The sequence below is a fragment of the Enterobacter mori LMG 25706 genome (assembly GCF_000211415.1).
Lineage (GTDB): Bacteria > Pseudomonadota > Gammaproteobacteria > Enterobacterales > Enterobacteriaceae > Enterobacter > Enterobacter mori.
On record NZ_GL890775.1, the window covers coordinates 633,124 to 685,490 of the forward strand.

The 52,367-nt window shown below is 56.7% G+C and carries 49 protein-coding genes; 31 read left to right on the forward strand and 18 right to left on the reverse strand.

Going from position 1 to position 52,367, the window contains the following annotated elements; genetic code table 11:
- The 7 genes from ENTMO_RS26500 to ENTMO_RS0108100 all read left to right on the forward strand — a co-directional run.
- The coding region (locus ENTMO_RS26500) for a TOBE domain-containing protein (RefSeq protein ID WP_041951376.1) at nt 1-657 on the forward strand (657 nt) is incomplete at its 5' end.
- A gap of 9 nt (nt 658-666) precedes the next feature.
- Nucleotides 667-1,620: a putrescine ABC transporter permease PotH gene (gene potH / locus ENTMO_RS0108075; RefSeq protein ID WP_010429071.1), complete on the forward strand. Its 954-nt coding sequence runs from the start codon at nt 667-669 to the stop codon at nt 1,618-1,620.
- Nucleotides 1,617-2,462 (forward strand): putrescine ABC transporter permease PotI, encoded by an 846-nt coding sequence (gene potI / locus ENTMO_RS0108080; protein ID WP_010429074.1) that lies wholly within the window; start codon nt 1,617-1,619, stop codon nt 2,460-2,462. Before potH ends, potI begins: the two co-directional genes overlap by 4 nt.
- Nucleotides 2,463-2,527: 65 nt before the next feature.
- Complete coding sequence (locus ENTMO_RS0108085; protein WP_010429077.1) at nt 2,528-3,001, forward strand: YbjO family protein; 474 nt, start codon at nt 2,528-2,530, stop codon at nt 2,999-3,001.
- Between the two features lie 165 nt (nt 3,002-3,166).
- Nucleotides 3,167-4,306 (forward strand): 23S rRNA (uracil(747)-C(5))-methyltransferase RlmC, encoded by a 1,140-nt coding sequence (rlmC, locus tag ENTMO_RS0108090; RefSeq protein WP_010429079.1) that lies wholly within the window; start codon nt 3,167-3,169, stop codon nt 4,304-4,306.
- 104 nt (nt 4,307-4,410) lie between these two features.
- On the forward strand, nt 4,411-5,118 hold the full coding sequence (locus ENTMO_RS0108095) for a response regulator transcription factor (protein ID WP_010429082.1): 708 nt from the start codon (nt 4,411-4,413) through the stop codon (nt 5,116-5,118).
- A complete protein-coding gene (locus ENTMO_RS0108100; RefSeq protein WP_010429083.1) occupies nt 5,102-6,571 on the forward strand; it encodes a sensor histidine kinase in 1,470 nt (489 codons plus the stop codon). Before ENTMO_RS0108095 ends, ENTMO_RS0108100 begins: the two co-directional genes overlap by 17 nt.
- An 86-nt stretch (nt 6,572-6,657) precedes the next feature.
- Here the strand turns inward: ENTMO_RS0108100 and artJ are convergent, their stop codons facing one another.
- From artJ to ENTMO_RS0108130, 6 genes are all read right to left on the reverse strand, one after another.
- On the reverse strand, nt 6,658-7,389 hold the full coding sequence (gene artJ / locus ENTMO_RS0108105) for an arginine ABC transporter substrate-binding protein ArtJ (protein WP_010429085.1): 732 nt from the start codon (nt 7,387-7,389) through the stop codon (nt 6,658-6,660).
- Between the two features lie 179 nt (nt 7,390-7,568).
- Nucleotides 7,569-8,237, reverse strand: coding sequence for an arginine ABC transporter permease ArtM (gene artM / locus ENTMO_RS0108110; protein ID WP_010429086.1), 669 nt, complete (start codon nt 8,235-8,237; stop codon nt 7,569-7,571).
- Nucleotides 8,237-8,953, reverse strand: coding sequence for an arginine ABC transporter permease ArtQ (artQ, locus tag ENTMO_RS0108115; RefSeq protein WP_010429088.1), 717 nt, complete (start codon nt 8,951-8,953; stop codon nt 8,237-8,239). Before artQ ends, artM begins: the two co-directional genes overlap by 1 nt.
- 6 nt (nt 8,954-8,959) lie before the next feature.
- Entirely contained in the window at nt 8,960-9,691 is a 732-nt protein-coding gene (gene artI, locus ENTMO_RS0108120) for an arginine ABC transporter substrate-binding protein ArtI (protein WP_010429090.1), read from the reverse strand.
- 19 nt (nt 9,692-9,710) lie between these two features.
- Nucleotides 9,711-10,439 (reverse strand): arginine ABC transporter ATP-binding protein ArtP, encoded by a 729-nt coding sequence (gene artP / locus ENTMO_RS0108125; protein ID WP_010429094.1) that lies wholly within the window; start codon nt 10,437-10,439, stop codon nt 9,711-9,713.
- A 226-nt stretch (nt 10,440-10,665) separates the two neighbouring features.
- The gene (locus ENTMO_RS0108130) at nt 10,666-11,184 is read right to left on the reverse strand and encodes a lipoprotein (RefSeq protein ID WP_010429096.1); all 519 of its coding nucleotides are present in this window, start codon (nt 11,182-11,184) and stop codon (nt 10,666-10,668) included.
- Nucleotides 11,185-11,281: 97 nt separating this feature from the next.
- Between ENTMO_RS0108130 and ENTMO_RS0108135 the strand changes: the two genes are divergently transcribed.
- From ENTMO_RS0108135 to ENTMO_RS0108145, 3 genes are all read left to right on the forward strand, one after another.
- Nucleotides 11,282-11,602 (forward strand): heavy metal-binding domain-containing protein, encoded by a 321-nt coding sequence (locus ENTMO_RS0108135; protein WP_010429098.1) that lies wholly within the window; start codon nt 11,282-11,284, stop codon nt 11,600-11,602.
- Complete coding sequence (locus ENTMO_RS0108140) at nt 11,602-12,432, forward strand: N-acetylmuramoyl-L-alanine amidase (protein WP_010429099.1); 831 nt, start codon at nt 11,602-11,604, stop codon at nt 12,430-12,432. Before ENTMO_RS0108135 ends, ENTMO_RS0108140 begins: the two co-directional genes overlap by 1 nt.
- A 262-nt stretch (nt 12,433-12,694) precedes the next feature.
- Entirely contained in the window at nt 12,695-13,318 is a 624-nt protein-coding gene (locus ENTMO_RS0108145; RefSeq protein WP_010429102.1) for a helix-turn-helix domain-containing protein, read from the forward strand.
- Here ENTMO_RS0108145 and ENTMO_RS0108150 read toward each other — a convergent pair.
- Nucleotides 13,315-13,923, reverse strand: coding sequence for a hypothetical protein (locus ENTMO_RS0108150; protein ID WP_010429106.1), 609 nt, complete (start codon nt 13,921-13,923; stop codon nt 13,315-13,317). The two genes, ENTMO_RS0108145 and ENTMO_RS0108150, sit on opposite strands and share 4 nt — an antisense overlap.
- On the reverse strand, nt 13,923-15,476 hold the full coding sequence (locus ENTMO_RS0108155) for an ExeA family protein (RefSeq protein WP_010429109.1): 1,554 nt from the start codon (nt 15,474-15,476) through the stop codon (nt 13,923-13,925). The genes ENTMO_RS0108150 and ENTMO_RS0108155 overlap by 1 nt, the downstream gene beginning before the upstream one ends.
- Nucleotides 15,477-15,775: 299 nt before the next feature.
- Between ENTMO_RS0108155 and gspC the strand changes: the two genes are divergently transcribed.
- The 15 genes from gspC (at nt 15,776) to ENTMO_RS0108230 (ending at nt 32,085) form a co-directional block, all read left to right on the forward strand.
- On the forward strand, nt 15,776-16,507 hold the full coding sequence (gene gspC, locus ENTMO_RS0108160) for a type II secretion system protein GspC (RefSeq protein ID WP_029485017.1): 732 nt from the start codon (nt 15,776-15,778) through the stop codon (nt 16,505-16,507).
- A 12-nt stretch (nt 16,508-16,519) separates the two neighbouring features.
- The gene (gspD, locus tag ENTMO_RS0108165) at nt 16,520-18,451 is read left to right on the forward strand and encodes a type II secretion system secretin GspD (RefSeq protein ID WP_010429115.1); all 1,932 of its coding nucleotides are present in this window, start codon (nt 16,520-16,522) and stop codon (nt 18,449-18,451) included.
- A gap of 13 nt (nt 18,452-18,464) precedes the next feature.
- Nucleotides 18,465-19,943, forward strand: coding sequence for a type II secretion system ATPase GspE (gene gspE / locus ENTMO_RS0108170; RefSeq protein WP_010429117.1), 1,479 nt, complete (start codon nt 18,465-18,467; stop codon nt 19,941-19,943).
- Nucleotides 19,943-21,151 carry a type II secretion system inner membrane protein GspF gene (gene gspF / locus ENTMO_RS0108175; protein WP_010429120.1) on the forward strand — a complete coding sequence of 403 codons (1,209 nt, stop codon included), beginning with the start codon at nt 19,943-19,945 and terminating at the stop codon, nt 21,149-21,151. Before gspE ends, gspF begins: the two co-directional genes overlap by 1 nt.
- A gap of 2 nt (nt 21,152-21,153) precedes the next feature.
- The gene (gspG, locus tag ENTMO_RS0108180) at nt 21,154-21,603 is read left to right on the forward strand and encodes a type II secretion system major pseudopilin GspG (protein WP_010429121.1); all 450 of its coding nucleotides are present in this window, start codon (nt 21,154-21,156) and stop codon (nt 21,601-21,603) included.
- Complete coding sequence (gene gspH / locus ENTMO_RS0108185; RefSeq protein ID WP_010429122.1) at nt 21,603-22,088, forward strand: type II secretion system minor pseudopilin GspH; 486 nt, start codon at nt 21,603-21,605, stop codon at nt 22,086-22,088. Before gspG ends, gspH begins: the two co-directional genes overlap by 1 nt.
- Nucleotides 22,081-22,455, forward strand: coding sequence for a type II secretion system minor pseudopilin GspI (gene gspI, locus ENTMO_RS0108190; protein WP_029485018.1), 375 nt, complete (start codon nt 22,081-22,083; stop codon nt 22,453-22,455). The genes gspH and gspI overlap by 8 nt, the downstream gene beginning before the upstream one ends.
- Nucleotides 22,452-23,117 carry a type II secretion system minor pseudopilin GspJ gene (gspJ, locus tag ENTMO_RS0108195; RefSeq protein ID WP_010429124.1) on the forward strand — a complete coding sequence of 222 codons (666 nt, stop codon included), beginning with the start codon at nt 22,452-22,454 and terminating at the stop codon, nt 23,115-23,117. The genes gspI and gspJ overlap by 4 nt, the downstream gene beginning before the upstream one ends.
- Nucleotides 23,114-24,130: a type II secretion system minor pseudopilin GspK gene (gspK, locus tag ENTMO_RS0108200; protein ID WP_010429125.1), complete on the forward strand. Its 1,017-nt coding sequence runs from the start codon at nt 23,114-23,116 to the stop codon at nt 24,128-24,130. The genes gspJ and gspK overlap by 4 nt, the downstream gene beginning before the upstream one ends.
- Nucleotides 24,131-24,145: 15 nt before the next feature.
- The gene (gspL, locus tag ENTMO_RS0108205) at nt 24,146-25,276 is read left to right on the forward strand and encodes a type II secretion system protein GspL (protein ID WP_010429126.1); all 1,131 of its coding nucleotides are present in this window, start codon (nt 24,146-24,148) and stop codon (nt 25,274-25,276) included.
- Nucleotides 25,273-25,758, forward strand: coding sequence for a type II secretion system protein M (locus ENTMO_RS0108210; protein ID WP_010429127.1), 486 nt, complete (start codon nt 25,273-25,275; stop codon nt 25,756-25,758). The genes gspL and ENTMO_RS0108210 overlap by 4 nt, the downstream gene beginning before the upstream one ends.
- Nucleotides 25,755-26,552, forward strand: a complete 798-nt coding sequence (locus ENTMO_RS0108215) for a prepilin peptidase (protein WP_010429129.1) — start codon at nt 25,755-25,757, stop codon at nt 26,550-26,552. Before ENTMO_RS0108210 ends, ENTMO_RS0108215 begins: the two co-directional genes overlap by 4 nt.
- A 262-nt stretch (nt 26,553-26,814) precedes the next feature.
- Nucleotides 26,815-29,526, forward strand: coding sequence for a glycosyl hydrolase family 18 protein (locus ENTMO_RS0108220; RefSeq protein ID WP_010429131.1), 2,712 nt, complete (start codon nt 26,815-26,817; stop codon nt 29,524-29,526).
- 137 nt (nt 29,527-29,663) lie between these two features.
- Nucleotides 29,664-30,116 (forward strand): type III secretion system invasion protein IagB, encoded by a 453-nt coding sequence (gene iagB / locus ENTMO_RS0108225; RefSeq protein WP_029485019.1) that lies wholly within the window; start codon nt 29,664-29,666, stop codon nt 30,114-30,116.
- Between the two features lie 136 nt (nt 30,117-30,252).
- On the forward strand, nt 30,253-32,085 hold the full coding sequence (locus ENTMO_RS0108230; RefSeq protein WP_010429136.1) for a glycoside hydrolase family 19 protein: 1,833 nt from the start codon (nt 30,253-30,255) through the stop codon (nt 32,083-32,085).
- 96 nt (nt 32,086-32,181) lie between these two features.
- Here the strand turns inward: ENTMO_RS0108230 and ENTMO_RS0108235 are convergent, their stop codons facing one another.
- The 4 genes from ENTMO_RS0108235 to poxB form a co-directional block, all read right to left on the reverse strand.
- Nucleotides 32,182-33,195: an NAD-dependent epimerase/dehydratase family protein gene (locus tag ENTMO_RS0108235; protein ID WP_010429138.1), complete on the reverse strand. Its 1,014-nt coding sequence runs from the start codon at nt 33,193-33,195 to the stop codon at nt 32,182-32,184.
- 92 nt (nt 33,196-33,287) lie between these two features.
- Complete coding sequence (locus ENTMO_RS0108240) at nt 33,288-34,724, reverse strand: SDR family oxidoreductase (protein WP_010429140.1); 1,437 nt, start codon at nt 34,722-34,724, stop codon at nt 33,288-33,290.
- Between the two features lie 10 nt (nt 34,725-34,734).
- On the reverse strand, nt 34,735-35,736 hold the full coding sequence (gene ltaE, locus ENTMO_RS0108245; protein WP_010429142.1) for a low-specificity L-threonine aldolase: 1,002 nt from the start codon (nt 35,734-35,736) through the stop codon (nt 34,735-34,737).
- A gap of 154 nt (nt 35,737-35,890) precedes the next feature.
- Nucleotides 35,891-37,609, reverse strand: coding sequence for a ubiquinone-dependent pyruvate dehydrogenase (poxB, locus tag ENTMO_RS0108250; protein WP_010429144.1), 1,719 nt, complete (start codon nt 37,607-37,609; stop codon nt 35,891-35,893).
- Between the two features lie 152 nt (nt 37,610-37,761).
- Between poxB and ENTMO_RS0108255 the strand changes: the two genes are divergently transcribed.
- Complete coding sequence (locus tag ENTMO_RS0108255) at nt 37,762-38,196, forward strand: DoxX family protein (protein ID WP_010429145.1); 435 nt, start codon at nt 37,762-37,764, stop codon at nt 38,194-38,196.
- A 109-nt stretch (nt 38,197-38,305) separates the two neighbouring features.
- Here ENTMO_RS0108255 and hcr read toward each other — a convergent pair whose 3' ends face one another.
- From hcr to aqpZ, 4 genes are all read right to left on the reverse strand, one after another.
- Nucleotides 38,306-39,274: an NADH oxidoreductase gene (gene hcr, locus ENTMO_RS0108260; protein WP_010429146.1), complete on the reverse strand. Its 969-nt coding sequence runs from the start codon at nt 39,272-39,274 to the stop codon at nt 38,306-38,308.
- 10 nt (nt 39,275-39,284) lie between these two features.
- On the reverse strand, nt 39,285-40,937 hold the full coding sequence (gene hcp, locus ENTMO_RS0108265) for a hydroxylamine reductase (protein WP_010429147.1): 1,653 nt from the start codon (nt 40,935-40,937) through the stop codon (nt 39,285-39,287).
- Between the two features lie 144 nt (nt 40,938-41,081).
- Entirely contained in the window at nt 41,082-41,981 is a 900-nt protein-coding gene (locus tag ENTMO_RS0108270) for a LysO family transporter (RefSeq protein ID WP_010429149.1), read from the reverse strand.
- A 182-nt stretch (nt 41,982-42,163) separates the two neighbouring features.
- Nucleotides 42,164-42,859, reverse strand: coding sequence for an aquaporin Z (aqpZ, locus tag ENTMO_RS0108275; protein ID WP_010429151.1), 696 nt, complete (start codon nt 42,857-42,859; stop codon nt 42,164-42,166).
- 374 nt (nt 42,860-43,233) lie between these two features.
- Here aqpZ and ENTMO_RS0108280 point away from each other — a divergent pair, with 374 nt between their 5' ends.
- Entirely contained in the window at nt 43,234-44,892 is a 1,659-nt protein-coding gene (locus ENTMO_RS0108280; protein WP_010429152.1) for an ATP-dependent endonuclease, read from the forward strand.
- On the opposite strand, the gene ENTMO_RS0108285 is transcribed toward ENTMO_RS0108280, so the two are convergent.
- On the reverse strand, nt 44,889-45,845 hold the full coding sequence (locus ENTMO_RS0108285; protein ID WP_010429155.1) for a VirK/YbjX family protein: 957 nt from the start codon (nt 45,843-45,845) through the stop codon (nt 44,889-44,891). The genes ENTMO_RS0108280 and ENTMO_RS0108285 overlap by 4 nt on opposite strands.
- Before the next feature lie 159 nt (nt 45,846-46,004).
- Here ENTMO_RS0108285 and macA point away from each other — a divergent pair, with 159 nt between their 5' ends.
- Both macA and macB read left to right on the forward strand, forming a co-directional pair.
- Nucleotides 46,005-47,120 carry a macrolide transporter subunit MacA gene (gene macA, locus ENTMO_RS0108290; protein WP_010429157.1) on the forward strand — a complete coding sequence of 372 codons (1,116 nt, stop codon included), beginning with the start codon at nt 46,005-46,007 and terminating at the stop codon, nt 47,118-47,120.
- On the forward strand, nt 47,117-49,057 hold the full coding sequence (gene macB, locus ENTMO_RS0108295) for a macrolide ABC transporter ATP-binding protein/permease MacB (protein ID WP_010429159.1): 1,941 nt from the start codon (nt 47,117-47,119) through the stop codon (nt 49,055-49,057). Before macA ends, macB begins: the two co-directional genes overlap by 4 nt.
- A gap of 70 nt (nt 49,058-49,127) precedes the next feature.
- Here the strand turns inward: macB and cspD are convergent, their stop codons facing one another.
- Complete coding sequence (cspD, locus tag ENTMO_RS0108300) at nt 49,128-49,349, reverse strand: cold shock-like protein CspD (RefSeq protein WP_010429162.1); 222 nt, start codon at nt 49,347-49,349, stop codon at nt 49,128-49,130.
- Nucleotides 49,350-49,616: 267 nt separating this feature from the next.
- On the opposite strand from cspD, the gene clpS reads away from it, so the two are divergent.
- Both clpS and clpA read left to right on the forward strand, forming a co-directional pair.
- A complete protein-coding gene (gene clpS, locus ENTMO_RS0108305; protein WP_006174393.1) occupies nt 49,617-49,937 on the forward strand; it encodes an ATP-dependent Clp protease adapter ClpS in 321 nt (106 codons plus the stop codon).
- 27 nt (nt 49,938-49,964) lie between these two features.
- Nucleotides 49,965-52,244: an ATP-dependent Clp protease ATP-binding subunit ClpA gene (clpA, locus tag ENTMO_RS0108310; RefSeq protein WP_010429169.1), complete on the forward strand. Its 2,280-nt coding sequence runs from the start codon at nt 49,965-49,967 to the stop codon at nt 52,242-52,244.
- Nucleotides 52,245-52,367 lie beyond the last annotated feature (123 nt).

The window sequence follows — 52,367 nt, forward strand, 5'->3', positions numbered from 1 at the left end:
CTGGCCCGCAGTCTGGCAAAACGTCCGAAATTATTGCTGCTCGACGAACCGATGGGCGCGCTGGATAAAAAGCTGCGCGACCGCATGCAGCTCGAAGTGGTGGACATTCTCGAGCGCGTGGGCGTGACCTGCGTGATGGTTACCCACGACCAGGAAGAGGCGATGACCATGGCCGGACGTATCGCGATCATGAACCGCGGTAAGTTCGTGCAGATCGGCGAGCCGGAAGAGATTTACGAGCATCCGACTACGCGCTACAGCGCGGAGTTTATCGGCTCGGTGAACGTCTTCGAAGGGCTGTTGAAAGATCGTCAGGAAGACGGGCTGGTCATCGAATCGCCGGGGCTGCAGCATCCGCTTAAGGTCGACTCTGATAACTCGGTGTTAGATAACGTGCCGGTCTACGTTGCCCTGCGTCCGGAGAAGATCATGCTCTGCGAGGATCCGCCTGCCGATGGCTATAACTTTGCCGTCGGGGAAGTGGTGCACATTGCCTATCTGGGCGACCTGTCTATTTACCATGTGCGTCTGAAAAGCGGACAAATGCTCAGCGCCCAGTTGCAGAACGAACATCGCTATCGCAAGGGACAGCCGACCTGGGGCGACGAAGTGCGCCTGTGCTGGGACGCGGACAGCTGCGTCGTACTGACGGTATAAGGAGCGATCATGAGTACACTTGAACCTCCAGCCCGCGTCAAAAAACCGGGCGGCTTTGCCCACTGGCTGGCGCGCATGCAGATGAACCACGGCCGCAAGCTGGTGATCGCCATGCCGTATATCTGGCTGATCCTGCTGTTCCTGCTGCCGTTCCTGATTGTTTTCAAGATCAGCCTGGCAGAAATGGCGCGGGCGATCCCGCCGTATACCAACCTGCTGGACTGGGCCGACGGGCAGCTGACGCTGACCTTAAACCTGGGCAATTTCCTGCAGCTCACCGACGACCCGCTCTATTTCGAAGCCTATTTGCAGTCGCTGCAGGTGGCGGCGATCTCGACGATCTGCTGCCTTCTCATGGGCTATCCGCTGGCCTGGGCGGTCGCGCACAGCAAGCCATCGACGCGTAACATCCTGCTGCTGCTGGTAATTTTGCCGTCGTGGACCTCGTTCCTGATCCGCGTTTACGCGTGGATGGGGATCCTGAAAAACAACGGCATACTGAATAACTTTCTGATGTGGCTCGGGGTGATCGACCAGCCGTTGACCATCCTGCATACCAACCTTGCGGTCTATATCGGGATTGTTTACGCCTATCTGCCGTTTATGGTGCTGCCGATATACACGGCCCTGACGCGCATTGATTACTCGCTGGTGGAAGCGTCGCTCGATCTCGGCGCGCGCCCGTTGAAAACGTTCTTCAGCGTCATTGTCCCGCTGACCAAAGGCGGCATTATCGCCGGGTCAATGCTGGTCTTTATCCCGGCGGTAGGGGAGCTTGTGATCCCTGAACTGCTCGGCGGCCCGGACAGCATCATGATTGGTCGCGTGCTGTGGCAGGAGTTCTTCAATAACCGCGACTGGCCGGTGGCCTCGGCGGTGGCAATCGTGATGCTGTTGCTGCTGATCGTGCCGATCATGTGGTTCCACAAGCATCAGCAGAAACAGATGGGAGACCACGGATGAACAACTTACCGGTAGTGCGCTCCCCGTGGCGAATTGCGATCCTGGTGATTGGCTTTACCTTCCTGTATGCGCCGATGCTGATGCTGGTGATCTACTCCTTCAACAGCTCTAAGCTGGTAACGGTCTGGGCGGGCTGGTCGACGCGCTGGTACAGCGAGCTGTTCCACGACGATGCGATGATGAGCGCGGTGGGGCTGAGCCTGAGCATTGCCGCCCTGGCGGCCACGATGGCCTGTGTTCTGGGCACCATCGCCGCGCTGGTGATGGTGCGCTTCGGGCGTTTTCGCGGTTCGAACGGCTTTGCCTTTATGATCACCGCGCCGCTGGTGATGCCGGATGTGATCACCGGCCTGTCGCTGCTGCTGCTGTTCGTTGCCCTGGCGCACGCCATCGGCTGGCCGGCGGATCGCGGCATGCTCACCATCTGGCTGGCCCACGTCACCTTCTGTACCGCCTACGTGGCGGTGGTGATCTCGTCACGTCTGCGCGAGCTGGATCGCTCTATTGAGGAGGCTGCGATGGATCTCGGCGCTACGCCGCTGAAGGTCTTCTTCATCATCACGCTGCCGATGATTATGCCTGCGGTGATCTCCGGCTGGCTGCTGGCGTTTACGCTCTCGCTCGACGATCTGGTTATCGCCAGTTTCGTTTCCGGGCCGGGCGCGACGACGCTGCCAATGCTGGTCTTCTCCAGCGTGCGTATGGGGGTGAATCCGGAGATCAACGCCCTGGCGTCAATTATCCTCGGCGTAGTCGGAATTGTCGGATTTATCGCCTGGTATTTGATGGCGCGCGCGGAAAAGCAGCGGGTGCGTGATATCCAGCGTGCAAGACGCGGCTGAAGCATTTAAAATTTCCAGTGAAGTGCCGCGCATGACGCGGCACTGTTTTTCAGGGAAGTAAAACATTGGGATTCTTTCAAAAAACACGTCATACGCATGCTCGTCCGAACGTTCCTGCGCTGGTGCAGGTGGCGGCGCTCGCCATTATTATGATCCGCTGTCTGGACGTGCTGATGATTCTGAACACCTTAGGCGTCCACGGCATCGGTGAATTCATTCACCGCAGCGTACAGACGTGGAATCTGACGCTGGTTTTTTTGAGCAGCCTGGTGCTGGTGTTTATTGAAATCTACTGTGCATTCTCGCTGGTCAAAGGGCGCAACTGGGCGCGCTGGGTCTATCTGCTGACGCAAATCATTGCTGCGGGTTATTTGTGGGCGGCTTCGCTGGGCTACGGATATCCTGAACTGTTTAGCATTCCCGGTGGTTCCCGGCGGGAAATTTTCCAGTCGCTGGTGATGCAAAAGCTTCCGGATATGCTGGTGCTCTGCCTGCTTTATATCCCGGCTTCCAGTCGGAGATTCTTCCGCCTGCAATAATGTGTATACACGTCATCCTTCAAGCCGTCTCTGCGTTGGCCGCGTCTGCTCACCCCAGTCACTTACTTGAGTAAGCTCCTGGGGATTCTCAGACTTGCCGCCTTGATACAACTTGAATGATTTTGTGTATATAATCGCAGCCCTCGTGATTCTTAAGGTTTTCATATGCAGTGCGCACTCTTTGACGCCGGACGCTGCCGCTCCTGTCAGTGGATAGAACAGCCGGTCTCTCAACAACTCACCGCCAAAATGGCCGACCTGCAACAGCTGCTGGCAGCACACGCGGTGGGCGAGTGGTGCGCACCCGTCAGCGGCCCGGAGCAGGGCTTTCGCAACAAAGCCAAAATGGTGGTCAGCGGCAGCGTTGAAAAACCGCTGCTGGGAATGCTGCACCGCGACGGTACGCCTGAAGACTTAACCGACTGTCCGCTTTATCCCGCCTCGTTTGAGCCCGTCTTTGCCGCACTGAAACCGTTTATCGCGCGTGCGGGCTTAACGCCTTACAACGTCGCCCGCAAGCGCGGCGAGCTGAAATACCTTCTGCTGACCGAAAGCCAGAAAGACGGCGGCATGATGCTGCGCTTCGTGCTGCGCTCCGAATCCAAGCTGGAGCAGCTGCGCGCGGCGATACCGTGGCTGCAGGAACAGCTTGTGCAGCTTAAGGTCATTACCGCAAATATTCAGCCGGTGCATATGGCGATCTTGGAGGGGGAGAAAGAGATTTTCTCCACCGACCAGCACGCGCTGGCCGAGAATTTCAACGGTGTGCCGCTGTGGATCCGCCCGCAAAGCTTCTTCCAGACTAACCCGGCCGTGGCGAGCAGTCTGTACGCCACCGCCCGCGACTGGGTGCGTGCGTTAAACATCCAGCATATGTGGGATCTGTTCTGCGGCGTGGGCGGCTTTGGCCTGCACTGCGCGACGCCAGAAATGCAGCTCACCGGAATTGAGATCTCCGCCGAAGCGATTGCCTGCGCGAAACAGTCCGCCGCCGAGCTGGGGTTAACGAATCTGCGCTTCCAGGCGCTGGACTCCACGCAGTTCGCCACCGGGCAGGGCAACGTGCCGGAACTGGTGCTGGTGAACCCGCCGCGTCGTGGCATCGGAAAGGCGCTGTGCGACTACCTGAGCCAGATGGCACCGGAATACATCGTCTATTCCAGCTGTAACGCGCAGACCATGGCGAAAGACATCGCTAACCTGCCGGGCTACCGCATTGAACGCGTGCAGCTTTTCGATATGTTCCCGCATACCGCGCATTATGAAGTGTTGACGTTGTTAATCCGTAGGCCGGGTAAGGCGTAGCCGCCACCCGGCATGACCCCCGGACAATGTTCAACAAAATGTGAACTCTTCATCCCTGCGAAATCAGGTAAGCTTACGTCATAAGAAATGAATAAGGCTTACCCATGAAGCAGATCCTGCTGGTGGAAGACGACCACGACATCGCGGCGCTTCTGCGACTCAATTTAGAAGATGAAGGCTACGCCATCACCCACGAGCCCGACGGGGGCAACGCCCTGCAGCGTCTTGAAAAACAGCCGTGGGATGCGGTGATCCTCGACCTGATGCTGCCCAACGTTGACGGTCTGGAGATTTGCCGCCGCATCCGTCAGATGACGCGCTACCTGCCGGTCATTATCATCAGCGCCCGCAGCAGCGAAACCGACCGCATTACGGGGCTGGAAACCGGCGCCGATGACTATCTGGCTAAGCCGTTCTCGGTGCAGGAGCTGATTGCGCGCATTAAAGCACTGTTCCGCCGCCAGCAGGCGATGGGGCAGGCGCAAACTGACGGTCAAATTCAGGCTCACGGGCTGACTATCGATCCGCTGGCGCGCAGCGTGCTGCTTCACGGCCAGGTGGTGGATCTCACGCCGCGTGAATTCGAGCTGCTGTACTTCTTTGCCCGTCATCCAGGCGAGGTGTTTTCCCGGTTAGCGCTGCTGGAGCAGGTCTGGGGCTATCAGCACGAAGGCTATGAGCACACTGTTAACACCCATATCAACCGCCTGCGCATCAAGATTGAGAAGGACGCCGCCGAGCCGGAGATTATTTGCACCGTCTGGGGCAAGGGCTATAAATTTGCGGAGCCAAATCATGATGCGCCGCTTTAGCCTGAGCCAGCGCCTGACGCTACTGTTCATCCTGCTGATGATGCTCTGCGCCACCGTCGCCTGCGCGGTACAGCTCTACAGCAGCACGCAGTACGGTAACGCGATGGTGCAGCGGCTGTCGGGCGGGCTGGCGCAGCAGATCGTCCAGCGCGAACCGATTCTGGACGCACAGGGGAAGGTGGACCGAACGTCACTCAAGCCGCTGTTTGACCGGCTGATGACCTTTAATCCAAGCGTTGAGCTGTACGTCGTCTCCCCGGATGGCGATATCCTGGCCGATGCCGCACCGCCGGGCCATATTCAGCGGCAAAAAATCGACCTGGCGCCGGTTCAGACCTTCCTGAGCGGTACCGCTATTCCGGTATTGGGCGACGATCCGCGAAGCCAGAATAAAAAAGTCTTTAGTGCCACGCCGCTGCGGCAGGACGGCGAGCTAAAAGGCTATCTGTACATTATTTTGCAGGGCGAGGAGTCGAACGCGCTGGCGGAGATGGCCTGGCATAAGGCGCTGTGGAGCACGGTGCTGTGGTCACTGCTGTGGGTCGCGCTGTTTGGCCTGCTGGCGGGCCTGCTGGTCTGGTACTGGGTCACGCGCCCGGTAAAAGAGCTGACGGTCGAAGTCGCGGGGCTGGATCGGGACAGCATGAGCGCAATCAGGCAGCTGGCCGTAGAGACGCCGGATGCGACGGCAAAGGATGAAGTGGCGCTCCTGCGCAACAGCTTTATCGAACTGGCACGCAAAATCACCCAACAGTGGGACCAACTGGCCGACAGCGATCGCCAGCGCCGGGAGTTTATCGCCAACATTTCGCACGACCTTCGCACGCCGCTGACCTCGCTGCTGGGCTATCTGGAAACCCTGTCGCTAAAATCCACGACCCTGACGCCGCAGGAACACCAGCAGTATCTCGCTACCGCGCTGCGTCAGGGTCAAAAAGTCCGTCATCTGTCGCAGCAGCTGTTTGAGCTGGCGCGCCTGGAGCATGGCGGCATAAAGCCGCAGCGCGAGCGGTTTGCGATGGCGGAGCTGATTTCCGACGTGGCGCAGAAGTTTGAGCTCACCGCCCGCACGCGCGAGGTGAATCTGCATATTGACGTGCCGGGACTGCTGCCGCAGGTGTTTGCCGATGTGTCGATGATCGAGCGGGTGGTGACTAATCTGCTGGATAACGCGATGCGCCATACGCCGACCGGCGGGGAAATTCGTCTGGCGGTCTGGCAGGAGAATGAACAGCTTCAGGTCGAAGTGGCAGACAGCGGAACGGGCGTCGATGCCGCGCTGCGAGACGATCTGTTCCAACGGCCGTCGGCATTGACGACCCAGGCATCGCGTGAGAATCGCGGCGGGTTAGGGCTGCTTATTGTGAAGCGAATGCTGGAGCTGCACGGGGGCGGGATCAGGCTGATGGAGTCGGTGAGCGGGGCGCGGTTCAGGTTCTTTGTGCCGTTGTGAGAGAGTGCCGGGTGGCGCTGCGCTTACCCGGCCTACAACTCCCCCCGTAGGCCGGGTAAGGCGCAGCCGTCACCCGGCAAAAACCATTACTGCGGGAACCACTGGTCGCTGATTTTCTGATACGTACCGTCCGCTTTAATCGCTTTCAGCGCGCCGTTCAGTTTTTCCAGCAGGGCCTTGTTATCAGGACGTACCGCGATACCCAGGCCTGTACCAAAGTACTGCGGATCGGTCACTTTCTCGGTTGCCGTGCCCAGCTGCGGATTGGTTTTCAGCCATTCGTTCACCACGGCGGTGTCACCGAATACACCGTCGATACGGCCATTTTTCAGGTCGATAATCGCGTTCTGGTAGCTGTCATAGGCCACGGTTTTCACTTCAGGATGTTTGTCCTGCAGGTATTTCTGGTGCGTGGTGCCGTTTTCCATTCCGATGCGTTTGCCTTTCAGCTGATCGAAAGAGGTATAAGCGCCTTTCTTCGCAATCACCACCGCCGAGTTGGCGTAGTATGGGTCGGTGAAGGAGACCTGCTTGCTGCGCTCAGGCGTGATGTCCATCCCGGAAATCACCGCATCGTATTTTTTGAATTTCAGCGACGGGATCAGGCTGTCGAAGGCATGGTTGGTAAAGGTGCAGTCGGCCTGCATCTGTTTGCACAGCGCTTTCGCCAGGTCGATGTCGAAACCGACGATCTGGTTGCTGGCATCCAGCGATTCAAACGGCGGATAGGTGGCGGAAACGCCAAAATTGATTTTATCCGCAGCGGATGCGCCAGCGGCGAAGGTTGCCAGTAATGCGGCCAGAACTAACTTTTTCATTGTAATGCTCCCGTCTGTCTATCTTGTCATTATGCGCCGTGTCTGCGGCATGGATGTACAATGCCAGTTAATGAATTTATATGCAATAAATATGATTAAATATTGTATATCATACAAAAAAAAGCGGATAACCCATCAGGTTACCCGCCTTTGATATACAGATTTATGCATTTGGCAGGTTAATTTCTGCGCTCAAACGCCAACGCTTTACGCTCGATCAGGCGCATCATCAGCGTCAACAGACCGTTGACCACCAGATACACCAGCCCTGCCGCCCCAAACACCATGACGTCGTAGGTGCGTCCGTACAGCAGCTGTCCGTGGCCCATCACTTCCATCAGCGTGATGGTGTAGGCCAGAGACGTACTCTTGAACACCAGCACCACTTCGTTGGAATAGGAGGAGAGCGCGCGCTTGAAGGCATACGGCAGCAGGATCGCCAGCGTGTCTTTCTTGCTCATGCCCAGCGCCCCGCAGGACTGCCACTGTCCTTCAGGAATGGCGCGGATCGCCCCGTAGAACAGCTGGGTGGTATAGGCCGCACTGTTCAATGAGAGCGCAATCAGGGCGCACAGCCACGGCTCAGAGAGCAGATGCCAGATAACCGGATACTCCTGCAGCGACGGGAACTGGCCCGGGCCATAGTAAATCAGGAAGATCTGCACCAGCAGCGGCGTGCCGGTAAACAGGGTGATGTAGGCACGCACGATCCACACCAGCACCGGCGTTTTCAGCGTCAGGATGATGGTGAAGATCAGCGCCAGGATCAGCGCCACGACGATGGACGCCACGGTCAGCGTCAGGCTGGTGTGCAGCCCCTTCATCAGCTCGGGTAAGTAGTCAAGCATCAGCCCGGTCTCCGTTCAAAACGCGTTGCACGCAGGTCGATGCGTTTGAGGATGTACTGACTCAGCAACGTAATCACCAGGTAGATCGCCGCCGCCACGATGTACCAGGTAAACGGCTCCTGGGTACGGGTGGCGATACTTTTGGTCTGCAGCATTAAATCGTTCACGCTGATGAGGCTCACCAGCGCGGTATCTTTCAGCAATACCAGCCACTGGTTACCCAGTCCTGGCAGGGCATGACGCCACATCTGCGGCATCACCAGGCGGAAAAAGATCGCCGCTTTCGACATGCCGAGCGCCTGGCCGGATTCCCACTGTCCTTGCGGAACCGCCTTCAGCGCCCCGCGCAGCGTTTGTGACGCGTAGGCAGAGTAAAGCAGGGAGAGGGCAATCACGCCGCACAGGAACGGGCTGACGTCGAAGTTTTCAATCTGCATCTGCACTGGGATCTGCGCAAAGCCGAGATTGATCGTGAAGCCGTCCGACAGCGTCAGCAGCAGCTGTGAGGAACCGAAATAGATAAACAGGACCACCAGAATTTCCGGCAGCCCACGCCGCACGGTCACCAGTGCGGAACCTGTCCAGGCGACGGGGAACCATTTTGCTGATTCCCACACCGCAAAGAACATCGCCAGCACAAGGCCGATAATCAGTGCGCAAACGGCAAGGCCGACGGTCATCCCGGCGGCGCTTGCTAATGGAAGAATTTCATTCATCAGGAATTACTTCTGGAACCATTTTTGGTAGATGGTTTCGTAGGTGCCGTCTTTCTTCACTTTTTCCAGCGCAGCGTTGAATTTCTGCTGCAACTCAGTGTTGCCCTGACGCACGGCGATGCCCAGACCAGTACCGAAATAGGCTTTATCGGTCACTTTGTCGCCCACTGGCGCCAGCTTGTCGTTGGCTTTCAGCCATTCAGTCACCACCGCGGTATCACCAAACACGCCGTCGATACGGCCGTTCTGCAGATCCAGCTTCGCGTTCTGGTAGCTGTCATACGGAACGGTGGTGATTTCCGGATGTTTATCCATGATGAATTTCTGATGCGTGGTGCCGTTCTGCACACCCACTTTCTTGCCTTTCAGCTGGTCGATGGACGTGAACTTGCCTTTCTGCCCGATGAACAGGGCGGAGTTATCGTAGTAAGGGGTAGAGAACAGCACCTGCTTTTCACGCTCAGGGGTGATGTCCATACCGGCCATTACGGCGTCGATGCGGCGGAACTTCAGGCTCGGGATCAGGCTGTCGAACGCCTGGTTGCTGAAGGTACAGGTCGCGTCGATCTCTTTACACAGGGCGTTAGCCAGGTCCACGTCGAAGCCCACAATTTTGTTGTTCGCATCGATGGATTCAAACGGAGGATAAGACGCTTCGGTGGCGAAACGAATTGTCTGGGCTGCGGTAGCGGAAAGGGTAACGCCAGCAAGCAGCACGGCAAGTAATACTTTTTTCATTATATTTCCCCTGACACAATCAATGAGATAAATAGTTTTTAAAGGCATCGGTTTGCGGGTTAGCGAAACAGCCCGCATCACCTTGCTCAACGATATACCCGTTTTCCATATACACCACGCGGCTGGCGGTTTTACGCGCCACTTCCACCTCGTGGGTCACGATCACCTGCGTAATATTGGTTTCCGCCAGCTCGCGAATAATGCTCACGATCTGGGCGGTGATTTCCGGATCCAGCGCCGCGGTAGGTTCATCAAACAGCAGAACTGCAGGCTCCATCATCAGCGCGCGGGCAATCGCCACACGCTGCTGCTGACCGCCGGAGAGGTGCAGAGGATAGCGATCGCTGTACGGCTTAAGACGCAGACGTTCCAGCAGCTTTTCGGCACGCGCCATCGCCTGGTCCTTGCTTAAACCGAGCACGCGGCACGGGGCTTCAATCAGGTTTTGCTGAACGGTCAGGTGCGGCCAGAGATTGTATTGCTGAAAGACCATGCCCACGTTTTGACGCAGTTCACGAATCGCTTTATCAGACGGCGTTTTCGCAAAATCAAAATGGTTACCGGCAATCGCCAGCGTACCCGAGCGGGGCATTTCAAGCAGATTGAGGACACGCAGAAGGGAACTTTTGCCGGCGCCGCTTGGGCCGAGCAAAACCAGCGTTTCGCCCTCCGGGCAGTTCAGCGTGATGTCGAACAGCGCCTGGTGTGCGCCGTAGAAGCAGTTAATGCCGTTTAGTTTAATACTCATCGGGGCAGTCTTTACTCATCCAGGCAATCTATAGCAATTGAGGCCGCAGCTAGTACCGTTGACAGAATAGTTATGCAATATTTCTGCGTTAAAAGTTAAATATAACCCGTATTTCCTCTTAAACATAGCACAAAATAGCGAAGGGCAAGGGGGGCGAGTATAAATGTCGGCATTCCGCGAGAAATGCCGGACATTTTACGGGGTTAACAATTATTTAACTGATGCTTTAGCGGTTCTCAATCGACTGTCGCAGCGTGCCTGCCGGGGCATGAACGCTGCCGCCGATGTAGCGTACATCGTCGACGGCCCAGCACTGGCCTTCGCGGATCATCAGCACTTCATCCTGCCAGGACTGGGTGCCCTGGGTCAGCTTCACGCGCAGCGGGATATTGCGCGCATCGGTGTTTGGGATGGTGGAAGCACTCGCGACTTCGGCGCTGTCGGGCAGCGTTGCGCGGCTGGAGAACGGGTCCGACTGAAGCAGCGCGTTATGCTGCGGATCGCGGGTCGCATCGTTCAGCAGTTTGGCCAGACCGTCGCTCAAATACGGACGAAGGGCAGTAAGATCGTTACCGCGATGCTGAATACGATAATCATAGAACTGTTGCGCCACGGTATCCGGGCCACCGTCAATGCAGGGGCCGCTGCGGGTACCGATATCCTTAAAGGCCGGCGTGACCGGGGTGGTGCACGCGCTGAGCACCAGCGCGCAAGGCACTAAAAGCGTTAAAGCAGAGTAGCGCATGTTGATTTCCTTATTTATTAACTATCCTTTCAATCATAGCGTAACGAACCGATAATGCTGGTGGTAAGGCATTGAACGCTAAAGAAGGAGAGAAAGTATGCAGTTTTCAACCACCCCAACCCTGGAAGGGCAGCCGATTACCGAGTATTGCGGCGTCGTGACGGGCGAAGCGATTCTGGGCGCCAACATCTTCCGCGACTTTTTTGCCGGTATTCGCGACATCGTCGGCGGACGCTCGGGTGCTTACGAGAAAGAGCTGCGCAAGGCCCGCGAAATTGCCTTTAAAGAGCTGGGCGAACAGGCAAAAGCGCTGGGCGCCGATGCCGTTGTCGGCATTGATATTGACTACGAAACGGTCGGTAAAGACGCCAGTATGCTGATGGTGAGCGTAAGCGGCACGGCGGTGAAAACCCGTTGATGAAGCGTTCGCTTTCAACACTCCTGTTGGCGCTGCTGCTGGCAGGGTGCGCCACGGAAAAAGGCGTTATTGATAAAGGTGCCTACGAGCTGGATACCCGCCACCAGGCGCAGGCGGCCTACCCGCGTATCAAGGTGCTGGTTATCCACTATACCGCGGATGATTTTGACAGCTCGCTGGCGACCTTAACGGACAAAAATGTCAGCTCCCACTATCTCATTCCGGCAATTCCTCCTGCTCCTGATGGCAAACCGCGTATCTGGCAGCTGGTGCCTGAAAGCGAACTGGCGTGGCATGCCGGGATCAGCTTCTGGCGCGGCACCAACCGTATCAACGATACGTCGGTGGGGATTGAGCTGGAGAACCGTGGCTGGCAAAAAACGTCTGGCGTTAAGCACTTTACCCCTTTTGAGCCTGCGCAAATTGCGGCGCTGGTGCCGCTGGCCAAAGACATTATCACCCGCTACAACATAAGGCCTGAAAATGTGGTAGCCCATTCGGATATCGCCCCGCAGCGCAAAGACGATCCCGGTCCGCTCTTCCCGTGGCGGCAACTGGCACTGCAGGGGATTGGCGCCTGGCCCGACGCCGGACGCGTCGCGTTCTATATGAACGGGCGACCGCCGTATCAGGTGGTGGACACCGCAGCGCTGCTGGATTTACTCGCGCGTTATGGTTACGAGGTGCCAGACAACAGCACGCCTGCCCAACAGAAGCGCATCATCATGGTGTTCCAGATGCACTTCAGGCCGCAGCTGTGGAATGGCGTCGCTGATGTGGAAACGATGGCCATCGCAGAAGCACTTTTAGAGAAATACGGGCAGGGGTAATTCTTCAGGAATACCCTGAATAAATAGATTAGCTTTGAATGCTCTTAAGATTAATCTTAAGTACATTCTCAATTCATTTTAAGTTAATTGATTTAAAATCGCCCTCAATTAAGATGGATTCATCGATTCACAGCATGAATCAATTAAAAAGACCCGTTCTGTTTTGGTTTTTTTAATTTTAAAAGAATACAAAGTTAACTTTACGGCAACATTCTTCTTTGCCGGAAAAATTCGCATTTAAACATCTTAATTAGGTATAACAATGTTAAGCATTTTTGGTAAAAAAACACGTCCTCATAATGAAATGGCAGCCATTATTCACGCAACCTCAGGATATGAGGAAAAGACGTTAAGAAAATGGCAAAAAATATCAACTTGTAACTCAGATAATATTCATATCATTGTCAGCGGTGAAGTGGAGTTCCGCCGTAGTTCCGATGACTTATGTATGTTTACCCTGGAGGGGCAATGTATTTTTGGCCTCTCCGCTATTTTCTACAATTCCGCACATATGCAGGGGGTTGTACGCAGCAATACCGTGGTTCGCACTATTCACAAAGATGAGTTCCAGCGGTTAATGACCCAACTGGGGCTGTGGCCCGAACTGACCAAAGTGCTGGCATGGTATATCTGTTTGCTCAGCAAACGCGATGATGTCTTAGTGGCCCGTAGCGCCTATTCCGTAGTGCGTGAATTCCTGATTGAAATTAACGAGCTTATTGTTCAGCATCAGCGAGATATTAATATTTATGATTACATTCAGGAATACACTAACCTGGCGCGCAGTACCATTATTAAAATCCTCTCAGACCTGAAAAAAGGTCAATATATTGTGGTGGAAAAAGGGCGACTTCTTAGCCTGTCTGCCTTACCTGAAAAATATTAATCCCCTCCGGTGTCTCCTTTTATGACAGAAGGAGACGCCGTCTGCGTTTCATCAACCGGTGGCGCGGGCATTTTTCCCTTCGACATATCATCCTGCTGCTGTTTTAACGCCTGCATAAACAACTCTTTTAACGAGCTGTCGTCATCCGATTTCATTGCCTTTTCGTGCGCCTCGGTGCCGGGTAAGGTATCGCGCGAGGTGTCATGCGTTATCGGCATATCCGGTAACGCGCCATCGGGGGCCTGCTGCCAGTCATTGTCGTCACTATTAAGGGGCATATTATCCATCGGCGGCACATTATCCTGCATGTTAACCGGCTGGGGTTTTGGATGCGGATGTGGGAACGGCTTCGTCACGTACACGTAATGCATATCAGACAGCGAGGTTTCCGGTTTCGCCACGCTCACCTTTTTTATCACGGGTGCCGGGTGGCGCAAATTCCAGTAAACGTGCGCATAAAGGCCGGCCGCGATCAGTGCACACAGCCCAAGACACCACAGCGCGATCACGCTGAGGATTTTACTGAACGACGGTAAACGCCATGAGAACCAGACCGGCTCCCCGGTGGTATAGCTGCGCTGGGCAGCAAGGCAGATGGTAGACATTATGCGTGTTTCTCTTGCGTAGCCGGGTTGGCCTGGGTTGTCTGGATCAATACGCTCGGCGTGGTATGGGTTTCGCGCATCAGCTGCATCAGCGTGTCTTCACCCGGAATACCGTCAACGCGAAGATGCATTTTCTGCTGGAATTCGCGGGTGCGTTTCATCAGTTCCGCCGTCCAGTTTTTATCGTGCGTTTCGCTTTCGCCCAGCGCCACGCTCAGCTGCTGATCCAGCCATTCGAGATCTTTGCTGCCGCTGGCGGCGGTGATTTCGTCTTTGCCTTCCGGCGTCAGGCGATGCAGGAGGGTGTAATTCCCCGTCGCGTGCTGGTTATACCAGGTGCGGCTCACCTGCCAGGTGCGGTTATTCATCAGCAGGTCGAGGGACTCTTTCCCCGCGCGCGCCACCACGGCGTAGTTAATATGATCGCCCGTTTTCATTTCGCTGACCCACGGATAACCTTCATTCGCCAGCGAGTCCAGGGTGGCATTTCCCTGTTTACACATCAAATTCACTTTACCGGCATTCTGACACAGCGCGTCGTCGGCTGACGCGTCATACCCCCACATGGCGTAAAGCTGATGCATGGCATCAGGCTGGTTTACCACTTCATGTTCGATGACCGGCAATACCGGCGCGCCTGGCGTTTTAACCGGCTGTTTCCAGCTGGCCGGTACCGGCAGTGCTACCGGCAGTTTTGCCGTGATGGAAGAGGTCATCATCCAGCCGCAGGCGGCGAACAGCACGGAGGCAAACAGCCCGATGGACGCCAGCGCTTTACCGCGTTTCGGTGCCGGAAGCACTTCGCCACACGCCAGGCGCAAATGACGCGGCCCGACGTTTGGCGCGCGTTCGGTCCACGCGGCCAGCATGGAGAGGTGCGCCAACTCGTTCAGCTTGCTGATGTTGCCTTTGGTCAGGGCGTGGATCTTTTTCACGCGAGCGGGCGTCAGCGGGGAGACGTCAGCGCCGTGCTCCTGGCACTGGGCGTCAACATAGCTCAGAAATTCGCGGCAGGTCAGGTTGCGCAGGGTGTGGCTGGTCAGAACAAATTCCTGCAGCGCGGAGTCTGTCAGCATCGTCTCCCGATCTTCACTGCCCATCAGGATGACCGACAAACGCACGTCCAGCTCCTGGGCACGCGTCAGCAGCATGGCCAGCACATCGTAGCTGTTATTCTTCATCGCCTCCGCGTGCGTGATGACCAGCACCTTTTGCGTTGCGCGGCTATCCCGCCACTGGCGCAGCACGGCATCCACGGCCTGCAGTTTATTTTTGCTCTCTTTCGCCGACGGGTTGAGCTTATACAGCAGGCTGCTGGCGCTCAGCTTTGGAAACGCGTTAATTGAGACGACGGTGCTGCTGCTCTTCAGTGCATCGCTGAACTGCCCCAGCAGTTCACTGTCGTGGTAAAAGAGCCCGGTGATCCCTGCCTGCTGGCTTTTCTCTTTCAGAAGATTGAACACATCCTGATGATAAGGCACCAGAAAATCGCCCGATTTACGGGTGATTGTTCTGAACGGAGGGGTACTGAATTTAAAATGACTCTGATACATAGCGACTGACCGTCTCTTCTCTTTAATAGCAATGGGCGAAAAGTACGGGATGCACCAGTCCTGGTCAATTTAACACCAGAGTAAAAATAACCTGCCGTCGGTCTCTAACATTCCCCTTTTTCCCGGTCAATAAATTTCTTCATGAAAGTTAATAGCAAAGCAGATGGTCGGCATTCAGGGTGCTGATTATTATTAACTCACTAAGTGATGCAGCACGTCGCTGCGAATGACTGCTTTGCTAAAAGGCCGGATAAATAATGAGGAACGCACTCCTTTCCCGTGTAATGACACCCTGCATTATGCTTGTCATGCTGATATTTTGCAGCCAGCAGGGTTATGTCGTTTATAAAGATTATAAGAAAGTTACGAATAAGTTAGCGAATGCGGATAAGCCGGCGCTAAAAAACCGTGACGCTGAACAAAACTTTGGCCTTTTCACCGCCGCAGTGCGTCAAAGCGACGCGCCCGCTGCGGTAAAAGCGCCGTTATCCGCAGAAATCGAAGGCATTATTCGCAGCGATGAATCCTGGCTGTCGTTTGCCGTGATCAAGACGCCCGCCGGGCAGCAGAGCTACCGGGAAGGAGAGCCGCTTGTCGGCTTCGATGACGCCTATGTGGATGAAATTAATAAAGATAACGTCGTTGTGCAGTACGAGGGGGCGAAACAGACGCTGGCCCTCAATAAACCGGCGTATTTTAAGGGCGGCGTTGACAGCGGCCCGGTTACCAAATCGAAAAAAGATGCAGGCGCCGACAGCCTGCATCTCGATGATTATCTGGTGTTAAAACCGTTAATCGATAAGGGCCAACTGGAAGGCTTTAATATTAATCCACGGAATGCGTCTCCTTTTTACAGCGATACAGGGCTGGAAAAAGGGGATGTGGTAGTGAAAGTCAACGACGTCGATATGACGAAAGAAGCGCAGGCGAAAAATATCATCGCCAACTGGTCGAAAATGAAAGAGGCGGAGGTCGTCGTCAGGCGGCACGCTCACCTTGAAAATATTCGGGTTAATGTTTTAAACAATTAACAAGTGTACATCATGAAGAAATTTCCGTGGGCGTGCGTGGCGCTGACCGCATTGTCGTTATATTCCAGTTCGCTGCTTGCAGCTAACTTTAGCGCCAGCTTTAAAAATACCGATATTCGCGAATTTATCGATACGGTAAGTCGCAATCTGAATAAAACCATTCTCGTCGACCCGTCCGTTCAGGGCACCGTGTCGGTGAGAACCTATAACGTGTTGTCGGAAGAGGAATATTATCAGTTCTTCCTGAGCGTGCTGGATCTCTATGGTCTCTCGGTAATCCCGATGGATAACGGCATGGTCAAAGTGGTGCGTTCAAGCGTGGCGCGTACCGCCGGGGTTCCGGTGGCCGACAGCAAAAACCCGGGCAAAGGGGATGAGATCATCACCCGCGTGGTGCGCATGGAAAACGTGCCAGTTCGCGAGCTGGCCCCGCTGCTGCGCCAGCTGAACGATGCCTCCGGTATCGGGAACGTGGTCCATTTTGAACCCTCGAATGTGCTGCTGTTAACCGGTAAAGCCTCGGTAGTGAACCGCCTGGTGGACCTGGTTGAGCGCGTGGATCGTTCCGGCATGCAGAGTCGTGAAATTGTGCCGCTGCGCTATGCGTCCGCCAAAGAGCTCTCCGATATGTTGAACAACCTCAACAACGAAGAGCAGAAAGGGCAGAACGCGCCGCAGCTGGCGACCAAAGTGGTGGCCGATGACGAAACAAACAGCCTGGTGATCAGCGGCACCGAAGATGCGCGTGCGCGTACCCGCTCGCTGATTGGCCAGCTCGATCGCGAGCAGAATAACGAGGGCAACACCCGGGTCTTCTACCTGAAATACGCCAACGCCTCGAAAGTGGTGCCGGTGCTCACCGGCATTGGCGAACAGCTGAAAGACAAAGCCGGTGCGGCGAAGAGCAAAACCACCTCAACGTCATCAACCGACCTGAATATCACGGCCGATGAGTCCACCAACTCACTTGTGATCACCGCCCAGCCAAACGTCATGAACTCGCTGGAGAAGGTGATCGACAAGCTGGACATTCGCCGTCCGCAGGTGCTGGTGGAAGCCATCATTGCTGAAGTTCAGGACGGTAACGGCATGGATCTCGGCGTGCAGTGGACCGGCAAGCACGGCGGCGTGCAGTTTGGTTCGACCGGTCTGCCGATCAGCCAGATCAAAAACGGCACGATTAAAGGCGCTTCCTTTACGGGCCTGGCGACCGGCTTCTTTAACGGCGACTTTGGTGCGCTGATGACCGCGCTGTCAACCACCGGCAAGAACGACATTCTTTCCACGCCAAGCGTGGTCACGCTGGATAACAAAGAAGCCTCGTTCAACGTGGGTCAGGATGTGCCGGTGCTGTCCGGCTCCCAGACCACCAGCGGCGACAACGTGTTTAACTCGGTTGAGCGTAAAACTGTCGGTACCAAGCTGAAGATTGTTCCGCAGATCAACGACGGGGACATGATCCACCTGAAGATTGAGCAGGAAGTCTCCAGCGCGGACGCCCGCGCCACCGAAGACGCCAGCCTTGGCCCAACCTTCAACACCCGTACCATCAATAACGAAGTGATGGTTCACAGTGGCCAGACGGTCGTGCTGGGCGGGTTGATGGAGAACGTCAATAAGCAGAACGTCTCGAAAGTGCCGCTGCTGGGCGACCTGCCGCTGGTGGGCCAGCTGTTCCGCTACACCTCGCAGGACACGTCGAAACGTAACCTGATGGTGTTTATCCACACCACCGTGCTGCGCGATGACGACAACTACAGCGCGGCGACGAAAGAGAAATACGATCAGATCCGCGCGCGTCAGCAGCAGCGTATGGAAGAGCAAAAACTCGGCATTCTCGAAAACAGCGATAGCCCGGTTCTGCCGGCCTATCCGAAGCAGAGTCACGCGACGCCCGCAGGCGTAACCGCGACGTCAGCGTCCCGCAACCCGTTCAAAGAATAAGCGGAGGTGACGCGTGGATGAACTGACGAAACAGCTTTGCACCAGCAGCTTCGCGAAAGACAACGGTATCCTGTACTGGAACGACGCGGTCTACATTCGTGAAGATGTGCCCGCGTTCGCGCTGCTGGAGATGCGTCGGGTGCTGGGGCGCGCCTTTGTGCCCGAGACGCTGAGCGCCGACGCGTTCGATGAAATGCTGGCCAAAATCTGGCAGCAGAACAGCGGCGTTTCGCAGCAGCTGGTGGACGACATGGATGCGGATATCGATCTGATGGCGTTAACCGAGGAGATCCCGGACAACGAAGATCTGTTGGATAACGATGAAAACTCGCCGGTGATCCGCCTGATCAACGCCATTCTCGGCGAGGCGGTGAAGGACGGCGCATCGGATATCCATATCGAAACCTTTGAGCGCACGCTGAGCATCCGTTTTCGCGTTGACGGCGTGCTGCGCCCGGTGCTGCAGCCTGCGCGCAAGCTCGCGCCGCTGCTGGTGTCGCGTATTAAAGTCATGTCGAAGCTCGACATCGCCGAAAAGCGTCTGCCGCAGGATGGTCGTATCTCCCTGCGCATCGGCCGCAAGGCGATCGACGTGCGCGTGTCGACCATTCCGTCACAGTACGGCGAGCGCGTGGTCATGCGTCTGCTCGATAAGAGCAACCTGAAGCCGGACATCAACAAGCTCGGACTCATCGATGAAGAGCTGGAAAAACTGAAAGGGCTGATTGGTCGCCCCCACGGCATTATCCTGGTCACCGGGCCGACAGGCTCCGGCAAAAGTACCACCCTGTACGCCATTCTGTCGGCGCTGAACGGGCATGAACGCAACATTCTGACCGTCGAAGATCCGATTGAGTACGAGCTGGAAGGGGTGGGGCAGACGCAGGTCAACCCGCGCGTGGACATGACTTTTGCCCGCGGCCTGCGCGCGATTTTGCGTCAGGATCCGGACGTGGTAATGATCGGGGAAATTCGTGACGGCGAAACCGCGCAAATTGCGGTGCAGGCGTCGCTCACCGGTCACCTGGTCATGTCTACGCTGCACACCAACAGTGCGGCGGGGGCCATTACCCGTCTGCGGGATATGGGCCTGGAGTCATTTTTGATTGGATCGTCGCTGCTCGGCGTCATTGCCCAGCGTCTGGTGCGTCGGCTGTGTCCGCACTGCCGTACCACCAGTTCGCTGGATGACAATGAAAAGGCGTTATTCAGCTTTATGGATACCCCGCCGAAAGCGATTTATCGCGCCGTGGGCTGTGAGCATTGTCGCCAGAGCGGCTACCAGGGACGCGCGGGGATCCACGAGTTTCTGGTGGTCGACAGCACCATGCGCCGGGCCATTCATGAAGACAAAGACGAGATGTCCATCGAGACCGAGCTGTTCAAGCAGGCCTACAGCCTGCGCGAAAACGGCCTGATGAAGGTCATCAGCGGCGTCACCTCGCTGGAAGAGGTGATGCGCGTGACCGCCGAGCGTGGAGGCGATGAATAATGGCTTTCTACGCGTGGACCGCCACCGATGCCGCCGGGAAAACCCAGCGCGGCACGCTGCAGGCGGAAGGGCCAAAGCAGGTGCGCCAGTCGCTGCGCGAGCAGAAGCTAATGCCGCTGACCATCACCGAAACCCGTGAAAACGCGGCCAGCGCAAAAGCCAAAACCGGGGCCAAACTCTCTGTGCCGGTGCTGTCGATGTTTACCCGTCAGCTGTCGACGCTGGTTAACGCGTCGCTGCCGCTGGAAAGCGCCCTGAAGGCGATTTCAAAGCAGACGGAAGACAAAAAGCTCGCGGCAATGGTGGTTGAAATCCGCGAGAAAGTGGTGGAAGGCCACACGCTGTTTGACGCCTTCAGCCAGTTCCCGCGCACCTTCGACAAGCTCTACTGCACGCTGGTGATGGCCGGGGAGAAAACCGGTCATCTGGGCGATGTGCTGGAGAAGCTGGCAGAGTACAACGAGCAGCGCCAGAAGATGAAAAGCAAGCTCACCCAGGCAATGGTCTACCCGATTACCCTGACGGTGGTCGCCGTGGCGGTTATCAGCATCCTGCTGGTGGCGGTGGTGCCGCAGGTGATCGAGCAGTTCGTGCATATGAAGCAGCAGCTACCGATCACCACCCGCACGCTGATCGCGGTGAGCGATTTCCTGCAGGCGTACGGGATCTATATTGCCGGAGGCCTGTTCGGCGCGGCTGTGGGCTTTAAGGCCTGGGTGAAGAAAAAGGCGAACCGTTTTCGCTGGAACAGCTGGCTGGTGAACGGCTCGCCGATCAAAAAGCTGGTCTGCGCCATCAACAGCGCGCGCTATATCCGCACGCTCAGCATCCTGCAGGCCAGCAGCGTTCCGCTGCTCGAGGGGATGTATATCGCGATGGACGGGATTGAAAACCTCTATGCCCGGCAGGTGCTGGAGCAGGCGGCAGATACCGTGCGTCAGGGGGCGTCCCTGTACAACGCGCTGGACCAGGCGAAGCTCTTTCCGCCAACCATGCTGTACATGATTGCCTCCGGCGAAGAGAGCGGGGAATTAGGTTCATTAATGGATCGCGCCGCGGAAAACCAGGAATCGGCACTGCAACATCGAATTACGTTAACACTGTCGGTCTTTGAACCGGCACTGGTGGTGACAATGGCGACGGTGGTTTTATTTATCGTACTGTCAATATTACAGCCGCTTCTTCAGCTCAATAATATGGTGGGTTAAATATGTCCTTAAAACGAAATAGCCTGAAACGTCAGGCCGGGTTTACTTTGCTCGAATTAATGGTGGTTATCGTTATTCTCGGCGTTCTCGCCAGTATGGTGGTGCCAAATTTAATGGGAAATAAAGAAAAGGCGGATGCCCAGAAAGCGACCAGCGATATTGTGGCGCTGGAAGGTTCACTGGATATGTACAAGCTGGATAACCACCGTTATCCGACAACCGAGCAGGGCCTGCAGGCGCTGGTGACCAAACCGGAAATCGCGCCGATCCCGAAAAACTACCGTGACGACGGCTATATTCGCCGCCTGCCGCAGGATCCATGGGGTAACGATTACATCCTCGTCAGCCCTGGTGAACATGGCGCGGTTGATGTTTTCTCTGCGGGCCCGGATGCCGAAGCCAATACGGCTGATGATATTACCAACTGGTCTTTAGATAAAAAAGAGAAGTAATGAATAAGCAACGTGGGTTTACCTTGCTGGAAATTATTCTGGCGCTGGTGATATTTGCCAGCTGCGCCATGATGGTCGTTTCGACTATTCCCTCGCGCAGCGGTGCGGATATTTTCGGTCAGCAGCTAAAAGCCCTCGTTGAATATGGTTCAGACCGTGCGGTGATGGACGGCAATATCGTCGGGCTGGTGGTCACCACGTCTGAATATCAACTGGTGACCTGGGCCAAAAAAGACGGCGAACGTCACTGGGAGCCGTTGACCGCCGGGCGCATTGTCACCCACGGCCAGTTCCCGGAAGAGATGCACGTCTCGCTGTCGCCTCAGCGCATCGCCGCCATGACTGACACCGCGCCGCAGATTGTCTTTTTGCCGGACGGCGAAATCAGTCGTTTCAGGCTTTCACTGCAGAGTTTCGACAAAAAGCAGCGCTTTAGCGTGGTGTCGCAGGGGGCCTCACCGGTATCGGTAGAGAACGATGACTAAACATAAAGAACAGGGGATGACCCTGCTGGAAGTGATGGTCGCGCTGGTCATCTTCTCCACCGCCGCGCTGGCGCTGATGAACTCCGTCTCGCTGAACGTGCGCTTTCCCCACGGGCTGGGCGATTCGCTGCAGGCGAGCTGGGTGGCGGAAAACCAGCAGGCGGAGGCAAAACTGAACAACGCGCCGTTCCCCGATGCCCTGCAGACGGGCACGGAAACCATGGGCGGCCGAAGCTGGACCTGGCGCAAGCAGCGGGTAAAAACCGCGGAAAATTGCTTTGCCGATGAGGTGCAGGTGTACGCCGAGGGCGAGGAAGATAAGCCGGTGATTGCCCTGCAGGTGATGGAACCCGGAGAGGCGAAATGAGTAAGCACGCTCAGCGTCAGCAGGGCTTTACGCTGCTGGAGATCATGATTGCGCTGACCATCTTTGCGGTCATCAGCCTGCTTGCCTGGCAAATCCTTGACGGGGCGATGCGTACGTCGAACGCCACCGACGTGGCGGCCACCCGCTTAAACCAGCTTCAGCGGGCCTATAACCTGCTGGAGCGGGATTTCTTCCAGCTTCAGGCGCGCGCCCCGCGCAACGAGCCTGACGTATTTGTCCAGAGCAAAGACGGCCTGGAGCTGACCACGCTGAACGGCGTGAGCGGTCAGGTTCAGCTGGAGCGCGTGCGCTGGCGGTTAAAAGATAAAAAGCTGTGGCGGGATATCTGGCCGGTCATTGACGGCCCGGCGGATGCGGAGCCGGAAGAGGTGCCGATCCTCAGCGATGTTAAAGAGATGTCGTGGCGCTTCTGGAAAGCGAGCTGGCTGGACAAATGGACCGACACGGCGCACCAGCCGGACGGCGTGGAGCTGCTGCTGACCATGGAGAACGGCGATACCTGGCGCTGGGTATTTACCACGCCGGGGGATCTGCCGGACGCCTCGGCAGCACCCGCAGAACAAACGTCAGCGGCACCAGCCGATGCGGCGACGCCTGCGCAAGCGGAGCCGGCCCCCGCCCCGTCAGGAGAAAACAAATGAGCGGAAAATCGGTTCGGAAACAGCGCGGTGTCGCGCTGCTGGTGGTGCTAATTTTGCTGGTCATGATGTCGGCCCTGGCGGCCAAAATCAGCCAGCAGTTCTGCCGCAATCTGCAGAAAACCCGCTATCAGGTGAGCCAGCAGCAGCTGCGCTGGTCCATTCAGAGCCAGCAAAAAACGATAGAAGATCTGCTCCAGACGTACGCCAGCGGCGAGAGCAAAGGGCTGTCGCCGAAGGGCGAATGGGCAGAGCCGGTGGAAACCGACGGCGAAAACTACACCGTGGTGAGCCAGGTTGAGGATGCCCAGACCTGCTTTAACGTCAATAACCTGCTGGCGGCAGATCAAACGCCAGCGGTACAGACCGCGGGGGGCCTGCCGGAAAAACCGGTGAAGGAGCGCATCGTCGAGCAGCTCCTGGCCGACAGCGGCATTTCCGCGGGTGACGCCGAAGAGATTTACCAGCAGCTGCTGGACTATCTCGACGGTGATACCACCACGGCGAAAGAGGGGCTGGAGACGGATGCCTGGGCCGGCGTGGAGCCTGCGCGGCAGCCCGCGAATCAGATGATGCGCACCCCGGGCGAGATCAAGCTGCTGCCCGCGTTTCCGCAGGCGGCCTGGGGCAAGGTCAGCAAAGTGCTGTGCGCCTTGCCCGACAGCGCCAGCAAGGTGGACGTGAATACGTTGACCGGGGATCAGGCGCCGCTGCTGGCCGCGCTGTTTATCGGTTCGCTGAGCGAGGACGAGGCCGCCCGCCTGATCGCCTCTCGCCCCGAAGAGGGCTGGGAGTCGATGGAGGCGTTCCTGAAAGAGCTTGAGACAAATTATCCGCAGACCAAAGACGCCCTCAAGCAGGTTCAGGCGTTTCTCGCGGTAAACAGTACGTATTTCCAGGTCAACAGTACCGGCAATACCGATGATTTAACGCTGCGCGTCGTCAGCCAGCTTCATGTTGATAATGAAGCGGGCAAGGTGATTACCTGGCAACGCCGCTACCGAATGGTTGAATAACACAAGACGAACTCTATGAAACAGGTGCTTTTTATTCGTCCCGACACGCACGAGGACGGGAACATAATGTGGTGCGAGTCCGGTAGCGACCAGGTTAGACAACGCCAGGGACTGGCGTCACTGGCGGAACTCGCCGGTCACGCGCTCGCCGCGCGGGTATGTCTGCTGCTCCCGGCCAGCGAAACGATCTTCCGTCACTTCACATTGCCTAAAAAAGGCAGCGTCGAATTCTCCTGGCTGGCAGAGGAGACGCTGATTGGCGACGTGGACACGCTTCACTGGACGGTGCTCAACAAGAAAGGGCGGGACGTTGACGCGGTGGCCATTGAGTCTGCGCGTCTGCAGTACTGGCTTGACCGCTGTGCCGATGCCGGGCTGACGGTAGTGCAGGTACTGCCGGATGCGATCCTTCTGCCGGTGGCCGAGGGCGGGAGCACGCTGGTTTCCACCGACAGCGGCTACTGGATGCGCTACTCGCCGTTTGGCGCCTGTGAAACCGACGCCGCGCTGCTGCCGCTGCTGCTGAGCCAGCAGCGCACAGGTGACATTGTCTGCTACGGCGATGCGCCAGCGGGCGTGCCGGTGGATGAGCAGCTGGCCTGGCAGCATCCGCTGGTGCTGATCCAGCCGCAGTGGAAGAGCTGTAAAGCCAATCTGCTGCACGGTGAATTTTCGGCCAAAAGCGAGCGCGCCGGTTTCCGCTATGCGAAATCGGCCATCGCCGCCGCGGCGGTGCTGAGCCTGGGGCTGCTGATCGGCCCTCGCGTCGGCATGGCCTGGATGCTGAGCAGCCAGGAAAATCTGGCCCAGCAGCAGATGGTTGAGCTGGCCCAGCACTACTTCCCCACGCTACGCCAGACCACCAACCTGAAGTACCACTTCGGGCAGAACATCAAAAAAGAGAAGAAAGGAATTTTTCTTCAGCTGGAGGCGCTGGAGCAGATTAAGCAATCGCTCCCTTCTGTTGAGCTGAGCGAAGTCGGATACGACGACGCGCAGAATCAGCTCACGCTGAACATCAGCGCGATGGATCCCACGGCGCTGCAGGCATTCGTTAATAAGGCGAGTGACGCCTTCGACTTTACGCTGCAGCCGGTCTCCAGTGAGGCGCCTTATACCGCTATCATCACAGGGAAATACAAATGAAAGAGAAAATTGGCCAATTAAAAGCTCGCTATCTGCGTTTCAGCCCGCGCGAGCGTAATCTGTTTAAACTGTGCGGCGCGGCGCTCTGCTGCGCCATTATCTGGTACGGGGTGATGACCCCGCTGGATAGTATTATTAAAAATGAACAAAGCACGCTGCAAAAACAAAAGCAGACCCTGAACTGGATGCGTGAAGAAATTAATAAAAACCACCTTCAGGCCAAAGTAGTAAAAACCAGTAACCCACGAAGCGTGGTGGAAGAGAGCGCCAAAGAGATCCACGTCGCGTTGAGCAATATTCAGCAGGACGGTCAATCCATGTCGTTTAATATCGACCGGATAAACGTCTATGAACTGAAAAGCTGGCTCAGGGAGGTGAATTTAACCTCCGGCGTGCGTCTGGAAAAAATGGATCTTACCCCGGTGGATCGCCTCAGCGACGTTAAGGCTCAGATTAAACTCTCCTGGGCGAAATCGGCATGAACCCGCTGACGCTGCTTCAGGGCAGCCAGATGCCCGCCCTGTGCCTCTTGAGCGGCGCGCTTGGCGGCATTATCGGCAGCTTTCTGGGCGTGGTGGTCGAACGCATTCCCCCGCTCATCAACGAAGAGGAGGGCGCCGGAAACCTGCTGTTTCCGGCATCCCACTGCCCCGCGTGTTCCCACGCGCTCTCCTGGTGGGAAAACATTCCTGTACTGAGCTGGTGTTGCCTGCGCGGGCGCTGCCGCTGCTGCCGGACCGCGATCCCGCTGCGCCTGCTGTTGCTTGAGCTTTCCAGCGCCCTGTTTTTTGCCCTGACGGCGGCGTATGCCCCGTCCGCGGCCGCGCTGATTTCGCTGTGGGTTCTCTGGTGCGGGCTGCTGCCGCTGGCGACGATAGACGCGAAGCACCTGCTGCTGCCGGATTGTCTGACGCAGCCTCTGCTGTGGGCGGGGCTGTTAAATCATGCGCTTTTTCAGACCCTACCGTTGTCGGATGCCCTGTACGGCGCGGCGGCGGGTTACCTGACGCTGTGGCTGATCTACTGGGCGTTTCGCCTGACCACCGGTCGTGAGGGATTGGGCTACGGTGATTTTAAGCTGCTGGCCGCGCTCGGCGCGTGGTGCGGCTGGCAGGCATTGCCTTCATTATTGCTGGCGGCAGCATTAAGCGGAATCGCATTGTATTTTCTTTTTTATAAAGCTGTTAAAGAAAATAGCGTTATTCCGTTTGGTCCCATGTTGTCACTGGCTGGCTTGGCTATTTTTATTCTTCAGACTCTGCAATTCACATTCTGATTTGCGCGGTCAAGTTTTTTATGAAATTTTTTCGATAAGGGAATGGAAGGATCTTTTTAAAATCCCGATGTATTGTAATAAACATAAGCTGTAAGGGTTATCGCTCATGTTTTTATAAGGAGGATATTTTCACGTACTACATGTTTTGTACAATTAAATATTATCCGCTGTTTTATTGAAATAGCTTATTCACGACTCGCCCATGTTATATGGAATACATGGTTATTTTAATTTTCACAAATAATGTTATCAGGAATTAATAATGAAATTTATGAAGCCTAAATATCTGGCCCTTTTTGTTGCGGCTGTCTCCGGCTCCGCATTCGCCGCAGCGCCAGGTACGCCTTCAATCAGCAGTGGTAATGATAAGTTTGCCCTCGTTGAAATCGACCAGGCCGCACAGGATTACGGTACGCTCGTTAAAGTGCACAACGATGGCGTGGACGTGAAAGTGGAGTGGAACGTCTGGAGCGGCGATGCGCCGACAACCGGTAAAGTGCTGTTCGACGGTCAGACCGTATGGTCTGGTGCAGCTGGCGCATCCGGATCTGCGACCTTCAAAGTGAAAAAAGGTGGCCGCTATCAGGAGCAGGTTGAACTGTGTAATGCCAGCGGATGCTCCAAAAGCGCAAGCAAGCTGGTTATCGTAGCGGATACCGACGGTAGCCACCTGCTGCCGCTGAATGTTCCTCTGCAGGAGAATAACAAAACTTTCGCGAAGCACACCGACAAAGTGGTGGGCGCGTACTTCCCTGAGTGGGGCGTGTACGGTCGTGAATTCCCGGTTGATAAAATCCCGGCCTCTAACCTGAACCATATTCTGTATGGCTTCATTCCAATCTGTGGCGGCGACGGCATTAACGACGGTCTGAAAACCGTTGAAAACGGCAACAGCTTCGCCGCGCTGCAGCGCGCCTGCGCTGGCCGCCAGGACTTCACCGTGGCAATCCACGACCCGTGGGCGGCGCTGCAGAAGCCACAGTCTGGCGTGACTAACTGGGACGACCCGTACAAAGGTAACTTCGGCCAGCTGATGGCGCTGAAGAAAGCGCATCCAGACCTGAAAGTGCTGCCATCCATCGGCGGCTGGACCATGTCCGATCCGTTCTACAAAATGAACGATACCGCGATCCGCGCGCGCTTTGTGGCCTCTGTTAAAGACTTCCTGAAAACCTGGAAATTCTTCGACGGCGTGGATATCGACTGGGAATTCCCGGGCGGCGGCGGCGTGAACGAAGCGCTGGGTAACCCTCAGCAGGATAAAGCCACCTACACCGCAGTGATGCACGATCTGCGCACCATGCTGAACGAACTGTCAGCGGAAACCGGTCGCACCTATGAGCTGACCACGGCAATTGGTTCCGGTAAAGATAAGATCGAAGACGTGGACTACAACACCGTCCAGCAGTACCTCGACCATATCTTCCTGATGAGCTACGACTTCTACGGCGCGTGGAGCAATACCGAGCTGGGTCACCAGGCGGCACTGCATGCACCAGCATGGCGTCCGGATACTAACTACACCACCTCTAACGGCGTTGACGCGCTGCTGGAGCAGGGCGTGCAGCCAGGTAAGATCGTTGTGGGTGCGGGCATGTACGGCCGCGGCTGGACTGGCGTACACGGCTATACCGGCGACAACCCGTTCACCGGTACCGCAACGGGCGCGGTGAAAGGCACCTGGGAACCGGGCGTGGTTGACTATCGTCAGATTGTGAACGAGTACAAAGGCAAGCCAGGCTGGGAATACGGTTATGACGCGGATGCGGAAGCACCGTACGTCTTTAACAAATCCACCGGCGACCTGATCTCTTATGAAGATGCTCGTTCAACGACCGCGAAAGGTAAGTACGTGCTGGCGAAAAACCTGGGGGGTCTGTTCTCCTGGTCTATCGATTCCGATAACGGCGATATCCTGAACGCGATGAACGAAAGCCTGCTGGGTAGCTCAACGCCAGAGCCTGTTGTGACCAACCATGCGCCAGTTGCGGCTGCAGCGGATCAGTCCGTGACCGGTCCGGCAAGCGTTACTCTGGATGGTTCAGCGTCTACCGATCCTGATGGCGATGCAATCACCTACAAATGGACCCAGATCTCTGGTCCATCCGTCACGCTGACCAACAGCAACAAAGCGAAAGCGACCTTCTCCGTTGGCGCGGTCACCAGCAATCAGACGCTGGCATTCCGTCTGACCGTAACCGATGCGAAAGGCCTGAGCAGCACCGCTGACGTGCAGGTTCTGAACAAAGCGCCTAAGGCTAACCAGGCACCAGTGGTTAACCAGATGCAGGCGGTGACCCTGGAAGCAGGCCAGTCTTATAACCTGAACGTGCAGGCTGCGGATCCAGACGGGGATGCACTGACCTACTCCTGGAGCATCCCATCTGATATGAATGCTACCGGTACGAATACTGCGAACGTGAACATCACCGCGCCTGAAGTGAGCTCAGAATCGACTTATACCCTGAGCGTTGTGGTGAGTGATGGTAAAACCAGCGTCCAGTCTAATGTACAGGTTACCGTAACGCCGAAAGCGGCCCCGGTTGTGCCTGATGAAGACACCACTCCGGCTGACGAAGGGACTACCCCATCTGACGAAGGGACTACGCCATCAGATGAAGGTACCACCCCGTCTGCAACAGGCAGCTGCGATAACCCGGTTGATGCCAACGCCAGCAAATACGCTGCATGGGACTCCAGCAAAGTCTACAACAACGGCGATATGGTAAGCGCTGATAACCTGGTCTGGAAAGCGAAGTACTGGACTCAGGGCAACAAGCCAGGCTTTGGTGCAGATGCATGGGAACTGGTCAGCCAGGTGAAAATGAACTGGCGTGCTGACACCGTCTACAACGGCGGCGACAAAACGACCTACCAGGGCTTCGAGTACCGCGCGAAATGGTGGACTCAGGGCGACAAACCAGGTAACAGCGATGTATGGGTGAAAGAAGGCGCGTCAGCTGACTGCAAATAATCTTCTGAACCTTAAATTGTGGGTGTGATATCCGCCCACAATCACAGACCATACCCCGCTTCGGGTGTGGTCTGTAACCAAAAATATTTAACAGGACGTGTTTGAGGAGAAATAAAACGTACCACCGCAGGTGAATAATGAAGCGATTACTGTTGCTGTTATTAATATTAAGCCAAAGCGCATTGGCGAATTGCTGGGATAAAGCGGCGCATTATTATCATGTTGACCCTTATTTACTTTATGCCATTGCGAATGTGGAATCAGGAATGAATCCCTACGCCGTCGGGACAAATCATGACGGGACGCATGACGTAGGATTAATGCAAATAAACAGCTCGCATTTTTCGGAGCTTGAACGACGCGGTATCAGCGAACGTAGACTTATGACTGAACCTTGTACCTCCATTATGGTGGGCGCATCGATTCTGTCAGGCATGATTAAAGTTTACGGCTATAACTGGGAAGCCGTTGGCGCCTATAACGCCGGGATTAAAAAAGAAAATTATCCAAAGCGTATGGTGTATGCCCATAAGGTCTGGGCGAAGTATCAGCAATTAAAATCTGTTGCACGCGAAAGAAATGACTGGTGAGTTTTTTCTTTTTTGAAGCGTACCGTTAAGTATGCTTCAGAAAATGAAAAACAGCTGTCTGGAGTTTATTTATTAATGGATTAATAAATAAGCTGGGATTTTATTTTAAACCATCGAATTAACAGGAATAACCGAAATGAATAAAAGGACATTACTGAGCGTGTTGATTGCGGGTGCGTGCATTGCACCTGTTATGGCTCAGGCCACCATGTTGAAGGCAGAAAGCAGCGAGCCTTACACCATGAAAGCCAGCGATCTGGCGAAAAAGGAAAAAGAGCTGACTGATTTCCCCCTGATGCAGTCCGTGAAGGATACCATCCGCACGCTGGACAACGCTTCAGTTGAGCAGATTGAGCCAGGCCGCGCCTCTAACCCGGTTAACGTTAAACGCGTTGAGGGGATCCTGAAAGAGAGCGACTGGGAATACCTGTTCCCGCTGCGTGCGAAGGACTACAGCTACAGCAACTTCCTGAAAGCGGTGGGTAAATTCCCGGCGCTGTGCGACACCTACAAAGACGGCCGCGACAGCGATGCCATCTGCCGTAAAGAGCTGGCAACCATGTTTGCCCACTTTGCGCAGGAAACCGGCGGTCACGAAAGCTGGCGCCCGGAAGCCGAATGGCGTCAGGCGCTGGTCTACGTGCGCGAAATGGGCTGGAGCGAAGGCCAGAAGGGCGGCTATAACGGCGAATGTAATACCGACGTCTGGCAGGGTCAGACCTGGCCGTGCGGTAAAGACAAAGACGGCGATTTCCTGAGCTACTTCGGCCGCGGCGCGAAGCAGCTGTCCTACAACTATAACTACGGTCCGTTCTCCGAAGCGATGTACGGCGACGTTAAAGTTCTGCTGGAAAAACCCGAGCTTGTGGCGGACACCTGGCTGAACCTGGCGAGTGCGATCTTCTTCTTCGCCTACCCACAGCCGCCAAAACCAAGCATGCTGCAGGTTATCGACGGCACCTGGCAGCCGAACGATCACGACAAGGCTAACGGCCTGGTCCCTGGCTTCGGCGTGACAACGCAGATCATCAACGGCGGCGTTGAGTGCGGTGGCCCGACTGAAATTGCGCAGTCTCAGAACCGTATCAAGTACTACAAAGAGTTCGCCAACTACCTGAAAGTGCCTGTACCGGCTGACGAAGTGCTGGGCTGTGCGAACATGAAGCAGTTCGACGAAGGCGGCGCGGGCGCACTGAAGATCTACTGGGAACAGGACTGGGGATGGAGCGCGGATACGCCTGACGGCAAAACCTACTCTTGCCAGCTGGTGGGCTACCAGACGCCATTCAGCGCGTTTAAAGACGGCGATTACACCAAGTGTGTACAGAAGTTCTATAACGTGAATATCGTGAATGACGACGGTTCAGCGACCACGCCGGATGAGTCTCCAGTTACGCCGACGCCAGATGAAACCCCGGTTACACCAGTGCCAGATGAAACTCCGGTTACGCCAGTACCAGATGAAACCCCGGCAGCGGTAAACCATGCGCCAGTGGCGCAGATTGCGGGTCCAATCGGTGCCGTTGAAGCGGGTGCGCAGGTTTCCCTGAGCGCTGAAGGTTCTACCGACGAAGACGGTAACAAACTGACCTACACCTGGCGTTCCCAGGATGGTCAGACTGTCACCGGCGATGACAAAGCGGTGGTGACCTTTACTGCGCCAGAAGCGGCGACAGCGCAGCAGTACGAAGTGAGCCTGACCGTCAGCGATGGTGAGCTGAGCAACAGCACCACCTACCTGCTGAACGTAAAAGCCAAAGCAGCCACCCCGTCTCAGGATGAGGGTACTTCCGGCGATTACGCAGCATGGAGCGCGAACAGCAAGTACAAGGCAGGCGATATCGTGAACAACCACGGTAAACTGTTCCAGTGCAAACCGTTCCCGTACAGCGGCTGGTGTAACAACGCCCCGGCATACTATGAACCAGGCGCAGGTCTGGCATGGTCTGAAGCCTGGACGGCTCTGTAAAAGCAAAACGGCAACCTTCGGGTTGCCGTTTTCGTGTTTTCTCCCTCTCCCCGTGGGAGAGGGCCGGGGGGAGGGCATCAGGCCGCACCAGACTGACTACCGATGCAATTTCCCATGATCCCGCAGCCACGCCGCCGTGCGCACAATCCCGTCATCCAGCGTCACAATCGGCTTATACCCCAGCTCATTCTCCGCGCGTGAAATATCCAGCGTGAAATCAAAATTAAGCTTTGATACCCCATAGTGCGTCAGTGCAGGCTCTTTGGCGGATTTACTGCCAAAACGCTCCATGCTGCGGGCGATCATATCCAGCATCGGATAAGGCACCGAACGGATACGGCAGTCGATCTGCAGCTCGTCGATCAGGCGCTGCACAATGCTGCGAAGCGTGCAGGGCTCGCCGTTAGTGATATTGTAGGCGCGACCGGAGATCAGCTTATCGCAGTCCGGCTGGCTCGCCAGCCACATGGCGTGAACGGCATTTTCGTAATAGGTCATATCCACTAGCGCATCGCCGCCACGCGGCAGCAGCACGCTGCCGTAGTGGTGCATCATCTGCGCCAGACGGGGAATAAACACTTTGTCGTGCGGCCCGAACAGGCTCTGCGGGCGCAGTACCGTAAAGCGGGTATGCGGGTTAGACTGCGCCAGCAGGTCAATCACCTCTTCGCTGGCCGCCTTGCTGCGGGCAAACTCACAGGCAAAACGGGCCGGGCGGAAATCTTCCTGTACATCACGATGGTGGTGATAGTCGAAATAGAGTGACGGAGACGAGATATGAATAAAGTTACGCACGCCCCAGGCGACGGCCCATTCGCCCAGACGGCGGGTTGCCCGCACGTTGGCGAGATCAAAGGCTTCCTGGGTACCCCACGGGGAGGTGAAACTGGAGCAGTGCCACAGCGTATCGATACCGGCGAGCATCACTTTTGCCTGAGAGGAGACCAGCTCCGTCAGGTCGGCATGGACGAACTCTGCGCCCATTTTTTGCAGCAGTTTCCCCATCGCTTCGTTGCGACCGGTAGCCCTGACGCTGATGCCCTTGTTGCGCAGAAATTCGACCGCATTTCGGCCTAAGCCGCTGGTCGCCCCGGTAACCAGTACCTTCATATCAATCCACTGTGTTGAAAAGAATTTCGTGCGCATTCTTTCGTGAATTACGGCGTGTTGCAATGGGAAAGGTGAAAGAATAAGAGTTTTATTTACTTATTTTCCGCCTTTTGTTCTGCCAGCTGTGCGATACGTTTTGCCATGCCCCGAAAGATAAACAGGTGCGCAGGGATCATGAACAACCAGTAGAAGAGCCCCGGCATTCCGTGCGGATGCCACCAGGCGCGGACGTCCAGTTCCCGCTGGTCGCCTTTGTCCTTCAGCGTAAAGCAGAGTCGGCCCAGCCCTGGCGCTTTCATGCCAAACAGCAGCGCCAGCTGTTTATCCGGCTCGACGATGATCACCTTCCAGCTGTCGACCGTATCGCCCACGTTCAGATACGGAGCGGCAGGGCGACCTTTTGCCAGCCTGTGCCCCACCAGTAGATCCATTGCCCCGCGCGTTTGCCAGAGAATATTGCCGAAGAAGTAGCGCTCTTTGCCGCCGATCTGGTTCACGGTCTCCCACAACGCCGCCAGGCTGGCCGAGGTTTTCACCGTACAGCCCGCCTGTTTTGGGTAATAACCGTACTCCGGCCGCCAGCGGGCAAAGGCCTGCGCGTCGTAGCCCCAGTCGCTGGAGTTCACCAGTTGCTCTTCCTCTTTCAGCGTATTGCGCACGGCATCGTCAAAGCGGATCAAATCCTGGGGAATGAGCGCCCGCAGCTCGCGATCGTCCGCCAGCAGATCGTGTTTCAGTCCCTGGATCAGCGCTTTTGCCGTGGTTGGCGGCACCGACGTAATGACGTTCAAAAACCATACCGAAATCCAGCGGGTTGGAAAGGGGATGGGTATCAGCCAGCGCCGGCGGCCGCTGACGCGCATAAAGTGCTCGAACTGCGCCTGATAGCTCAATACTTCAGGACCAGCGGCTTCCAGCACGCGGTGTTGCTCCGCCGGGTGATCCAGCAGGGCCACCAGATAATGCAGGAGATTCTCCAGCGCAATCGGCGTGGTGCGCGAACGGACCCAGCGCGGCGGCGTGAGTACCGGCAGGTTGTAGACCATATCGCGCATCACTTCGAAGGCGGCGGAGCCCGCGCCGACGATAATCCCGGCCCGCAGTTCGGTGACGGGAATGTTCGCGCCGCGCAGGGTATCCGCCGTCAGTTGGCGGGCGCGCAGGTGGTCGGACTGCTCGTTTTCGGGAGCCTGCAGCGAGCTTAAGAAAATCACCTGCTTAACCGGCGTTTGCAGCAGGGCATCGCGGACGTTCATCGCCACCTGACGCTCGTGGGCAATAAAGTCGCCGCCTTCGCCCATGCTGTGGACCAGATAGTAAAGCGTGTCGACCCCGTCCAGCAGCGCGGGAAGTTCCTTCGGCCAGTTGAGATCAACGCTGTGGCAGGTGACGCCGGGCAAGCTGAGCTTTTGCAGGCGCTCCGTGTTACGTGCCGCAGCCAGCACCTGGTGTCCCTGCTGGCTTAGCGCCGCGGTGAGATGCTGACCGATATACCCGCTGGCGCCGAGCACCAGAATGCGTTGCGGCACGTGATGCTCCTTATCGCTGTAAAAACGCCTGCCAGTGTTTCACTACGTCCGCCAGCTGTTCGCGGCTCACGTCAAGGTGCATGACCAGGCGCACGACAGATGAGGCGTTGATCAGCACGCCACGTGATTTCATAAATTCGCCCAGTGCGGCGGCGTGCTCATCTCCGACGCGCACGAACAGCATGTTGGTGTCGTGACGCATCACGTCGGCACCAATCTCGCGCAGCTGCGACGCCATCCACGCGGCGTTGTCGTGATCGTCTTTCAGACGCGTGACGTTATTCTTCAGGGCGTACAGACCCGCCGCCGCCAGAATGCCGGCCTGACGCATGCCGCCGCCGGTCATCTTACGCCAGCGGTTGGCGCGCTTGATGTAGTCTGCGTTACCAACCAGCAGAGAGCCCACCGGCGTGCCCAGACCTTTAGACAGGCAAATGGTGAACGAGTCGCAGTATTGCGTAATCTCTTTCAGCTCGCAGCCGTACGCGACCACGGCGTTAAAGATACGCGCGCCGTCCACGTGCAGCCCGAGCTTGCGCTCGCGGGTAAACTCCCAGGCCGCTTTCAGGTATTCGCGCGGCAGCACTTTGCCGTTGTGGGTGTTTTCGAGGCTGAGCAGCCTGGTGCGGGCGAAGTGAATATCGTCGGCTTTGATTTTCGCGGCGACCTTATCGAGCGGAAGAGTGCCGTCCGGCGCGGCGTCAATCGGCTGCGGCTGAATGCTGCCGAGCACCGCCGCACCGCCTGCTTCATACAGGTAGTTATGTGCACCCTGGCCGACAATGTACTCTTCACCGCGCTCGCAGTGGCTGAGCAGCGCGACCAGGTTAGCCTGCGTGCCGGTGGGCAGGAACAGGGCCGCTTCCTTGCCGCTCAGTTCAGCGGCGTAGCGCTGCAGCTCGTTGACCGTCGGGTCATCGCCGTAGACGTCGTCCCCGACCGGGGCGGCCATCATCTCTTCGAGCATGGCGCGACTCGGGCGGGTAACGGTATCACTACGTAAATCAATCATGTCATATCCTTATACGCTTCACCCTTCACGCCGCCTCGGCGTTGGCTTCGTCCTCAAACCCCAGTCACATAGTTATTTATGCTCCTGGGGATTTTCGGGCTTGCCGCCTTGATGCGACATGAATGGTTTTGCGTATGGCTTTAAAAGGATATTTTTACCTGAGCCAGTTGGTTTTTGCCAGTTCGATCACCTCGTCACCGCGCCCGCTGATGATGGCGCGCAGCATATACAGGCTAAAGCCTTTGGCCTGCTCAAGCTTGATCTGCGGCGGGATCGCCAGCTCTTCTTTGGCGACGACGACATCCACCAGCACCGGACCGTCGATGGAGAAGGCGCGCTGCAGGGCTTCATCCACCTCAGAGGCTTTCTCCACGCGAATACCGGTAATGCCGCAGGCCTCGGCGATGCGCGCGAAGTTGGTGTCGTGCAGCTCTGTACCGTCCGTCAGGTAACCACCGGCCTTCATCTCCATCGCCACAAAGCCCAGCACGCTGTTGTTGAAGACCACGATTTTCAGCGGCAGCTTCATCTGCACCACCGACAGGAAATCCCCCATCAGCATGCTGAATCCGCCGTCGCCACACATTGCCACCACCTGACGCTCTGGCGCTGTCGCTTTTGCGCCCAGCGCCTGCGGCATGGCGTTGGCCATCGAGCCGTGGTTGAACGAGCCGAGCAGACGGCGTTTGCCGTTCATCTTGAGATAGCGGGCCGCCCAGACGGTTGGCGTGCCCACGTCGCAGGTAAAGATGGCGTCGTCGTCAGCAAAATGGCTGATCTGCTGCGCCAGATACTGCGGGTGAATGGCTTTGTCGCTCGGTTTGGCGAGGTCGTCGAGCCCCTTACGGGCATCGCGATAGTCGCTCAGGGCTTTATCAAGGAACGTGCGGTCCGTTTTTTCTTCCAGCAGCGGCAGCAGGGCGGCCAGCGTGGATTTGATATCGCCCACCAGCGCCATATCGACCTTGCTGTGCGCGCCGATGCTGGCCGGGTTGATATCAATCTGAATGATTTTCGCATCCGCCGGGTAGAACGGGCGGTACGGGAACTGGGTACCGAGCAGGACCAGCGTGTCGGCGTTCATCATGGTGTGGAAACCGGACGAAAAACCGATCAGCCCTGTCATGCCCACGTCGTAAGGGTTGTCGTACTCGACGTGCTCTTTGCCACGCAGGGCGTGGACAATCGGCGCTTTCAGCTTCCCGGCAAATTCGAGCAGCTCTTTATGCGCGCCCGCGCAGCCGCTGCCGCACATCAGGGCGATGTTGCTGGAGTAACGCAGCAGCTGGGCCAGCTTTTTCAGCTCCTCTTCAGCAGGCGTTACCACGGGCTGCGGGGCGTGATACCAGTGGGTGCTGGCCCCTTCTGGCGCAGCCTTGAGCGCCACATCGCCCGGGATGACGACCACCGATACGCCGCGGTTCAGCACGGCTTTACGCATGGCAATCGCCAGCACCTGCGGGATCTGCTCCGGGGATGAAACCAGCTCGCAATAGTGGCTGCATTCACGGAACAGCTCCTGCGGATGCGTTTCCTGAAAATAGCCGCTGCCGCTTTCGGCAGAGGGGATATGCGCGGCAATCGCCAGCACCGGCACGTGGTTACGGTGGCAGTCGAACAGGCCGTTAATCAGATGCAGGTTGCCCGGCCCGCAGGATCCCGCGCAAACGGCCAGCTCGCCCGTGAGCTGTGCTTCAGCACCTGCGGCGAAGGCGGCAACCTCTTCATGGCGGGTGGGCATCCATTCGATGGTCTTCATCTTGTTGAGGCTGTCGCTGAGTCCGTTCAGGGAATCGCCGGTCACGCCCCAGATACGTTTCACGCCAGCCTGTTCGAGCGTTTTTGCTATATATGCAGCCACGGTTTGTTTCATGGTTGTCCGTCTCCTTTTTGTGATATCGCTTACAAGCTTAGAAGAAAGTCACTGTATTGCCTGCTCATTACCCCTTAATTAAAGGTGGTTTTCCTGTGCAATTATTCGGCATAATCTGGCTGTACATTGGGTGAAAACAGGAATCATTTCAAATGGTTAAATCATTGTTAATTGCTGTTAATGAAAAGCTGTCATGCGACGATCTTGGCAAACTCTTGTTACGACTTGCCGTTGGCGGGCTGATGCTGTTTCACGGGTTGCATAAGCTTTTTGGTGGCGTGGGGTTCATCAGCGGCATGCTGGTGGAAAAGGGGCTGCCGGGGTTTATCGCCTACGGCGTGTTGATTGGCGAAGTGGTGGCACCGATCCTGATTATTGTTGGGCTCTTCACGCGTCCGGCCGCGCTGGTGCTGGCATTTACGATGATCGTGGCGTGGCTGATGGTGGGCACGGGCAAAACCTTAGCGCTGGATGCGGTAGGCGCATGGGCTATTGAAAGTCTGGTGTACTTCTTTATCGGTTCGCTGGCGGTCGCGTTTTTAGGGGCGGGGCGGTACGCGGTGGGGAAAGCGCCCGCGTGGCGGTAGGGCAAAAAAAAAGCCCGGTGGCGCTAGCGCTTACCGGGCCTACGGGTCAGGTTTTGTAGGCCGGGTAAACGCAGTGCCACCCGGCAAATAATGGGGGCACTGCGCCAGATTATGCCAGCACCAGGTCCCCCTGCGGATGACATGAGCACGCCAGCACGTAACCCTCGGCAATTTCGGCGTCGGACAGCGTCATGGTGCTGGTGACGGTGTAGTCACCGGAGACCACTTTCGTCTTACAGCAACCGCAGACGCCTGCACGGCAGGCTGCCACCACCGGCACCTTGTTGCTTTCCAGCGCCTCCAGCAGCGTGGTGCCCACGCGGCCAAAGAAAGTTTGAGCCGGTTGCAGCTTGGTAAACTGGATCCCACTGGTTGCCGCTTCCGCCACCGGGGTGAAGAACTGCTCTTTGAAGAAGCGGGTCACGCCAAGCGCTTTCACCTCTTTCTCGACGATATCCATGTACGGCGCCGGGCCGCAGGTCATCACGGTGCGGTTCGCCATATCCGGCACGCTTTGCAGCAGCTCGCGGCTCAGGCGACCGGGCACAAAACCGTGGGTCGCGTTGTGCTCCGCCACCAGCGTCACCGGATAATCACGCCACTCCTCGGCAAAAATGACATCTTCCGGTGAACGCACGCTGAAGATCACCTGCACGTCAGCCTGCGGGCGATTTTTCGCCAGCCAGCGGCGCATCGACATGATTGGCGTTACGCCACAGCCCGCCGCCAGCAGCAGGAATTTATCGTCTGCTTTGTCGTCACAGGTGAAATCCCCCTGCGCGTCAGACAGCCAGATATAATCCCCGCGCTTCACGTCACGTGTCAGCCACTGGGAGCCTGCGCCGTCGTCAATGCGGCGGACGGTGAGCGTAATGTACTCGCTCACGCCTGGCGTTGAGGAGATTGTGTAGGCGCGCAGGGTGTCCGCCGAGTTGCGAACGCTAACCAGCGCATACTGGCCTGCACGGTAGGGATAGTAGTCATGGCACAGCAGCGACAGCGTCCACACATCCGGCGTCTCCTGATGGATGTGATGAACCTGCATCCGCCACGGACATTGTGAGGTTGGCATGGTCATGAGTTACTCCTTACGCGCTCAGCAGCTGCTTCATGTCATCTTCAACGTTGGTCACGGAACGCAGACCGAATTTCTCGTTCAGCACCGCCAGCAGGTCCGGCGTCAGGAAGCCTGGCGCGGTCGGGCCGGTCACGATGTTGGTTACGCCGAGAGAAAGCAGGGTCAGCAGGATGACAATCGCTTTCTGCTCGAACCATGAAAGCACCAGCGACAACGGCAGGTCGTTCACGCCGCAGCCCAGTTTCTCCGCCAGAGTGACCGCCAGAATGATGGCCGAGTAAGCATCGTTACACTGGCCCGCATCGATCAGGCGCGGCAGGCCTTCGATGTCGCCGAAGTCCAGCTTGTTGAAACGGTACTTGCCGCACGCCAGCGTCAGGATCAGGCAGTCTTCCGGCACGCGGGTGGCGAAATCGGTAAAGTAGTTACGCTCGCCGCGGGCGCCGTCGCAGCCGCCAACAAGGAAGATGTGGCGCAGCTTTTCACGGCTGACGAGATCGATCAGCGAATCAGCGGCGCCCAGCAGGGTTTCACGACCGAAGCCGACGGTGATCAGGTGCGGGATCTCGCTGTACGGGAAGCCCGCCATCTGCTGCGCCTGGGCGATAACGGGACCGAAATCGTCGCCTTCGAGGTGGCTCACGCCCGGCCAGCCGACGATGCTGCGCGTCCAGATGCGGTCGTCATACGCGCCCACGGTAGGGTCGATGATGCAGTTAGAGGTCATCACGATAGGGCCCGGGAAGCGGGCGAACTCCACCTGCTGGTTCTGCCAGCCGCTGCCGTAGTTACCGATCAGATGCTTAAACTTGCGCAGCTCCGGGTAGCCGTGCGCGGGCAGCATTTCACCGTGGGTGTAGACGTTAACGCCGGTGCCTTCGGTCTGTTTCAGCAGGTTGTAGAGATCTTTCAGGTCGTGACCGGAAATCAGGATGCACTTGCCTTCGGTCGCCTTGACGTTGACCTGGGTTGGCGTTGGGTGGCCGTAGGTGCTGGTTTCACCGGCATCCAGAATGCTCATTACCTTGAAGTTCATCTGGCCGATTTCCATCGAGCACGTCAGCAGCGCGTTCATATCGGCAGGCCAGGTGCCCAGCCACGCCATGATTTTGTGGTATTGGGCGTAGATGTCGTTATCGTACTGGCCGAGCACGTGCGCGTGTTCCATATAGGCCGCAGCGCCCTTCAGGCCGTACAGGCACAGCAGACGCAGGCCGAGAATGTTCTCGCCAATCGCCGCTTTGTCTTTATTCGGGGTGAATTCTGCCGCCTGACGCTGCAGGTCGCCCAGATCGTCGCTCACCAGCTGCAGTTCGGACATCGGGTTTTCCACGCGGGCGCTGGCATCGGCCTTCAGACACTGCGCTTTCAGCGCTTCACGCAGGGCAATCGCTTCGCGGGCATAACCGACAATGCGCGGAGAATCGAAGTTAACGTTGGTCAGCGTGGAGAAAAATGCGCGAGGGGCGAAGTTGTCGACATAGTGGTCGACAATGCCGTATTCACGGGCTTTAAAGGCCCAGGCGGAAAGGCCTTGCAGGGCTGCAATCAGCAGATCCTGCAGGTCAGATGTTTCTGCGGTTTTGCCGCACATACCCTGTGCGTAGGAGCAGCCATTGCCTGCCGGGGTACGGATGGTTTGTTCACATTGCACACAAAACATAATCACACCTGTTAAAGTTATATTTGATATACATGTTTAAGGTTATGCCTGTGCCAGAACGGTGAAAAGGGCTTTCTGCTACAAAATAGAGGGAGATTGATTTAGCGCAATTTTGGCGGCAGGTTCGCTACCGCCAAAGAAGTATCAGGCCGAGAAGAAGGCCATCAGAACGGGAACCAGCAGGCTTAAAATAAAGCCGTGCACGATGGCGGCAGGGACCAGCTCCAGCCCCCCTGAGCGTTGTAAAACCGGCAGGGTAAAGTCCATCGAGGTCGCGCCACACAGCCCCAACGCGGTAGAGCGGCTGCGGCGTACCAGACCCGGGATCAGCATGATGGCAATCAATTCGCGCGCAAGGTCATTGAAGAAAGCGGCGCTGCCAATGACCGGACCGAACGATTCGGTCAGAAGAATACCGGAGAGGGAGTACCAGCCAAAACCCGACGCCATCGCCAGGCCGGTTTTCAGCGGCAGGTCGAGAATAACGGCATTAATCACGCCTGCGACCATTGAACTGGCGACGACGACAATGGCGACTATCATTCCCCGGCGGTTGAGGACAATCTGTTTCAGCGTCATGCCATTATTTCGCAGCTGAATACCAATCAGGAACAGCAGGAAGATCAGGGTATATTCGCTGGCCTCCGTGGCGTGCTGTAAAAATGACCATCCGGTAAGGCCAAGAAGGAAACCGAGCACCACGACGCCGCAGAGTTTTAATGATTCCAGCGCCATCGCAATACGGGAAGGGAGTTTTTCCTGCTGATGGTTATTTTTCCAGGGAATAGTGCGTTCCAGCCAGAACAGTGCGGCAATATTGCACAGCAAAATAACCACCACGGTGACGACGGAATAATGGAGGATGGAGAGTAAATTTGCTGACAGGTTATCCAGGAAGGCCAGGCTTATCCCCATAAAGAAAAGAATGACGTAAACAATCCAGCTAAGAAAACGGTTGATGAGCCGTAATGCGGATTCTCTGTGCAGCGGAATAAGGTAGCCCACAATCAGGGGCAGCAGAATAATGAGGAGTCCTGAAAACATGAACAGCCGGTCCTTTTGAGTATCTGTTAAGCGCCAGAGACACTACCCAATAAAGGCTGTCAGGTAAAGGAGCAATAAAAAAGCCGGGTGGCGGCTACGCCTTACCCGGCTTGTATATTTGGGGTGGTGCGGCCTGATGCCCTCACCCCAGCCCTCTCCCCGTGGGAGAGGGGGGAAAACCATTAATCGCGTTTTTCCAGCAGGGTGCGGTACAGCACGCCACCCAGAATACCGCCGATAATTGGCATCACCCAGAACAGCCACAGCTGCTCAAGCGCCCAACCGCCCTGGAAGATAGCAACCGCGGTGCTGCGCGCTGGGTTAACGGAGGTGTTGGTCACCGGGATTGAGATCAGGTGAATCAGCGTCAGCGCCAGACCAATGGCGATTGGCGCGAAGCCTGCAGGTGCGTATTTGTCCGTTGCGCCGTGAATAACCAGCAGGAAGCCTGCGGTCAGTACGATTTCAATCACGATGGCAGACAGCATTGAGTAGCCGCCCGGTGAGTGTTCACCGAAACCGTTAGAGGCGAAACCGCTGGCTGCGGCGTCAAAGCCTGCTTTGCCGCTGGCAATCACGTACAGGACTGCGGCTGCAATAATACCGCCGATGACCTGGGCAATAATATAGCCTAATACGTCTTTCACCGGGAAACGACCGCCCGCCCATAAACCCAGCGTCACAGCAGGGTTAAAATGACCGCCGGAAATATGCCCTACCGCGAATGCCATGGTTAAGACCGTTAAGCCGAATGCCAGTGCGACACCGACAAAACCAATTCCTAATTCCGGAAATGCCGCTGCCAGCACTGCACTACCGCAGCCGCCAAACACCAGCCAGAATGTACCAAAACATTCTGCCGCTAATTTTCTGAACATAACCACCTCAATAATAAATTTCCGCACACTATCCTGCGCACGGGTTATATCGCCATAAAGGGATGACGACTCAAAGAGCCTTTATTTTAGAAAGCAACAACACCCCTTCGCCACTTAAATAAATTCGGTTAATTTGATTTAAGGCAATGTGATGTCAATCCTTGTTCAAACTGGAGGTAAATAGAGCATAGTCCAATTTTCAAACGGGAGTATCTTGTTCTGGAAGCACCTTTTCAAATGAAACTTGATGGGTAAATTCTGAATTTTTCGTGCTTCATCGGAATAACGGAGGTGTCTGGCAGTGTCCAGTCGGCGCCGCTGCCGCTATACTGCTGATAACTTGAAGGAAAAAGTGGTTATTACGCGGGGGATTTATGCTTCTCGAACGTGTGGAAATTGTCGGGTTTCGCGGTATTAACCGCCTGTCGCTCCAGCTGGAGCAGAATAACGTCCTGATCGGTGAAAACGCCTGGGGTAAATCCAGCCTGCTGGATGCGCTGACCCTGCTGCTTTCCCCTGAAGATGACTTGTACCACTTCGTTCATGATGACTTCTGGTTTCCGCCGGGTGATGTCGCGGGGCGCGAGAAGCATCTGCATATCATCCTGACGTTCCGGGAGTCCGAGCCGGGGCGGCATCGCGTGCGTCGTTTCCGCCCTATGTCGCCATGCTGGGTGCCATGCGATGATGACTATCACCGTATTTTCTACCGTCTTGAAGGTGAAATGGCGGAAAATGACGGGGTGTTAACCCTGCGTGAGTTTCTTGATGAAAAAGGCAACCCCATCCCGCTGGAGAATATTGACGACCTGGCGCGCCACCTGATTCGCCTGTCGCCGGTGCTGCGCCTGCGCGATGCACGCTTTATGCGCCGGATCCGCAACGGTTCCGTACCCAATATGCCGGAGGTGGAAGTCACCGCCCGCGAGCTGGATTTCCTGGCGCGTGAGCTGGTCTCTCGCCCGCAGAACCTCACCGACGGTCAAATCCGCCAGGGGCTTTCGGCCATGGTGCAACTGCTTGAGCACTATTTTTCCGAGCAGGGGACGTCACAGTCACGCCATCGCCTGATGCGCCGCCGTTCGCACGATGACCAACGCAGCTGGCGTTATCTTGATATCATTAACCGGATGATAGACCGGCCCGGTGGACGTACCCATCGGGTGATCCTGCTGGGGTTATTCTCGACGCTTTTGCAGGCGAAAGGCACCGTCCGGTTAGACCGGGACGCCCGCCCGCTGCTGCTGGTGGAAGACCCCGAGACGCGCCTGCATCCGATCATGCTCTCCGTTGCGTGGCACCTGTTGAACCTGCTGCCGCTGCAGCGCGTGACCACCACCAACTCCGGCGAGTTGCTCTCGCTAACCCCCGTGGAATACGTCTGCCGTCTGGTGCGTGAATCCTCACGCGTATCCGCATACCGGCTGGGGCCGGGTGGCCTGAATGCTGAAGACGGTCGCCGCATTGCATTTCATATTCGCTTTAATCGTGCGTCATCGCTGTTTGCCCGTTGTTGGCTGTTGGTTGAGGGTGAAACCGAGACCTGGGTTATCAACGAACTGGCACGTCAGTGCGGTCACCACTTCGATGCGGAAGGTATTAAGGTCATAGAGTTTGCCCAGTCGGGGTTAAAACCGCTGATCAAGTTTGCCCGCAGGATGGGGATTGAATGGCATGTTCTGGTCGATGGCGATGAAGCCGGTAAAAAGTATGCCGCAACCGTGCGCGGTTTGCTGAATAACGATCGCGAAGAAGAGCGTGACCATCTGACTATGCTGCCCGCGATGGACATGGAACACTTTATGTATCGACAGGGATTTGACGATGTTTTTCACCGCGTGGCGATGATCCCGGTGGATGTGCCGATGAACATGCGGCGGGTGATCGCTAAAGCGATTCATCGTTCGTCAAAGCCGGACCTGGCCATCGAAGTGGCGACGGAGGCGGGAAGGCGAGGCGTGGAGTCCGCGCCCACGCTGCTGCGTAAAATGTTCTCCCGTGTGCTTTGGCTGGCACGCGGGAGAGCGGATTAACGTTGGGTCGCCTGCGTCATTTGTTGGATCAGGCTATCCAGCAGTTCGTAGCGGCGGCGGTATTCAGCACGTTTCTTACTCGCGATCTCTTCCATCGGTTTGCGCGGCATGGTTAACGGCAGCGCGAAATGGCCGCTCTCCTGGCGTTCGCCACCCAGGGAGCGCCAGAAACTGTCGTAATCCGCCAGCAGTTTCCCCTCTTTTTTCTTGCGGTAACGCCAGCTACGGTAAATGTGAGTGGCGTTGCTCACGGCGAGGATCTGTTCAACCGGGAACGCGGTGCCCAGCGTCATCACCGCTTCAACCAGCAGACGTTTCGGGAACAGGCCGTGGCACGCTTTGGTTGCGCCCTGAATCAACTCATGCGGAACGTGCGCTTTTGCGCCCTGTAACCCGCCGATGAACACCGTGGATTTTCCCTCAAACGGGCACAGCGTAAAGGTCATTTCGGCCAGCACGGTGTTCTGATGGTTGCAGAAGGTCAGGGTCGCTTCACCCTCTTTATCCATAAAGGCATCGGCACACAGGCGAATCGTGAATTGCTGCTCGTCCTTTCCGGTTAGCGTCAGCAGCGTCATCCCCTGACTTGAAAGATAGCCCTTGAGCAGCGCGACGGGGAGGTGTTGGCTCATCGTCTGATAGTGCCCGTTTAGCGCCTCCAGCGCGTTCCGGCGGTTCATACTGACCGTCAGCCACGGACGATGCAGTCGGCACGGCAACCCTGGCTGGACCTGCAAGATTTGCATCAGACGCGGTTGCTTTGCCAGGCTTGCCAGCAGGCGAGCGGTGCTGAAAGGGGAAGCCAGGGAACGTAACATAAATTTGCGTCGATATGAGGGGTTCTGCCACGCCAGCCCGGGCGTGATGGCACCGGTTGCCAGACTTTTAAAAAGCGCCCAGCCGGACGCAGGCTGCGGCAGATTGGGATAAGGTGTATCGACTATGGAAGACATGTTAGATCCTGCTTCTGGGGGAAGAACGCTATTTCAGCAGGCGTTTTGTCAACGTCATGTAAACAAATGCGGCCATTTCCAGAAAACAGGGGTTTCGTTGAGGAGTGGTTTAGATAGAATCAACGGTGATGTTAGCCAGAATAATTATTTGGAATATTTATGAACCTTAAGGGAAAACGCAGAAAACTGTTTCTGCTGCTGGCGGTCGTGCTGGTGGTCGGTGGATTCTGGCTTTGGCAGGTCCTCAATGCGCCTGTACCACAGTATCAAACGCTGATCGTTCGCCCCGGCGAGCTGCAGCAAAACGTGCTGGCGACCGGCAAACTGGATGCCCTGCGTAAAGTCGATGTTGGCGCGCAGGTGAGCGGCCAGTTGAAAACGCTGTCCGTCGAGATTGGCGACAAGGTCAAAAAAGGCCAGCTGCTTGGCGTTATCGATCCTGAACAGGCCGAAAACCAGATCCGCGAAGTGGAAGCGACGCTGATGGAGCTGCGCGCGCAGCGTGCGCAGGCCCTGGCGGAGCGTAACCTTGCGCAGGTGACGCTAACGCGCCAGCAGGCGCTGGCGAAAACCCAGGCCATTTCGAAGCAGGATCTCGATACCGCCACCACGGAGCTGGCGGTAAAACAGGCGCAGATCGGCACCATCGACGCGCAGATTAAACGCAATCAGGCCTCGCTGGATACGGCGAAAACCAACCTCGATTACACCAAAATCGTCGCGCCGATGGCCGGAGAAGTGACGCAAATCACAACGCTGCAGGGACAGACGGTCATTGCCGCGCAGCAGGCGCCAAACATCCTGACGCTGGCGGACATGGGCACCATGCTGGTCAAAGCCCAGGTTTCCGAGGCGGATGTGATCCATCTTAAGCCGGGGCAGAACGCCTGGTTTACGGTGCTGGGCGACCCGCAGACCCGCTACGAAGGCGTGCTGAAAGACATTCTGCCGACGCCGGAAAAAGTGAACGACGCCATCTTCTACTATGCCCGCTTTGAGGTACCAAACCCGCAGGGCGTGCTGCGTCTGGACATGACCGCCCAGGTACATATCCAGCTGACCGGCGTGAAAAACGTGCTGACCGTTCCGCTCTCCGCGCTGGGTGAATCCGCCGGGGATAGCCGCTACAAGGTGAAGGTGCTGCGCAACGGCGAAACGCGCGAGCGCGAAGTGGTGATTGGCGCGCGCAACGACACCGACGTGGTGGTGGTGAAAGGGCTGGAAGAGGGTGAGGAGGTTGTCACCAGCGAAAGCCTGCCCGGAGCCGCTAAATGACCGCGCTGCTTGAGCTGAAGGATATCCGCCGCAGCTATCCGTCCGGCGACGGCCCGGTGGAGGTGCTGAAAGGGATCTCGCTGCGCGTGGAAGCGGGGGAGATGGTGGCGATTGTTGGCGCGTCCGGTTCGGGTAAATCGACGCTGATGAACATTCTCGGCTGTCTGGATAAACCCACCAGCGGTACGTACCGGGTGGACGGAACGGATGTCTCCACGCTCGACGGCGACGCGCTGGCGAAGCTGCGCCGGGAACACTTCGGCTTTATCTTCCAGCGTTACCACCTGCTTTCTCACCTGAGCGCGGCGCAGAACGTGGAGGTTCCCGCGGTTTATGCGGGCGTCGAGCGGAAGAAACGGCTTGAGCGTGCGAAGGCGCTGTTAACGCGTCTGGGGCTGGCGGAGCGCGTGGAGTATCAGCCGTCGCAGCTTTCCGGCGGTCAGCAGCAGCGCGTGAGTATCGCGCGCGCACTGATGAACGGCGGGCAGGTGATCCTCGCGGATGAACCGACGGGCGCGCTCGACAGCCACTCCGGCGAAGAGGTGATGGCAATCCTGCACCAGCTGCGCGATCAGGGGCATACGGTGATCATCGTCACCCACGACCCGCAGGTGGCGGCGCAGGCGGAACGCATTATTGAGATCCACGACGGCGAGCTGGTGAGCAACCCGCCGCCGCGCGAGTCTCGGGCGGCCGCACCGAAAGAGGCGCTGCCGGCCGCAACCGGCTGGGGGCAGTTCTCCAGCGGATTTCGTGAAGCGCTGACCATGGCCTGGCTGGCGATGGCGGCCAATAAAATGCGCACCCTGCTGACGATGCTCGGCATCATCATCGGTATTGCCTCGGTGGTGTCGATTGTGGTGGTGGGTGACGCGGCAAAACAGCTTGTGCTGGCGGATATCCGCGCTATCGGCACCAATACCATCGACGTTTATCCCGGCAAAGACTTCGGCGACGACGAGCCGCAGTATCAGCAGGCGCTGAAGTATGACGATCTGGCGGCTATTCAGAAGCAGCCGTGGGTCAATTCGGCTACGCCTGCGGTCTCGCAGAATCTGCGTCTGCGCTACGGCAACATCGACGTTGCGGCCAGCGCCAACGGCGTCAGCGGCGACTACTTCAACGTCTACGGCATGACCTTCAGCGAAGGGGCGACCTTCAACGCCGAACAGCTAGCGGGCAGGGCGCAGGTGGTGGTGTTAGACGCCAACTCCCGCAGGCAGCTGTTCCCGAATAAAACCAACGTGGTGGGGGAAGTGATCCTGGTGGGCAATATGCCTGCCACGGTGATCGGCGTGGCGGAAGAGAAGCAGTCGATGTTCGGCAGCAGCAAAATCCTGCGCGTCTGGCTACCGTACACCACGATTTCCGGTCGCATTATGGGCCAGTCCTGGCTCAACTCCATTACCGTTCGCGTGAAGGAGGGCTACGACAGCGCCATGGCCGAACAGCAGCTTGAGCGGCTGCTCACCCTGCGCCACGGGAAGAAAGATTTCTTCACCTGGAACATGGACGGTCTCTTGAAAACGGCGGAAAAGACCACACGTACTCTTCAGATGTTCCTGACGCTGGTGGCGGTGATTTCGCTGGTCGTCGGCGGTATCGGGGTGATGAATATCATGCTGGTGTCGGTCACGGAGCGCACGCGGGAGATTGGCATCCGCATGGCGGTCGGGGCCAGAGCCAGCGACGTGCTGCAGCAGTTTTTGATTGAAGCGGTGCTGGTGTGTCTGGTCGGCGGGGCGATGGGCATTGCGCTTTCGATGATGATCGCGTTTGCGCTCCAGCTCTTTTTACCAGGGTGGGAGATTGGCTTTTCCCCCGTGGCGATCCTCACGGCGTTCTTATGCTCGACCTTCACGGGTATTTTGTTTGGCTGGTTACCGGCACGCAACGCGGCGAGGCTGGATCCGGTGGACGCACTGGCGCGGGAATAACCCGAAAATAAAAATGCCAGCCGATCGGGCTGGCATTTTGCCTGCGGGGTGTACACAATGAATCAGGGAGCTATGCAACCGCTTCTGCTTCAACGGGGACGATCAGACTGGCGTGATTGCCTTTAGGCCCCTGGTGTACATCGAACCGAACGGACTGCCCGGCTTTGAGCGTCCTGTAACCATCCATCTGAATGGTGGAATAGTGAGCGAAGATATCCTCGCCGCCGCCTTCAGGGCAGATGCAACCAAACCCTTTGGCGTTGTTGAACCACTTAACAGTACCCATTTCCATGCTTCGACATCCTTCGTAAATCTTATAAATTAAGATGGAATGAACCGGTGGTGGAGTGGGGGCTGTTCAAAACCTCGCCATCTCACGCTTGTACAATTTAGATAAACGGAAGAAGCCGTCAAGCGTTTGGCGCCGGAGTTGGGACAATAATCAACCAAAATTTGAGGCAGTTAACGCTATTGCAACAGTTTGTGACAGACATCGCGGATGACAGTAATAGATGATTGTTATCTAACATCTGAGGTAGATTCAAAGTGGTTATGCATAATGGGTAAGACCAACGATTGGCTGGATTTTGACCAGCTGGCGGAAGATAAAGTGCGCGACGCGCTAAAACCGCCATCTATGTATAAAGTTATGTTAATGAACGATGATTACACGCCGATGGAATTTGTTATTGACGTGCTACAAAAGTTCTTTTCTTATGATGTAGAACGTGCAACGCAACTGATGCTTACCGTTCATTATCGAGGCAAAGCGATCTGCGGCATCTTTACTGCCGAAGTCGCGGAAACCAAAGTGGCGATGGTGAACGACTATGCGAGGGAGAACGAGCATCCGTTGCTGTGTACGCTGGAAAAGGCCTGATAACGCATAAAATTGGGGGAGGTGCCTATGCTCAATCAAGAACTGGAACTCAGTTTAAACATGGCTTTCGCCAGAGCGCGTGAGCACCGACATGAGTTTATGACCGTCGAGCATTTACTGCTCGCACTGCTTAGCAACCCATCTGCCCGCGAAGCGCTGGAAGCCTGCTCCGTGGATCTGGTGGCGCTACGTCAGGAACTCGAAGCCTTCATCGAACAAACCACGCCGGTGCTGCCAGCCAGTGAAGAAGAGCGCGACACGCAGCCGACGCTCAGCTTCCAGCGCGTGCTGCAGCGCGCGGTATTCCACGTCCAGTCTTCCGGACGTAGCGAAGTGACGGGCGCAAACGTCTTAGTCGCCATCTTCAGCGAGCAGGAGTCACAGGCTGCCTACCTGCTGCGCAAACACGAAGTCAGCCGCCTCGACGTGGTTAACTTTATTTCTCACGGAACGCGCAAAGACGAGCCTAACCAGGCATCGGATTCCAGCAATCAGGTCAATAACAATGAAGAGCAAGCAGGCGGGGAGGATCGTATGGAAAACTTCACCACCAATCTTAACCAGCTTGCTCGCGTTGGCGGTATCGACCCGCTGATTGGTCGCGATAAAGAGCTGGAGCGCGCGATCCAGGTGCTGTGCCGTCGCCGCAAGAACAACCCGCTGCTGGTGGGTGAGTCAGGCGTGGGTAAAACCGCGATTGCCGAAGGGCTTGCCTGGCGCATCGTGCAGGGCGACGTGCCGGAAGTGATTGCCGACTGCACCATCTACTCGCTGGATATCGGCTCGCTGCTGGCGGGCACGAAATACCGCGGTGATTTTGAAAAACGCTTCAAGGCGCTGTTAAAACAGCTGGAGCAGGACACCAACAGCATTCTGTTTATCGATGAGATCCACACCATCATCGGCGCAGGTGCAGCTTCCGGCGGCCAGGTGGATGCGGCGAACCTGATCAAACCGCTGCTCTCCAGCGGCAAGATCCGCGTGATGGGCTCCACGACGTACCAGGAGTTCAGCAACATCTTTGAGAAAGACCGCGCGCTGGCGCGTCGCTTCCAGAAAATCGACGTCACTGAACCGTCCGTCGAGGAAACGGTGCAGATCATCAACGGCCTGAAAACCAAGTACGAAGCGCACCACGACGTGCGTTATACCGCAAAAGCGGTACGTGCTGCGGTGGAACTGGCGGTGAAATACATCAATGATCGTCATCTGCCGGATAAGGCGATTGACGTGATTGATGAGGCAGGGGCGCGTGCGCGCCTGATGCCGGCCAGCAAGCGTAAGAAAACCGTTAACGTGGCGGATATTGAGTCCGTGGTGGCCCGCATCGCGCGTATCCCTGAGAAGAGCGTTTCTCAGAGCGACCGCGACACGCTGCGCACTCTCGGCAATCGCCTGAAAATGCTGGTCTTTGGTCAGGATAAAGCCATTGACCCCTTAACTGAAGCGATCAAGATGGCCCGTGCCGGACTGGGGCATGACCACAAGCCTGTCGGTTCCTTCCTGTTCGCTGGTCCGACCGGCGTGGGGAAAACCGAGGTGACGGTGCAGCTCTCGAAAGCGCTGGGCATTGAGCTGCTGCGCTTTGATATGTCCGAGTATATGGAGCGTCACACCGTCAGCCGTTTGATTGGTGCGCCTCCGGGATATGTGGGCTTTGACCAGGGCGGCCTGCTCACCGACGCGGTGATCAAACATCCACACGCGGTACTGCTGCTCGATGAAATCGAGAAAGCGCACCCGGACGTGTTCAACATCCTGCTGCAGGTGATGGACAACGGGACGCTGACCGACAACAACGGGCGCAAGGCGGACTTCCGCAACGTGGTGCTGGTGATGACCACCAACGCCGGGGTACGTGAAACCGAGCGTAAATCCATCGGCCTGATCCACCAGGATAACAGCACCGATGCGATGGAGGAGATCAAGAAGATCTTCACGCCGGAGTTCCGTAACCGTCTGGACAACATTATCTGGTTCGATCACCTGTCTACCGACGTGATCCATCAGGTAGTGGCCAAGTTCCTCGTCGAGCTGCAGGTTCAGCTTGATCAGAAAGGCGTGTCGCTGGAAGTGAGCCAGGAGGCCCGCAACTGGCTGGCCGAGAAAGGCTACGACCGTGCGATGGGTGCCCGTCCGATGGCGCGCGTGATTCAGGACAATCTGAAGAAACCGCTGGCGAACGAGCTGCTGTTTGGCTCGCTGGTTGACGGCGGGCAGGTGACCGTGGCGCTGGACCAGGCGAAGAACGAACTGACGTACGATTTCCAGAGCGCGGCGAAGCACAAGCCGGAAGCGGCTCACTGAGTTGAACGTTAATGTTAAAAACCGGGCATTTGCCCGGTTTTTTTATGCCTGCCAAGGTAAAAGCAAAACGGCAACAGTGTTGTCGTTTTTTTGTGTTTTCTCCCTCTCCCTGTGGGAGAGGGT

Coding starts and splice junctions, on each gene's coding strand:
- potH (WP_010429071.1), top strand. CDS start 667: ATGAGTACACTTGAACCTCCAGCCCGCGTCAAAAAACCGGGCGGCTTT.
- potI (WP_010429074.1), top strand. CDS start 1,617: ATGAACAACTTACCGGTAGTGCGCTCCCCGTGGCGAATTGCGATCCTG.
- rlmC (WP_010429079.1), top strand. CDS start 3,167: ATGCAGTGCGCACTCTTTGACGCCGGACGCTGCCGCTCCTGTCAGTGG.
- ENTMO_RS0108095 (WP_010429082.1), top strand. CDS start 4,411: ATGAAGCAGATCCTGCTGGTGGAAGACGACCACGACATCGCGGCGCTT.
- ENTMO_RS0108100 (WP_010429083.1), top strand. CDS start 5,102: ATGATGCGCCGCTTTAGCCTGAGCCAGCGCCTGACGCTACTGTTCATC.
- artJ (WP_010429085.1), bottom strand. CDS start 7,389: ATGAAAAAGTTAGTTCTGGCCGCATTACTGGCAACCTTCGCCGCTGGC.
- artM (WP_010429086.1), bottom strand. CDS start 8,237: ATGCTTGACTACTTACCCGAGCTGATGAAGGGGCTGCACACCAGCCTG.
- artQ (WP_010429088.1), bottom strand. CDS start 8,953: ATGAATGAAATTCTTCCATTAGCAAGCGCCGCCGGGATGACCGTCGGC.
- artI (WP_010429090.1), bottom strand. CDS start 9,691: ATGAAAAAAGTATTACTTGCCGTGCTGCTTGCTGGCGTTACCCTTTCC.
- artP (WP_010429094.1), bottom strand. CDS start 10,439: ATGAGTATTAAACTAAACGGCATTAACTGCTTCTACGGCGCACACCAG.
- ENTMO_RS0108130 (WP_010429096.1), bottom strand. CDS start 11,184: ATGCGCTACTCTGCTTTAACGCTTTTAGTGCCTTGCGCGCTGGTGCTC.
- ENTMO_RS0108135 (WP_010429098.1), top strand. CDS start 11,282: ATGCAGTTTTCAACCACCCCAACCCTGGAAGGGCAGCCGATTACCGAG.
- ENTMO_RS0108140 (WP_010429099.1), top strand. CDS start 11,602: ATGAAGCGTTCGCTTTCAACACTCCTGTTGGCGCTGCTGCTGGCAGGG.
- ENTMO_RS0108145 (WP_010429102.1), top strand. CDS start 12,695: ATGTTAAGCATTTTTGGTAAAAAAACACGTCCTCATAATGAAATGGCA.
- ENTMO_RS0108150 (WP_010429106.1), bottom strand. CDS start 13,923: ATGTCTACCATCTGCCTTGCTGCCCAGCGCAGCTATACCACCGGGGAG.
- ENTMO_RS0108155 (WP_010429109.1), bottom strand. CDS start 15,476: ATGTATCAGAGTCATTTTAAATTCAGTACCCCTCCGTTCAGAACAATC.
- gspC (WP_029485017.1), top strand. CDS start 15,776: ATGCTTGTCATGCTGATATTTTGCAGCCAGCAGGGTTATGTCGTTTAT.
- gspD (WP_010429115.1), top strand. CDS start 16,520: ATGAAGAAATTTCCGTGGGCGTGCGTGGCGCTGACCGCATTGTCGTTA.
- gspF (WP_010429120.1), top strand. CDS start 19,943: ATGGCTTTCTACGCGTGGACCGCCACCGATGCCGCCGGGAAAACCCAG.
- gspG (WP_010429121.1), top strand. CDS start 21,154: ATGTCCTTAAAACGAAATAGCCTGAAACGTCAGGCCGGGTTTACTTTG.
- gspH (WP_010429122.1), top strand. CDS start 21,603: ATGAATAAGCAACGTGGGTTTACCTTGCTGGAAATTATTCTGGCGCTG.
- gspI (WP_029485018.1), top strand. CDS start 22,081: ATGACTAAACATAAAGAACAGGGGATGACCCTGCTGGAAGTGATGGTC.
- gspJ (WP_010429124.1), top strand. CDS start 22,452: ATGAGTAAGCACGCTCAGCGTCAGCAGGGCTTTACGCTGCTGGAGATC.
- gspK (WP_010429125.1), top strand. CDS start 23,114: ATGAGCGGAAAATCGGTTCGGAAACAGCGCGGTGTCGCGCTGCTGGTG.
- gspL (WP_010429126.1), top strand. CDS start 24,146: ATGAAACAGGTGCTTTTTATTCGTCCCGACACGCACGAGGACGGGAAC.
- ENTMO_RS0108210 (WP_010429127.1), top strand. CDS start 25,273: ATGAAAGAGAAAATTGGCCAATTAAAAGCTCGCTATCTGCGTTTCAGC.
- ENTMO_RS0108215 (WP_010429129.1), top strand. CDS start 25,755: ATGAACCCGCTGACGCTGCTTCAGGGCAGCCAGATGCCCGCCCTGTGC.
- ENTMO_RS0108220 (WP_010429131.1), top strand. CDS start 26,815: ATGAAATTTATGAAGCCTAAATATCTGGCCCTTTTTGTTGCGGCTGTC.
- iagB (WP_029485019.1), top strand. CDS start 29,664: ATGAAGCGATTACTGTTGCTGTTATTAATATTAAGCCAAAGCGCATTG.
- ENTMO_RS0108230 (WP_010429136.1), top strand. CDS start 30,253: ATGAATAAAAGGACATTACTGAGCGTGTTGATTGCGGGTGCGTGCATT.
- ENTMO_RS0108235 (WP_010429138.1), bottom strand. CDS start 33,195: ATGAAGGTACTGGTTACCGGGGCGACCAGCGGCTTAGGCCGAAATGCG.
- ltaE (WP_010429142.1), bottom strand. CDS start 35,736: ATGATTGATTTACGTAGTGATACCGTTACCCGCCCGAGTCGCGCCATG.
- poxB (WP_010429144.1), bottom strand. CDS start 37,609: ATGAAACAAACCGTGGCTGCATATATAGCAAAAACGCTCGAACAGGCT.
- ENTMO_RS0108255 (WP_010429145.1), top strand. CDS start 37,762: ATGGTTAAATCATTGTTAATTGCTGTTAATGAAAAGCTGTCATGCGAC.
- hcr (WP_010429146.1), bottom strand. CDS start 39,274: ATGACCATGCCAACCTCACAATGTCCGTGGCGGATGCAGGTTCATCAC.
- hcp (WP_010429147.1), bottom strand. CDS start 40,937: ATGTTTTGTGTGCAATGTGAACAAACCATCCGTACCCCGGCAGGCAAT.
- ENTMO_RS0108270 (WP_010429149.1), bottom strand. CDS start 41,981: ATGTTTTCAGGACTCCTCATTATTCTGCTGCCCCTGATTGTGGGCTAC.
- aqpZ (WP_010429151.1), bottom strand. CDS start 42,859: ATGTTCAGAAAATTAGCGGCAGAATGTTTTGGTACATTCTGGCTGGTG.
- ENTMO_RS0108280 (WP_010429152.1), top strand. CDS start 43,234: ATGCTTCTCGAACGTGTGGAAATTGTCGGGTTTCGCGGTATTAACCGC.
- ENTMO_RS0108285 (WP_010429155.1), bottom strand. CDS start 45,845: ATGTCTTCCATAGTCGATACACCTTATCCCAATCTGCCGCAGCCTGCG.
- macA (WP_010429157.1), top strand. CDS start 46,005: ATGAACCTTAAGGGAAAACGCAGAAAACTGTTTCTGCTGCTGGCGGTC.
- macB (WP_010429159.1), top strand. CDS start 47,117: ATGACCGCGCTGCTTGAGCTGAAGGATATCCGCCGCAGCTATCCGTCC.
- cspD (WP_010429162.1), bottom strand. CDS start 49,349: ATGGAAATGGGTACTGTTAAGTGGTTCAACAACGCCAAAGGGTTTGGT.
- clpS (WP_006174393.1), top strand. CDS start 49,617: ATGGGTAAGACCAACGATTGGCTGGATTTTGACCAGCTGGCGGAAGAT.
- clpA (WP_010429169.1), top strand. CDS start 49,965: ATGCTCAATCAAGAACTGGAACTCAGTTTAAACATGGCTTTCGCCAGA.